This window comes from Mycobacterium sp. SMC-2 (assembly GCF_025263485.1).
Taxonomy (GTDB): domain Bacteria; phylum Actinomycetota; class Actinomycetes; order Mycobacteriales; family Mycobacteriaceae; genus Mycobacterium.
In genome coordinates this window covers 2,465,045-2,521,550 of record NZ_CP079863.1, presented here as the reverse complement: position 1 = coordinate 2,521,550, position 56,506 = coordinate 2,465,045, and the positions used below count along the sequence as shown (strand labels likewise).

Here is a 56,506-nt window from a genome sequence, read left to right as displayed (position 1 = left end):
GAAGATGAACCGCTTCATCTTGGGATTCCAACGACGGGTCTGGTGCCCGAAGTGGGTGCCGCTGTCCAGCAGCTGCTTCATGGTTACGACGGCCATGCTTATGCCTTTGTGTGTCGGTTGTCGCCCGGCATCGGGTGAAGCCGGGCCCTGGCGTCTGCTGCGATGCCGGACCTCGCCAGGAAAATCCCTGGCGAGGACCGCCCGGCACGCGGTGCGAACTCCCAGTTGAGCGGGAGACGCGGCGGACGCGCGAAGTCAGCCCGCGAACGAGCTGCGACCAGGAGTTTACACCGAATCAGCTGGTGGTTTTGCACAGCACCGGCGGCACCTGAGTGGCGCCGGCGCCGGCGCGGCAATGAACTGAGCCGATGCGACGGGTTTTCTGGCTTTTGCTGTGGCTGACGGTGCTCGGCGCGGCGCCGGCGGTTGCGGACGACGTTCGCCTCGACTGGCCGCTGCGCCCGCCGCCCGCCGTCGCGCGCGGATTCGACGCCCCGTCACCGGACTGGAAGCCCGGGCATCGGGGGGTGGACCTGGCCGGCTCCCCTGGTCAGCCGGTGTACGCCGCGGGCCCCGCCATCGTGGTGTTCGCCGGTCAGCTGGCGGGGCGGCCGGTGGTGTCGCTGGCCCACCCCGGCGGGCTGCGCACCAGCTACGAGCCGGTCCGGGCCGCGGTGCGGGCCGGTCAGCCGGTGACGGCGCAGACCGTGATCGGCTCATTGGAGGCAGGGCATGGCGGCTGCCGGGCCGCGGCCTGCCTGCACTGGGGCGCGATGTGGGGTCCGGCATCGGGCGCCCACTACGTCGACCCGCTGGGCCTGGTGAGGTCGACTCCGATCCGTCTCAAACCGCTGCAGGGCTTTGCGCGTGCACCCAGGGCTTTGCGCGTGCGCCCAGGGCTTTGCGTGTGCGCCCAGGGCGCGAATTTCGCGGATACCGCGCCGTCAACGCACGCGGGAAGCCGTCAACGCACGCGGGAAGCCGTCAACGCACACGCGACGCCGCCGATGAAGACGCAACGCCACCGACGCACGTTCATGCCCGCGGGTGGGCCTGATCGTGCACCGCCCGTAGCCGCGAGACGGCGACATGGGTGTAGAGCTGGGTGGTCGCCAGGCTGGAATGGCCGAGCAGCTCCTGCACGACCCGCAGGTCGGCCCCGCCCTCCAGCAGGTGCGTCGCCGCGCTGTGCCGCAGCCCGTGCGGCCCCATGTCCGGCGCGCCGTCCACCGCCGCGACCGTCTGGTGCACGACGGTGCGCGCCTGGCGCACGTCGAGCCGCCGCCCGCGCGCGCCCAGCAACAGGGCCGGGCCGGACCCGGAGGTCACCAGTGCGGGCCGCCCCTCGTCCAGCCAGGCCCCGAGCGCCTCGGCGGCCGGCAGCCCGAACGGCACGGTGCGCTGCTTGTTGCCCTTGCCGAGCACCCGGACCAGCCGGTGGCGGGTGTCCACGTCGTCGATGTCCAGGCCGCACAGCTCGCTCACCCGAATCCCGGTGGCATACAACATCTCGACGATCAGCCGGTCCCGCAAGGCCATCGGATCCCCTTGTCGGGCACCCGATTTCGCGGCGGCCATGGCGTCGAGCGCCTGGTCTTGGCGCAGCACCGCCGGCAGGGTGCGGTGCGCCTTCGGCACCTGCAGCCGGGCCGCCGGATCCCCGGCCAGCAGGCCGCGCCGCGCGGCCCATGCGGTGAACGCCTTGACCGCCGAGGTGCGACGGGCCAGCGTCGTGCGGGCAGCGCCCGCCGCAGCCGCGGCCGACAACCACGAGCGCAGCACCGGCAGGCTCAACGCGTCCGGCCCGCGGCCGCCAAGAAAGGCGAACAGCGAGCGCAAGTCGCCGAGGTAGGCCCGCCGGGTGTGCGCCGAACGGCCGCATTGCAACGCCAGGTACTCGTCGAACTCCTCGAGGATGCCCTCCACGCCTGAAACGTTCGCAGCAGCCGTGGGCCTGGCTCAGTCGACGCGCCGAAGCGTGTCCGGGGTGAGATCTTTGAGCTGGGGATATCCGTCGACGGCCATGATGAGGTCGGCTTCGGCGAGCATCATCCGCAGCACGTGCACGATGCCGTCGACCCCGCCGAGGGCCAGGCCGTAGGCGTACGGGCGGCCGATGCCGACCGCGGTCGCACCCAGCGCGAGCGCCTTGATGATGTCGGCGCCGCTGCGGATCCCCGAGTCGAACAGCACCGGAAGGCCGTCGGCCGCCTCGACCACCTCCGGTAGGCAATCGAGCGCGGGCAGGCCGCCGTTGGCCTGCCGGCCCCCGTGGTTGGAGCAGTAGATGCCGTCCACTCCGCCGTCCTTGGCCCGCCGCGCGTCGTCGGGATGACAGATGCCCTTGACGAGCAGCGGCAGGTCGGTGAGCGAACGCAGCCAGGGCAGGTCGCCCCAGGTCAGCGCGGACCCGAAGACCTGCACCCAGCGCAGCACCGCGCCCTGTGGGTCCTCCTCGGGCGAGCGTGCCAGGCCGGCGCGGAAGACCGGGTCGCTGGTGTAGTTGGCCAGGCAGTGCCCGCGCAGCTGCGGGAAGTTGGATGTGCTCAGATCGCGGGGGCGCCAGCCGGTCACCCAGGTGTCGAGCGTGACGACGATGCCCTTGAACCCGGCCGCTTCGGCGCGCTGCACCAGGCTGGCGGCCAGCTCGCGGTCGTTCGGCGTGTACAGCTGGAAAAACCCCGGGGTGTCGCCGAGGGCGGACGCGACGTCTTCCATCGGGTCGACCGTCAGCGTGGAGGCGACCATCGGGACACCGGTGCTTGCGGCCGCGCGCGCGGTGGCCAAGTCGCCGTGGCCGTCTTGGGCGCAGATGCCGATGACACCGATGGGCGCCATGAACACCGGCGCCGGCAGGGTCATCCCGAACAGCTCGACGGACAGGTCACGTTCGGCGGCGCCGACAAACATGCGTGGGATGAGGCCCCACCGCTCGAAGGCCTCGCAGTTGGCCCGCTGGGTGCGCTCATCGCCGGCCCCGCCCGCCACGTACGACCACACCGACGGCGGCAGCGCCGTGGCGGCCTTGGCCTCCAGCTCGGCGAAGGCCATCGGCAGCGGCGGCACCACCCCGCCCAGGCCCCGCAGGTAGATCTCGTTCTGGTAGTCCCCGAAATGCGCCATGGGAGTACAGGATGCCAGCCGGCGCTCGGACCGACGAGCCCGCTACGAGGCGCCGGCCTCCGCCTCGGCCAGTTCCTTCTTCCATTGCCGGAACGTCTCTTCGGTGCGGCCGCGCCGCCAGTAGCCCGAGATCGACGACGCCCACTTGGCGTCCACACCGCGCTCCTTGCGGATGTAGGGCCGCAGATTGTGCATGACGCTTTGCGCCTCGCCGTGGATGAAGACGTGCACCTGCCCGGGCAGCCACGGCGTGGTGGTGACCGCCTCGATCAGCGGGGCGTGGTCGCCGGCACGGTCCTCGGGGACCAGGTCGGCCCGGCCACCGCGATAGACCCAATGCACCTCGACGCCTTCCGGCGCGGTCAACGGAATCTCGTCCTCCTGGCCGGCCACCTCGATGAACGCCTTGCCGACGGCCCCGGGCGGCAACGCTTCCAGCGCCGCGGCGATCGCCGGGAGCGCCGATTCGTCGCCCGCCAGCAGATGCCAGTCGGCGGCCGGGTCGGGCCTGTAGGCACCGCCGGGGCCCATCAGGTAGATCCGCTGGCCGGGCTGGGCCGCCGCGGCCCATTGGCCCGCGATCCCGTGCTCGCCGTGCACGACGATGTTCAGTGTGATCTCGCGGGCCGCCACGTCGACGTGGCGGACGGTCATGGTCCGCACCGACGGCTTCTTCTCGGGGGCCAGGCCGGCAAAGCTGTCCAAGGTCAACGGCTTCGGCAATCCCTCGACGTCGACGTCGTCCGCAACGAAGACCAACTTGACGTAGGAGTCGGTGAATTCCCTGGGCACGAAGGCGTCTAAATCCTTGCTGCCCAGCACCACCGCGACCATGTGCGGTGTGAGCTCCTTGGTATCGACGACCTCGAAGCGTTGCAGAGGCCGACCCGCCACTTGTCCCTCCTGTCCCCACCCGACCCCCGTCGACTATACGAGCCGGGTCGTCGGAGCAGCTGGGCCGCTCACGGCCCGGACGAGTCGCCACCTGCCCTCCTGGCGCTGCACCAACCCGGCCAGCTCGAGGATCGCCAGCGGCCCCAGTACCCGCTCGGGCACGAGGCCCGACGCGACCGCGAGCTGCTCGACTGTGGCGGCGCCGTGGCCCGGCAGCGCCTCGTAGACCCGGCGCTCGGCGTCGCTGAGCCCGTCGAGCGCAGTTGCCGGGTGCGGATCCTCGGCCGCCAGCTCGCCGATGCGGCCGATGAGCTCGACGATGTGGTCGGCCCGGGTCACCACCTCGGCGCCGTTGCGCAGCAGCTCGTGGCACCCGGCCGACGCCGACGACGTCACGGGCCCGGGCACCGCAGCCACCACCCGTCCCAGCGCCCGCGCCCAGGCCGCGGTGTTGGCCGCACCGCTGCGCAGGCCCGCCTCCACCACCACCGCCGCCCCCGCGACGGCGGCAACCAGGCGATTGCGGGTCAGGAACCGGTGGCGGGCCGGCCGGACACCGGGCGGGTATTCGGTGAACAGCAACCCGTGTTGGCCGATGCGATGCAGCAACGCGCTGTGGCCGCTCGGATAGGGAATGTCGAGCCCACCGGCGAGAACCGCCACGGTGATCCCGTCGGCGTTCAGCACCGCCCGATGCGCCGCGCCGTCGATCCCGTAGGCACCGCCGGAGACGACGGCCACCTCGCGTTGCACCAGCCCGTCCGCCAAGTCCTCGGCCACCAGCTCGCCATATGCCGTCGCCGCCCGAGTCCCCACCACGGCGGCCGCCCGGTGCGCCACCTCGTCGAGCCGGACGGGGCCCTGCGCCCACAACACCATCGGCGCCGCGCCGCGGGCCTTCCCCGAGGCGTTTGCGAACGCGGCGAACGCCAGCAGCGGCCACTCGTCGTCGTCGGGGGTGATCAACCGCGCGCCGCGGCTGGCGAGCAGCTCGAGGTCGGCTGCGGCGCAGTCGATTTCGCGCCGCGCCGCGGTGTGTCGCGCCAGGCCGTCGTCGACCAGGCCGCGGCGGACCCGGTCGGCCGCCTCCACGGGGCCCACACATCGCACCAGGGCGGCGAGCTCGGGACAGGGTGGCTCGGCCACCCGCGACAGGTACGCCCAGGCGCGCAGCACGGGATCGTCGACCGCGGTCATCATTGCCGCGCTCCGGGACCCAAAAATCCGCCGAGGATCCATTCAGCCCCGTACGCGAATGTGTTGCCGTCGACCCCCATTCGCCATCGCGCAGCCGGCAACGAACGGAGCGAAGGATGAGCGTCTGCCTGCCGACCCAACTCGCCGCACCCGCCCGGCCGATGAACCCGTGGGCGATCGCGGCGTTCGCCATTCTGGTGACCGCGGCGATAGCGGTGCGCGGCGGGCACAACGACTGGCTGACGGAGGCCTACTGGTGACCTGAGGCGGGCGCTCATCGCTGCGCCCCCGGCTGCCGGAAGCTGAGCGCGGCCGCGACCTCCTCCGGACCGGGCGATACCCCGCCGGCCAGGTCGGTCAGGCTCCACGCGACCGCCTGGGCATCTAATTAGCAGAACCGGGATTGTCGGTAGCCAATGAGAAGGTGGCGGCAACCCCCATACCGAGAGGACCACAGATGACCGTAACAACCTGGCGCGACCTCGAAGGCTACTTAACAAAGAAGCAGCACGACGAACTTCAAGACAGGGAGAACGAACTCACCCAAAGCGGCGCGCTGCGATTTGCGCAAGCCATGATCGAGAGCAACGCGATAAACGCCCGGTACGCGCACATAGAGGTGCCCGAGGGCTGGTTTGACGATGGATGGGAAGAACACCGATGGGAGGACGGCTATAGCCGGACAGTCTCGGGGACGGACTACGGTCACGTTCAACCATCCGGCCGGCAATGGTCCGATGGGCGCATAGACGATTTGGCGGTGTTGGTGTCGGTGCCCAAGGGGGTAGCGCCACACATGAGTTGGCTTCTCTCCCCGGAGGAGGCGTTGGATCTGGCGCGCAAGCTAATCGCTTCCGCGGGCGAGATTGTGAACCTGGCGTGAAAACCGCACTCGCCCTCGTAACCCTGGCGTTGGGTGTGTTCGTCGCCGCACCTGCTCACGCAGACAGCACCCCGCAGCCGTCTCCGCAGCCGTGGGGCGGGGAGTTGATGCCGACATGGGACCAGCCCGGATACTACGGTGGCTGGAATAACGGGCCGGTGTTGTGTTCGCCGATTACCGTGACCTGCCAAGGGATCGCACCTAATCCGAATTGAGGCGTAGCGTTAGATCCGGCCTCCCCAGCCAACAGAAAACCCCCTCCGCTAAATGACAGAAAACGTGTCGGTTCCGGTCGAAAAGTGAGCAGGTGATTCCGGTCGAAAAGTGAGCACCCTTCGATTGGAGAGTGATCACTGTGGAGGATTGGGCTGAGATCCGCCGGCTGTATCGGTCGGAGAAGTTGTCGCAGGCTGCGATCGCCCGACGGCTGGGTCTGTCACGCAACACTGTGGCCAAGGCGCTGGGTTCGGATAGTCCGCCGCGCTATGAGCGGGCGCCGGTGACGACCTCGGCGTGGGCGCAGTTCGAGCCAGCCGTGCGAGCGGTGCTCAGCGCGTATCCGAGGATGCCGGCGACGGTGATCGCCGAGCGAGTGGGTTGGACGGGTGGGCACTCGTGGTTTGGGGAAAACGTTGCCCGGATTCGCCCGGAGTACGCCCCGGCTGATCCGTGCGACCGGCTGGTGCATCTGCCCGGTGAGCAGGTGCAGTGCGATCTGTGGCTGCCCGGCCGGGTGGTGCCCGACCATGCCGGAGTGCTGCGATCGTTTCCCGTATTGGTGATGGTGGCCGCCTACTCGCGGTTTATCGCCGCGATGATGATCCCGTCGCGGGTCACCGGGGATCTGCTGGGCGGCATGTGGCAGCTGCTCTCGGGGTGCATCGGCGCGGTGCCGCGAACATTGTTGTGGGACAACGAGGCCGGGATTGGTCAACGCGGTCGGCTTGCCGACGGGGTGGCCGGGTTCTGCGGAGTCTTGGGCACCCGGCTCATCCAGGCCCGCCCCTATGATCCGGAGACCAAGGGGCTCGTCGAGCGGGTCAACGGCTATTTGAGGTCGTCGTTTCTGCCGGGTCGGCGGTTTTGCTCGCCTGCGGACTTCAACACCCAGCTCGCGCAGTGGCTGGCGCAGGTGGCCAACCCACGCCGGCACGCTACGACCACGATGATCCCCGCCCAGGCGCTGGGCACCGATCTGCAGGCGATGGCCGCGCTGCCGCCGGTGGCCCCGGCCACCGGCACCATGATCACCACGCGGCTGGGTCGCGACTACTACGTCAGCATCGGCGGCAACGCCTATTCGGTGCATCCCGAGGCGATCGGTCGGATGATCACCGTGTCCGTATCGCTGGATCGGGTGATGGCCCGCTGTGGTGAGCGGGTGGTCGCTGACCACCAACGGCTCTGGGGCACCGCGGGATTGGTTGGTGATCCTGAGCATCTGGCCGCGGCGGCGATCATGCGGGAGAACTTCCGGGACCGCCCGACGGCGGGTGCTCACATGGACGTGGAGGTCCAAGTCGCCGATCTAGGGGCCTATGACGCGCTGTTTGGGACCGGGGAGGTCGCCTGATGGCCACCAAACGCGCTCCCGTTCCCGGGGAGGCGGACAAGCTGATCGCCCACCAATCCCGGCTGCTCAAAGCCCCGCGGATCGCCGCCCACTACGGGCGGCTGGCCGAACAAGGCCGCGCTGCGGGCTGGTCACTCGAGGACTACCTGGCTGCCGTGCTAGCCGTGGAATCCAATGCCCGGGCCGAATCTGGTGCCCGGCAACGCATCCGCTATGCGGGGTTCCCGGCGATCAAAACGATCAACGACTTCGACTTCACCGCCCAACCCCACGTCGACCGCGCACAGATCGCCCGCCTAGAAGCCGGCGGCTGGCTGGCCGAAGCCCGCAACATCGTGCTGCTAGGACCACCGGGCACCGGCAAAACACACTTGGCGACCGCGTTAACGATCGCAGCCGCCCAGGCCGGGCACCGGGTCGCCTTCGCGGCGGCCACCGGCTGGGTCACCCGGCTGGCCGAAGCCCACCGCATCGGGCGCCTCGATTCCGAGCTGCGCAAAATCTCGCGCATCGGGCTGATCGTCATCGATGAAGTCGGCTACATACCCTTCGACACCGAAGCGGCCAACCTGTTCTTCCAACTGGTGTCCACCCGATACGAGAAATCCTCGATCATCTTGACCTCTAACCTGCCGTTTTCCCGGTGGGGCCAGGTCTTCGGCGAGGCCACCATCGCCTCAGCGATGATCGACCGCATCGTGCACCACGCCGACGTCATCGCCCTCAAAGGGGCCAGCTACCGCATCAAACACACCGCAATCGAGTCCCTGCCCTCCGTCGAAGCCGACCGTCAGGCAGACTCAACCCCGTAAACAAACCTGCTCAGTTTTCGACCGGAAGAAACTGCTCAAAATTCGACCGGGGCCGACAGAAAACGGAGGGGGTTCTCTTTTGCACGTGCTCCGAGCCAAGCTCCGTGCGTTTCGCTGGCCGTGGGTTGACGAGAGCCCACCAGCGATCTCCCGCTGATCCGTACTCCCTAGTACAACCTTTCGGTAATCAATCAGCGGGGAAGTCTCACCCCTCCGAGGGTGAAGAGGCCTCAGAGAGGGAGCAGCAAACCCGGCAATGACTAGGAACCGGGTGCGTCTAATTTCAGCGGCGGTAGCGAACGTCGACGTAGTAACGAGGTGGCTGCCAACCAGTCATCGAATGAGGCGTTCCCCAATTCGCGTCTGAGGTCACCTCATAGGGCTGAGAGCCGCCAATAACCAGACGGTCCCCGAACTTAACCACTGGGGCTGGTTCGCCTGTGGTCAGCTTCCCATTGCGTTCGAATCCAACCGAACCGCCACCATCAGCCGATTCCTGTCTTGCCTCGTTGCCGCTATAACGCTGCGACGAAATAGAGCCGACAAGCACATTCGCGATGGTGCCTAGGAACGTGTAGCCGCCCTGTGGGTCGCCGTGGCGGTCTCGGCCACCAGAAGCCCGCCAGAGATCCGCGGTGGTGCCGTTCATGGCTTGTACGGCAGGACGCTATAGAGGGCGTCCCTCAAATCGTGGTGCGGCGCGTACTGTCCGTAGGCTTCCCGGCCAAACTCATCAGCTCCCATATACGGCACGGTGCTGCCGACTTCACAGACGTATCGGTCACCCTTGTCGCCCCCGATGAAAGTCCTTGAGTACACCGAGGATTCCATGAGGCCCGGATGAACATCATGCTTGCGTTGCCGGCCGGCAATGCTTGCCCGGAACACAGTCTCGACTTTCTGCCCGTACTCGCCGACGATCTTCCCCATGTCCTCGCTGACCAGGATCTCAGTGAGTGCGGGGTTGGGGGCGGGATAGATGTTCACTTCGAGTTCGTGATCGGCCATCAGCGTGCCATAACTCGATAGCGGTTCAACACGGACAGTTCAGCAGTCGACCAAACCAGCTTGTTATCCATGATGTTCTGCGACTCCGGGCCTTGCACCTCGTAGACCTGAGTCTGACGTATGTGCGAGATCATTCGCGCGGAAGCGGTGAGGATCACGGCCGAAATGTCCGAATTGGGAACACCATTCGTGAAGCCAACGCCGCGCGTGTAGGCGGATGCCATTGCGGTGACCGTGGCTAGAACCGATGTGGCTTGCCCGCTGTCGAGGTCGGCCCCGTACATCGGCCCCAGGAACGTGCCCAGGTCAGAAGCCGTGGGGGCTGCCATTAGGCCGTAGTGAGCAGGGTGACCGCGTGAGGCTGCGTCAGTGCAACGTCGTAGCGGGTAACCACGCGGATACCCACCGAGTCATAGTCACCGAAGGTTTCCAGCAGCAACCGGACCTCAGTGTCCAGATCACGGGCGACCACAACGTGGGAGAAGTCCACCAGCGCAACGGTGTTGTCCGGTACGTGGCTGGTGATGATGACCGGCAGGCCAACCAGGTTGTAACTGTTGGCGGCGTAGGCGTCCGAGGGGTTGAACAGGTACCGCGCGTCACTGGTACCGGCCTTCAGCTTGCGGAAGGCGGTGTAAACGTCGGGACGCATCACCCAGTGGGTGGGCTGCACGAAGTTCGCCAGGGCGGTATTCATGCCGTCGATGAGGCTGTCAGGCGTGGTGAGGTCCAGGGTGCCGGTGGCAACGCCCGAGGTCTGCAGAATGCCCTTGATGGTGTTGCTTGAGCCAGACCCGTTCCACAGAGCGGCGTCCAGAGCTAGCGCGACATCGTTGACGATGCGGTTTTGCAGAACGGCGTTCAAGGCGATGGCGCTTTGGCGTACCAACTCGTTCGACACCTTCACCAAAACCTTGAGCGATTCCAGGCTGGTAGGCAGCAGGTCAACTTCATCGAAGCTGACCGAGCCGTCCGAAATCTGCGTACCCGGCGCAACGAAGTTCGCAGTCGACGGGGAAGAGATGCGTGGAATGCGAAGCGAGTTGTGGGAGTCGATGATGGTCGGCCCGGCGCTTAGGAAGGTCGACCGCTCCAAAAGGGGCTGAACGATAAGGTCAGCAATTTGGCTCTGTAAGAGAGCAGAGTTGCCCGAAGGCACTTCGATAGTCACAGAATTGTCCCAGTGTCAGAAAACGTGTGGTTGAAGCGACACGCCACCGGGACGAATCGAGAATGGCACCAGGCCAGAAATGAATCAGAGGTACCGGACCTCTTAATTCAATTATCGCACGAAATTTTAGATGCGGGCTTTAAGCTCTTGGAGGAGATTAAACGGCTGCGCTGCGGCCCCTCGCTGGCCCTGACCGATATCGCCGGCAGGTCTGCGGGACGCCAAATGTGGTTTCGCCTCTAGGAGTGAATCAATTGCGGCATTGAGAGCGCTGGGGTCATCGAGGAACGCCGACGCCTCCTCCGCACCAAACTGAAGGTCGGTGGGGTCGGCCAGTCTGCCGGTGGCGGAGATGCGGGACATGACCAGCTCGCGGCAAAGCTCCTCAACCCTGGCTTGGGCGGTCTTGGCCCTATCCCTGTAGTTGGCGTTTTCTTTGCGGAGCCCTTCGACATAACTACGGTCAAACGTTTCCGCCTGGGCCTCTGTCGTCTCTGGGGTGTTCCCGGCCACTCCGGTATCGGGTGACCCATTTTCGTTCGTCTCCGTGGATTCTGGGGCGTCTTCTTCGGTCATTTACTCATCCTTGGGTCTGCATTTGTTCCAGGTATCGGTTAAAGCGGGTGTTGTCGGCAGCTGTGTGGTCCGCATTCAGCCGCTCGATTTCCACGGCAATCTCACTTTCGGAAAACCCCAACCGGGCAAGGGTAGTTTCGCGGCTCAGAATTCCACCCGAGTAGAGCTTTAGAGCGGCGTCGGACTCTTCGGCCATAGACCTGTAATCCGCGGGGCTCCATTTCGTGCTGACATTCACACTGTTAGGGTCCGCGCCATCGTTAGCGGCGACCATGAGTTGGGCGACTCGCGTCCACCCCTTACCGAAAGACTTCTGTTTGCTCTCGGCCCGCGCCGTCAACCCGGCTGACGCTGCACGGAGCGCATCAGCGGAGTTTGGTTGGTCGGACAAGATGCCAAGATAGCTTGCGGGAAGACATGTCACGGCCTGTATCGCTGACATGATGACCTTGACGGCATTCTCGTAACCGGACAGGTCTGAGCCCTCGAGCTGGCCGAACTTCGCAGCCGCCTCCTCCGAGATCATCATCTTGTCGCCCTCGGGAAACGGGTTCTCGGTGTCCACGATCTGCTCCCCGTTCGTGTCCAAAACGGGGTTGCCGTTGTCGTCAACGCGGGGAGTCTCCACCAGTTCCACCCCCGTGGCCCATCTCCTGGGCCTGGCGGTGAACTCGCTCGAAATCATCATGTCCGCCAATGTCTTTGACAGGGCGTCAACCAAGGGCAGCACGTCCTGTAGGTCAGAGGTTCCGTATTCCAACAACCGATCCGGGTAGGCGACGTGGGAGACGGGGATTCGGCTCGAATTCCTTAATTGCACGACCGGAACGACGGCCAACGGGTTGGGTAACTCCGCTACAAGCTCTAGCGCCGTGTTGGCTGCGGAGACCGTGTTGGCTTGGTAGTGGCGGATCACGTCGGGCAGGTACCACCAGGCGTGTGTCTGCCCATCGGTGTAATACCGCTTTACCGCCTCGGTGATCTGCCGAGTGTGCGGGTCGGCGTGAACAGCCACTTGCCGGGCCGATTCGATGGTGACAACTGGCGAGCCACCCGTGGGCGTCCAAATCAACGCATACGAAGCCCCATAAAGGCACGCTTCCCTGTGTGCCATCTCGGATTCGAGGTCCAGCTCGTTCTGCACCCACCAGTCCCAAACCCGGTCGTCACCCTCAAAACCGCAAACCCTCAGCCGCTCAATCTGAGACTGGATGGCGAGCCGGCAGATGTTGACGTTCATCCGGGCGAAGCGATTACCAAGGCATTTCAGGGATTCTGGCGACAGAAAGCTGAGGGGTTGGTAGCCCTCGTAGTACCTCGACAGTTCTGCGAATCTGCCCTGTGGGGCATCGAGGGTCATCAGCAGATTGACGAGCGCGTCTGGGGTGCTCATGCGAATGAAGCGGTCCTTTTTCGTTTTTGGGGTTTGGTTCCCAGCCACACGCAGCGGGAATGGCACATCACCAGGGCTGCGGCTAGGTCGATCTTGGGGGCCTTTTCGGAGCGGGAAACCTTGCCGATCCTGAGTCCGTTGTCGGTTTCGTGGACCGTGGCAGCCAGAACGTGGTCGCGGAGTTGCGCGTCGCCGGAATGGCTCAGGTTCTTATTCAAGATGGCCCCGTGCAGCTCCGTGGTGGCCTTGGTGACACGCTGCGGAGACCAGGGGAATTCGTGGACGGTCAATCCCTCGCCAGCCAGAACCTGCCCCGTCCGATTCCACCTGAAGGGGTCCATCACCAGCTCTTTGACATTCCATCGTTTGCAGGCGTCTCGGATCTTCTGCTCTACGGCTAGAACGTCTACTTTCCAGCCCGGTTGACCCGTATTCGAGTACACTGCCAATGTGTCGAAATGCGGTGTGGCACTGATAGATCCGATAAGAAGCGCAGTGCAGTCGCGGTTGTGGGAGCCATCAAGTGCGATCACCACATCGGTGCCGTCAGGTATGCCCACATCAGTCGACAGGGCACGCCACGTATCGGGGTCAACTAGCGCGTTCTCCACATCGAACGGCAACTGGCACAAGCGGGCACGCCGAAAACTGGCCTCGGTCACCTTCCCCAGAAGCGCCAACAGGTCACGCTCGAACAGGAACGGGTCCTGCTCGGGGTCCATCGCCGGATTCGAGGCATACCAGCAGTGGCGGCAATCCACCGGGTGATCCTCAAAGCCTGCTGCGGAGTACTCGCGCCACACAAACGAGTCGTCGTCGGGGTGCTCGCGGGCGTGGTTACGCAGATCGAACAGGACCGAATCATCACCCACCGGAGGGGTGCCGATCCCGCAAACCGTGGCGTCGTCCATCTTCCCCAGGCCCAACAGGATGGTCTGCCAGGTCTCGCGGGCAACGACGCCGATCTCGTCGACAATGGCCAGCGTGAAGTTGCCCAACCCTTCCAACCGCTTTGGCTCAGCCGGGAGGGCAACAAACGAGCTGCCCTTAGCGGGAAGTTCGAGGCGTTCCCGGTAGACGAGGCACCGCTTCGCCAACTCGTCATTGAGTTCGATCATTCTGGCCGCAGTGGAGAATGTCAGTTTCGCCTGACGCTCATCAACAGCGGTAACCACGATCTGATTACCATCCGGGCCACAGAACAACTCATAAATGGCCCACGCTGCCATCAGAGTCGTTTTTCCCTGACCCCTTGGCAGCATGAAGCCGGCGATACTAGGGCGCCTCTCCGCGTCCAACACGGAGGCCATCAAATCGACCTGCCATGGGCGCAGCTTCATGGGCTGATTGACGCCGCGACCCTTCGGGGTGATGATGAAGTCACGTACGAATTTAGCGAAACGCTTAGAGCCTTTAAGTCGCGTATTGAACGGCAACGGAGATGGGTCGGCTTTCGCCTTTACTCCGCGGCGTAGTTCCGCCACTTTCGCCTTCCAATTCGAGTTTGCTGTGCACAGCACCGCGCCCGCCGCATTAATTCGGCTCCCCGCTTTTTGCCGTACCGTGGGCGATCGGGTCGCGATACCCCTACCCCCCATGGTCACCATGGGACGGTCAGCGGTGCCCTGACCAGTGGTTATGGATCACCGGATGGTGTGCTCACCAGGGGGTATGCAGGTGGGACTCCCAGATGCGTGGGGGAAATCCACGGTGTTGGTGCTGGTCAGAGCGTCAGGTTTCGGGGTGAACCTGTTTGCGCAGGTCGTACGATTTAGCTGCCCGTTGCTTGCGTGCTTCGATTGCGTCCAGCACCATTTGCTGGCGCCATTGAGGCCATGGTTGACGTGAGGCGTTGCACCGATTGCAAAGGGTCGCAGTGTTGAGCGGTTCTAGTCTGAGGTCTGGTCTTGCTTTGAGGCTTAGGACGTGCTCTGTTGTGAGGCAGTTGTCAGGTGATCCTGTATGTCCACAGCGCTCACATAATGGGCTTCTACGCCTCGTGTCGCGTGCCAGCTTCCGCCATCGGTACGAACTATAGAAGGGGTTCGGTTTGGGCCTGCGTGTCCGTTTGGGGCGGCAATTAGGGCAACGACTACCGGACTGTATCGACTCTTGGCAACCCAAGCATGTCTTGAGTAGGGGCACTATTCGGTGTCGAGGTCGCCTAAGCCTTCGAGCAGGGAAGCATCAATCATCTTCGACAAGTGATTGAACGCGATTCCATCGAGCACGAAATCCTTGGTCACATCATTGTGGTCAAGCGTCCGCAGCACGTACTTGCCATTGCCGGCGTAATGTGTGGCCGCAGCGACGAGGACATGCAGGTTTTCAGGTGGAATGTGTTCTTCGATGATCACTATGTAACGCCTTCTGATTGTCGAGCTGGTGCCGCAGTTGAATGGCTAGATCCTTGGTGAGGCAGATGCGGGTGTGGTGCACGTCGCTGGTGTCGAGGACGACATCGACCAGGCTGCCAGTGGGATGCCATTCGGTGCGCAGGGTGCACGGGTAGAGGGTGCTCACGCGATATCGGCCATCTCCGCAAACGGATCTTGTCTGGCTTTCCACTTCCGCAACGCCTCGGGGTTGTGCTTGAAACACTGCCCACGCCCGTACTCGGAACACTTGGGGCATTCCTTTGGAGCCGGTTTGACATCGGGGAAACACTCGCCGCACTTAGGTCCGTCAGACCCAAAAACCTCGCAGTCGTCGCTGTGCCGACCGCAACCACCGATGCACGTGTTCGGGTAGGGCGTTTTATCCCATCTTGCCCACGGATGGCCCGGAGGGTAAGAGAACTGGTCGACTTGTTCTACGGGCTTCGGATTGGGCGCGTGTTTGTTCGTCCGCACGGCTTGCGGAATGTGGGGTTTCTGGCCGCGCTCGACCGTGGCGCGGATTTGAATGCACGCCAGGTGTAGCCATTCGCCGTTTTTCTCCATACCGGCTAGCGGGTCGAATCTGTCTTTCCTGATCGGCCTATCGCAGTCGACACAGCAGTGCGGCGGCTCGGGCGACGGTTCGCGGAGATGGCCACTTTCGCCCTTCGTGCAGGCGAAGCACAGTCCGCGAAGTACACCGCTGGCGCCGCAACCGGGAGTGCGGCAGTCGGGAATGTTCCAGCCCACGTAGTTACCGAACTCATCTTGGCGATACTCCGGACGCGGCTCATCCTCGCTGCTGTGGGGACGAATCGGGTACTCGATTGGGGCCTCCTTGGAGGGCTTTGCCGCTCGGAGTTTCAGGCAGTTGAAGTGGATTGAGCCGTATTCTTTGTCAATGCCACCTTTGCGGGCGCGCTCATCGTCGCAAGTCACCGGCTCATTACAGTCAACGCAATACTTCACGTCATTGATCTTACCGGAATTTGCCGTTTCCTCTATTGGCTTTTCGGCAGGGATGGTGAGGTCGTAGACCGAGGCGAGTTTCCCTCCGCCGCGTTTACACTGAACTAGGAAACCGTCCGCCACAAGTTCTTTCACGATCTTGCGGGTTTGGCGTTCCTTCAAGCCGCACTTCTCGGCGACGGTCTTAATCGATGGCCGCGAGTTTGTGCTTGTTTTGTAATCCGAGTACCGCAGGAACACGTTTAGAACGTTCGCTTTGGAGCCGCGCAAACGGCCAGCGATAGCATCGCGGTACTCGTTGTGGTTCATGCGTCCTGGACCTCGCGCAACCGTTCAGCTACGACAGTTCTGATGAAATCCTGCGGGGTCTGCCTAGTCGTCCAGGCGTGGTCACGTAGTGACTTTTCGAGCGCGACCGGCAGTCGTAGGGACATCTGTACCGTGTTCATGTTCATTGCTCCAAAATTGCGAATGGGAGTAATTTCCCTCTCCCGATATTATTGTATCAGGGTTTTAGGAAATGGGTTTCAAAATTGATCTAGTCCAGATTTATCATGTTCCATGCTGCGCGAAGCGCTTTTCCTGGCTAAAGATTTTTTTAATAAGACCCTTAATAGGGTCTTTAATAAGGTAGGGTGCACTAGAGTGCATACTTAGCGGCAGAAAAGTGCATACATAGAGGCTCTAGAGTGCATACATAGACCGGAAGTGCATACTTAGGAGTGCAGACTTAGAGTGCATACGTGGGCGTTGCGGGCGAGATTATACGAACTTTTGCCGCTTCGTTTTGAGCCAATTTGTCCCGAATTGGGGAAGCGGCATTTCGCCGGATAATAATATGGGTGACGGCAACCGCAGATGACTACATGCGCGCGGTCAACGCCGAGGTCGAGGCCGCTCCCCCACTAACCCCCGAGCAGCGCGACCGGGTACGCGCGGTTATTCAGTCCGTCCGTGCCAGCGGAACGTCACCGACTCGGGCCTGAACGTCCGCACACCGCGTCCAGGGTGATGAAGTACCGGAACGGTGAGGGCGGCGATGATTTGCCGTCTATGGGCAACCGAGGCGTTCTCCCACTCGTTGTCGACGTCGGCTGAGGCCACGATTGACAGCGGCGACGATGACCCAGAAGCGGCGATACGGGATTCAAGATCCGCCAGACGGGACAGCACGCGCTCGTTGGCAGCTCGGAATTGCTCGCGGCTCATTACCCCATCGGCGTAATCCAGGGCGATGTCATCCTTGCGGCGACGTAACACGTCCGCTTCTGCCATTAGCGCGGCAACGTCGGTGTCGTCAGGCGACCACAACTTCTGAGCATCTGGCCTCTTGAGGACGCCAAGAACCACGTCTGACACGTACCGGTCTACCGGCTCGGCCAACCTGGCTACGTGCCTTTGCGTGCGGCAGCGATAGTTACGGATTCCGCGCTGATGACCGCCGCTCATGTTGACGAACTCGCCGCAGACCCCGCACACCGCAACACCCGTCAGCAGCCCTTTGGCGCCTGTGGGTGCTCGTCTCCTAGATGGATCACAGAGAACACGGACAGCGGCACGCCAAGTGTCCTCGGGCACGATGGCATCCCACTCTGCGCGGCCCTTAATGCCGTACTCGGGGTCCTTCCGGCTCTCGCTGCGGTCGTCTTGTGCCCGGTGCCGCCGCAGCCCAGCGTTGCGAGGGTTGGTTAGAACCTCTTTAACGGTATGCCGCTGCCACGGATTGCCCTGTCCCGATACGAATCCCGCCGCGTTCCATCTGCGGGCTATCTCGGCTAGTGACATGCCGGCCAACACGTCCGCGTAGCCCTGTCGGATCATCGCGGCCTCGGTGTCGCGGACGGTTATCCCGTCTGGCTCATATCCAAACGCCCGTCTGCCGCCGATCCATTTGCCCATCTGAGCGGCCTGTATCGCAGCGGATTTCTGCCTCGCGCCCTTGCGTTCAACCTCACCTTGCGCTACCGACGAGAGAATTCTCGCCACAAGTTTGCCGCCATCAGTCGAAGTGTCGACACCATCCGCAGCCGTAACTATCGCTGCCTTATGGGCCTCGCAACGCTCCAACACACTCTCTAACTCCGAGAGCTTTCTGAGTAGCCGATCCATGTGTCGGGACACGATTACGTCGAAGTCGCCAGCGTCAACCCGCTTCATCATCGCGGAAAACTGCGGCCGGGGTTTCCTGCTAGTGGCGCTTACATCGTTCTCAACAAATTCAGCGACGACCTTCCACCCGCGGGCCTCGATGAGCTTTTGGCAGTCCTCCCGTTGCCGATCTATACCAAGCCCCTCTCCCGAGCGATCTTGGCTTTGACGCAGATAGACAGCGGCCCGCACGGGAGTTATGCTAACACGGTGTCCACGCGACCCGCAGGGTACGGTCCAGGCCCCGGATGCTGAGCGCCCCACGGTACAGCGCCCTTTGCAGCGGTTCCATCGCGGCGTTGCCGGGGCGGAATTTTCGACGCAATAGCGCCCCGCTGACCTCGGCGTTGGTGCGGAATCCGTGCGGTGACCACCGCTCGGCCGCGGCAGCACGGGCCTGGGCCACCCGGTGCCGAACCTGTGCCGTCGATTCGGCTTTGGCGCCCGAAAACGCGCCCCCGCGCACCGCATGCATCTGCACCCGCAGGTCCACCCGGTCCAGCAGCGGCCCGGACAGCTTGCCCAGGTAGCGACGCTTGACCGCCGCCGCGCAGATGCAATCCCGCGGATCGGCGGGCGCGCAGGGGCACAGGTTGGCCGCTAACACCAGCTGGAACCGGGCCGGGTAACAGGCCACCCCGTCGCGCCGGGCGAGACGAATCTCCCCGTCCTCCAACGGAGTTCGCAGGGCCTCCAGCGCGCTGACGCTGATTTCCGCGCATTCGTCGAGGAAGAGCACCCCGCGGTGCGCGCGGCTGACCGCGCCCGGACGCGCCATGCCCGAGCCGCCGCCGACGAGCGCGGCCACGCTGGAGCTGTGATGCGGCGCGACGAACGGCGGCGTGGTGATCAGGGGCGTGTCCCCCGACAGCAGGCCGGCCACCGAATGGATCGCGGTGACCTCCAGCGACTCGCTCTCCGACAGCGGCGGCAGCAGCCCCGGGAGTCGTTGGGCGAGCATGGTTTTGCCGATGCCGGGCGGCCCGGTGAGCATGAGGTGATGGGACCCGGCGGCGGCCACCTCCACCGCGAAACGCGCCTGCGTCTGCCCGACCACATCGGCCAGATCCACCGACGGCTCCGGCGCGGTGGCCGTAGCAGTGATCCTGTCTTCCAGGGTGCCGGACCCGCTGAGCCACTTTCGCAACTGCCTCAGCGTGCGCACGCCCTAGACGTCGATGCCGTCGACAAGGCTGGCCTCGGCCAGGTTGTCCACCGGGACGACGACGGCCGGCCAGCCATCGCGTTTGGCGGCGAGCACGGCCGGTAGCACGCCGCGCACCGGGCGGACCCGGCCGTCCAGCGACAGCTCGCCCAGCAGCACCGTCTTCTCCAGCCGGTCCCACGGGTTCTTTCGCTGCGCCGACAGGACGGCCGCGGCCAGGGCGATGTCGTAGACCGAACCCATCTTCGGCAGCGTCGCCGGGGAGAGCGCGAGCGTCAGCCGCGCCTGCGGCCAGCTGTTGCCGCAATTGGCGACCGCCGCCCTGACCCGGTCGCGGGACTCCTGCAGGGCGGCGTCGGGTAAACCGACCAGATGCACGCCCGGCAGCCCGGAGCTGATGTCGGCTTCGATTTCGACGATTTGTCCGTCTACCCCGCGCACGGCGACCGAGAACGCACGACCCAGCGCCATCAGCCGATCCCTTGCAAATGAGTGATTTCGGGGGTGCGGCTGCGTCCGATCCGCACCCGGATCACGTCGATGCGCAGGGCCGCCCAGCGCGTGTCCTGGCCGGCCAGCCACAGCCCGGCCAGCCGGCGCAGCCGGCGCACCTTACGTTCGGTGACCGCGTACGCCAGCCCGCCGTAGCCGTCACCGGTGCGGGTCTTCACCTCGACGAACACCACCGTGCGCGTGGCGTCGTCGCAGGCGATGACGTCGAGCTCGCCGTAGCGGCAGCGCCAGTTGCGGTGCAGGATCCGCAATCCCATCCTGGTCAAGTGATCGACGGCGAGTGCCTCACCCATCGCCCCGAGTTGCACCCGGGTCATCGTCGTTTCGGTCCTCATGCCGGCCACTGTGCGGGATGGCCCCGACGGGGCGGGCCACAGCCACGCTTGCGACCCGTCCGCGACGACCGGTTATCCCCAGTGCCGCGTTCATGCACAACCGGCCGAGAACGGCTAGCTGATGCGATCGGCCCTGGTGTAGATGTTCATCGAGTCCTCCCGCAGGAACGCCACCAGGGTGATCCCCGACTCCTCGGCCAACGAGACCGCCAGCGACGACGGTGCGGACACGGCGGCCAGCACCGGAATCCCGGCCAGCACCGCTTTCTGCGTCAACTCGAAGGAGGCCCGCCCGCTGACCAGAAGCACCGAGCCGGCCAGCGGCACCCGCCGGCGCTCCAGCGCCCAGCCGATGACCTTGTCGACCGCGTTGTGCCTGCCGACGTCCTCTCGCACCGCCAACATCGTGCCGTCGCCCCCGAATAGCGCCGCGGCGTGCAGCCCGCCGGTGCTGTCGAAAACCTTTTGCGCGGAACGAAGTTGGGCGGGCATCGCCCCGAGCGCACTCGCCGCGACGGTCGAGGGATCCGCGCCGGGCGAAAAGCGGCCGGCCAGCCGCACCGCGTCCAGCGACGCCTTGCCGCACACCCCGCACGACGAGGTGGTGTAGAAGTTGCGGGTCACATCGAGGGTGGGTGCCGTGACGCCGGGGGCCAACGTCACGTCCAGGACGTTATAGGTGTTCGTGCCCTCGACGGCACCGCCGCAATACCGGATGGTCAGCACGTCGTCTCGGCCCGCGATGATTCCCTCGGTGAGCAGAAAGCCTTGCGCCAGTTCGAAATCCGCGCCCGGCGTGCGCATGGTCACGGTGAGCGCCGCGCCGTTCACCCGGATCTCCAGCGGCTCCTCGACGACAAGCGTCTCGGGCCGGCTGATCGCTTTCCCGGCGGTGAGATGCTTGACCCGCCGGCGCGCGGTTACGTGCCGCACTAGGCGATTTCACCGCCGGCGGGGATCGCGGCGCAACGCTGAGACCTCACGCAGTCAAACTACCTCGGCCTCACAGCGCCGAAGCCAGCGCGGTCAGGGTTTCAGCCGAGGAGTGGACCGGCCGCCAGCCGAGTTGCGTGCGCGCCTTGGTCGTGTCCATGACCATCGACGTGCGCGCGGTGTGCAGCCATTCCAGCATCGACGGGATGAGCGGCACGCGTGCAAGCGCCGCCGACGCGGCGGAGGCCGCAACGGCGGGAACCCGCACCGGGCGGCCGCCCAGCGCCCTGGCCACGTCCGCCACGGTGACGACGCCGTCACCGGCGATGTTGTACGCACCGGGCGGCGCCGGCGCGGTGGCGGCCAGCGCGATCGCGCTCGCGACGTCGTCGTGGTGCACCAACTGCAACGGAAACCCCGGATCCGGGACGACCGGCTTCAGCATCGGCACCGCCTTGACCACCGCGCGCATCGGGCCGGGCAGTTGGTTCCACGGCATCGCGTCGGCCAGGGCGGTGGCGTTGGGGCCGGCCACGATGCACGGCCGCAAGACGAACACCTCGATCGGCGAGTCCTTGGTGATCTCGGCGAGCAGCGCCTCACATGCGGCCTTCTGCGCGGAGTAGTAATGCTCGTCGGAGCCCCGCGCGGGCACGTCCTCGGTCAGCGGGTCGGGATTGTCGCGGTGATAGCCGTAGGCCGCCACCGACGACGTGTACACCAGGCGCCGTGCCCGCTCGCTGGCCACCGTCGCCTCGAACACGTTGCGGGTGCCCTGCAGGTTGATGCGGGCGCTCTCTTCGCGCGAACCCATGATGATGAACGCCAGGTGGATCACCACGTCGGCGTGTGCCACCAGCGCGTCGACGGCCTCGCGGTCCAGGATGTCGCCCTGCTGGTAGGTGGTCTTCTGCCAGCCGCGCGAAGACGGGTCGAACGGCCGGCGCGCCATCCCGACGATGGCGTCCACGGCGGGTTCGCGCTCCAGCGCGTTGACCGCCGACATGCCGATCTCGCCGGTTGGCCCTGTCACCGCGACGGAAATTCCCACTCCAAGCGTCTTGCCCACGGAGGCCCCGGCCGAAACCACGGGTGGGAAACGTAACGCGGGACGCCGCGCGGATCGCGGGTACTCGAATTGCCAGCGGGTGTTTCCGCTGGCCCGTGGACCGTCAGCCGGGGCGCGTGGATTTCGTCGCAATCACACCGAACAGCGTGTGACCCTCGCGCCGACGACCGATAATCTACGGCGATCGAACCTGGGAATGAGGGCACAACATGGGGGACGAATCGACGGCCGCCGGCCGGCCGGTGCTCGGCGGGGAGAAGGCCGACCCCGCGACGGTTTTCGCCGCGCTGGCCGAGATCATCTACCAGGGCTCGGACGTCGGCCAGATGTATGCGGCCATCTGCGTCGCCGCCACCCTGGTCGTCCGCGGGTGTGATCACGCCAGCCTGTTGGTGCGTGAAGGCGACCGCTACGTCACCGCGGGCGCGAGTGACCGGCTGGCGCAGCAGATCGACGAGCTGGAACGGCGTTCCGGCGATGGTCCCTGCATCGACGCGATCGAGGAGGAAACCCCGCAGATCGAGCCGGACCTGACGACGCCGTCGCTATGGCCCCGGCTGGCGAAGGTACTGGTGGCGGAGACACCCGTGCGCGGGGCGATGGGCTTTCGGCTGCTCGTGGACAAACGCAAAGGTGCCGCCCTCAACCTGTTCAGCGACGCCGCAGGCGTGTTCGACGCCGAGGCGGCCGGGCGCGCGGCGGTGCTGGCCGCGTTCGCCAGCGTGGCCATCAATGCGGTCGCCAAGGGTGAGGACGCCAGCAGCCTTCGACGGGGGTTGCTGAGCAACCGCGAGATCGGCAAGGCGGTCGGCATGTTGATGCTGCTCCACGACATGACCGAGGAGCAGGCGTTCGACCTGCTGCGGCGTCACTCGCAAGCGCTGAACATCAGGCTGGCCGACGTGGCGCGGGAGGTCATCAAGAAACGGGGCGAGCTACCGGCGGCGGAAGACGGGCAGAACGGCTAGCCCCGGCTATTCCGGCAGCCGCAGCTCGGGCTTCTCCACCTCTTCGATGTTGACGTCCTTGAACGTCACGACCCGCACCTGCTTGACGAACCGGGCCGGCCGGTACATGTCCCACACCCAGGCGTCAGAGAGTCTCAGTTCGAAGTACACCTCCCCCTCGGCGTTGCGTGGCACCATCTCGACGCTGTTGGCCAGGTAGAAGCGGCGCTCGGTTTCCACGACGTAGCTGAACTGCCCGACGATGTCCTTGTATTCGCGGTACAGCGAGAGCTCCATCTCGGTTTCGTACTTTTCGAGATCCTCGGCACTCATCTGTTCAGACGTCCTTCTCGGAGAAACACTTCCCCCGCGTTCCACCGGGGGAATCCTGGCCCCATCTTTCCTCACCGATATCTGCCGCGTGCGGGCGGAGGTCCGGTCTGCATTCGGCCATCACGCGGCCACCCGATGCTTGCGAGCCTATGACCACGCGCCGGACATTGATGAAGGAACGGCGGTGTTCGGGGCAGGGACCCAGCTGTGTCAGCGCCGCGCTGTGCGCCGGCGTGCTGTAGCCCTTGTGCTCGGCGAAACCGTAACCGGGGTGGTCGGCGTCCATGGCGACCATCAGCCGGTCCCGGCTGACCTTCGCCAGCACGCTGGCCGCGGCGATGCACGCCGCCGCCGCGTCGCCCCCGATCACCGGTAGCGACGGCACGGGCAGCCCGGGCACCCGGAATCCGTCGCTCAGCACGTAACCGGGGCGCAGGGACAGGCCCGCCACGGCGCGCCGCATGCCCTCGATGTTGGCGACGTGCACTCCGCGCCGGTCCACCTCGGCGGGCGGTATGTACACCACGTGGTAGGCCAGCGCGTAGCGACGGATCAGCGGGAACAACTTCTCTCGGGCGCTCTCGGTGAGCTTCTTCGAATCATCAAGCGCGGCAAGGCTTTCCAGGCGTCCCGCTCCGAGCACACAGGCCGCGACCACGAGTGGGCCCGCGCAGGCGCCGCGCCCGACCTCGTCCACGCCGGCCACCGGTCCCAACCCGTTGCGGTACAGCGCCGACTCCAGGGTGCGCAGTCCCGACGACTTGCGGATCACCGTCCGCGGCGGCCACGTCGTGGCCATGGCTACTGATGCTGCTGCGGGTTCACCGACGACACGCCGCCCCAGCGACCGGGCGGCCACACGATGAACCTCGCCTTGCCGATCACGTTGGACACCGGAACGGTCCCCGACGCCGGATCGCCCGTGCACAACACTCCCTTGAGCGCCTCGGCCGGGACGCTGGTGCAGTGGGCGCGGGAGTCCGCCGAGTGCGTCCGGTTGTCGCCCATCACCCACAGCCGCCCCTGCGGCACGGTGACCGGGCCGAACTCGCTGCCCAGGCATGGGTACACCGATGGGTCGGCCATCATGGTGGCCGGATCGAGGTAGGGCTCCTTGAGGGGCTTGCCGTTGACCGTCAACCCGGTGTCGGCCCGGCACTGCACCGTCTGCCCTCCGACCGCGATGACCCGCTTGACCAGGTCGTTCTCGTCGGGCGGCACGAAGCCGATGAAGGACAGCGCGTCTTGCGCCCAGTGCAGCAAGGTGTTGTTTGACCGGATCGATTTGTACCCCAGGTTCCATGAGGGCGGTCCCTTGAAGACGATGACGTCACCCGGGCGGGGTGCGTCGAAGCGGTAGGTGACCTTGTCGACCATGATCCGGTCACCGACGCAGCCGGAGCAGCCGTGCAGCGTCGGCTCCATCGATTCCGACGGGATCAGGTAGGGCCGCGCCACGAACGTCAGCATGACGTAATAGAGCCCCACGGCGATGACCGCCAGCAGCGCAAATTCCCGCAGCGTGGATCGCTTGGTGCGTTCCGGCCGGTCCGCGTCGGGCGCGTCCGCCGGTTCGGGGATGGGTTCGGCGGCCTTCGGCGCCTCGCCTTCGGGCGTGTCCGGGATGCGGGTGGAGACCTTCGGCTCTGACTGGGCGGACTGGGGCTCAGGTGAGTCCGTGGGATCGGTCACGAGATCAGAGTAGCCAGCGCAGATTGTGGCGCTGTAAACCGACCGGGACCGCCGCCCGGCCGTGCCGGCTCAGCGCTTTTCCTTGATCTTGGCCTTCTTGCCGCGGAGCTCGCGCAGGTAGTACAGCTTGGCGCGGCGGACATCGCCACGGGTCACCACCTCGATGTGGTCGATGTTCGGCGAATGCACCGGGAAGGTGCGCTCGACGCCGACGCCGTAGCTCTCCTTGCGCACGGTGAAGGTCTCGCGGATGCCGCCGCCCTGACGACGGATCACCACGCCCTTGAACACCTGGATGCGCTCCTTGGCACCCTCGATGACCTTGACATGCACGTTGATGGTGTCGCCCGGGCCGAAAACCGGGATGTCGTCGCGCAGCGACGCTTGGTCGACGAAGTCCAGGCGGTTCATCTTGAGAAGACACTTCCTTGCGGTCGCGGCCTGCGGCAACAGCCCTCACCTGGGTCGTGAGGCGGTCGCCAAGCCGATGGTTTGGGGCAACGTGCGCGTATCTCGCAGCAGGCGAGAAGCGGCCCGGCCGGCCTGCTACCGCTGGAGACAACTGGTCAATTGTGCCAGACAGGACGCTTGCCACGAAAATCACAGCCTCCGCGGCGGTTCACAGCGAGCCGAAGGCGCTGGTGAATGGTACATATGACTGAGGCGTCGGAGCCACGTCGGAGGAGAGGAATGCGCGTTCGGCCGCTGACTTTGCTCACCGCCACAGCGGCGGTGGCGTTGGTGGTGGCTGCCGGATGCGAGGGAAAGGTCCAGGCCAAGGCCTACAACTTCCCGGTGTACGTGACGCCCGACCGCGGCCTGCGACAGCCGGCCGAGCTGATGCGCGAGGCGGTCAAGCCACCTCAGCCGGAGCAGCTGACCAGCGCGGGGCCCGTCGGCCTGCAGGCGCGGGTGCAGCAGGCGACCGACGAGGCCGCCGCCCGTGGGGCCGCCCTGTCGGTGGCGATTCTCGACCGCAACACCCACCAGCTGGTCTCCACCGGCAACAGCCAGGTCATCGGTACCGCGTCGGTGGCCAAGCTTTTCATCGCCGACGACCTGCTGCTGCACGAATCACAGGGCAAGGCCGCGCTGAGCGCGGACGACCGCCAGGCGTTGGACATCATGTTGCAGTCGTCCGACGACGGCGCGGCCGAGATGTTCTGGGCGCAGGGCGGCGAGAACGCCATCATCAGCGCCGTCGCGGCCCGCTACGGGCTCGCGTCGACCACCCCGCCCAGCGACGGACGCTGGTGGAACACCATGAGCTCGATGACCGACCTGATCCGCTACTACGACATGCTGCTCGACGGGTCGGGAGGGCTGCCGGCCGACAAGGCGAAGGTCATCGTCGACGACCTGGCCCAGTCCACCCCGACGGGAATCGACGGCTACCCGCAGCGGTTCGGCATTCCGGACGGGCTGTACGCCGAACCGGTGGCGGTCAAGCAGGGCTGGATGTGCTGCATCGGCAGCGACTGGATGCACCTGTCGACGGGTGTGATCGGCGCCGACCACCACTACATCATGGTGGTGCAGTCCCTGCAGCCCTCCGACGACGCCACCGCCCGCGAGACGATCACCCGGGCGGTCAGGACGATCTTCCCCGAAGGCCGGATCGACCCACTGCGCCGCGGGCTCTAGTCCTGCGGGTCCAGCAGCTCCGGGCGGCGTTCGCGGGTGCGTTGCAGCGAAACCTCCCGGCGCCAGGCGGCGACGCGCGCGTGGTCGCCGGATAGCAAGACCTCGGGAACGTCGAGCCCACGCCAGCTGGGCGGCCGGGTGTAACTGGGCCCCTCGAGCAGCCGGTCCAGGGCCGGGGAGTGCGAATCGTCCCGGTGCGACGCCGGATTGCCGAGCACCCCCTCGAGCAGCCGCACGACGGCTTCGATCATCACCACCGCCGCCGACTCCCCACCCGGCAGCACATAGTCGCCGATCGAGACCTCTTCGACCCGCATCCGCCGGGCGGCATCCTCCATCACCCGCTGGTCGATCCCCTCGTAGCGACCGCAGGCGAACACCAGGTGCTCCTCGGCGCTCCAGCGCTGGGCGTCGGCCTGGGTGAACAACGCACCGGCCGGCGTGGGGACAACCAAAACCGTTTGCTCCGAACATATCTCGTCCAGCGCCTCGCCCCACACGGGCGCCTTCATCACCATCCCGGGGCCGCCGCCGTAGGGGGCGTCGTCGACTGAGCGATGCACGTCGTGCGTCCAGCGCCTCAGGTCGTGCACCCGCAGGTCGACCAGGCCCGACGCAATCGCCTTGCCCGGCAACGATTGTCGCAGCGGGTCCAGGAAGGCCGGGAAGATGGTGACGACGTCGATCCTCATGTCAGGTCCAGCAGGCCCTCGGGCGGATCGATCTGCACGACGCGGTCGTCGAGCGACACCGACGTGACGATCGCGCCGACGAATGGCACCAGCACTTCCCCGCCGTCGGCTCGGCGCACCGCCAGCAACTCGCCGCCGGCGGTGTGCAACACCTCGGCGACGACACCGACGTCCCGGCCCGCCACGGTCCGCACGTGCAGCCCTTCGAGCTGGTGGTCGTAGTAGGTGTCCGGCTCATCGATCGGGGGCAGGTCGTCGGAATCGACGACGAACACGGTGCCGCGCAGCGCGTCGGCGGAGTCGCGGTCCGTCACCCCGGCCAGTCGCACCAGCAGGCGCCCACCGTGTTCGCGCACGCCGTCGACGACGAAGTCGCGTTTCGTGCCGTCGCGGGATGACTTGCCGCGCAGGGTTTTTCCCGGCGCGAAGCGGGCGGCGGGGTCGTCGGTACGGATGTCGACCACGACCTCGCCGCCGATCCCGTGCGCTTTCGCGACGCGCCCGACGGTCAACTCCAACGGAGCTCCATCAGCGGCTACTGGTCGGTGTCCACCACGTCGACGCGGATACCGCGGCCACCGATACCGGCGACCAACGTGCGCAGGGCGGTCGCGGTGCGTCCACCGCGGCCGATCACCTTGCCCAGGTCGTCGGGGTGGACGTGCACCTCGACAGTTCGGCCGCGGCGGCTGGTCACCATGTCCACCCGGACATCGTCGGGGTTGTCGACAATCCCACGGACCAGATGCTCCACCGCGTCAACGACGACCGTACTCATCGCCGCGGTCAGCTTTCGGTGCTCGGCGCGGCCTGCTCGCCGCCCTCGGCCTCCGGAGCGGCGGCCTCAGCGGGCGCCTCTGCGGCGGCCTCCGGCTCGGCGGCCTCCGGCTCGGCGGCCTTCGCGGCCTTCTTGGCCGGCGACTTCTTCTTCGGCTTCGCGGCCTCGGTGGTCGGACCGCCCTCGGCCTCCGCGAGCGCGGCGTTGAACAGCTCGAGCTTGCTGGGCTTGGGCGGGGCGACCTTCAAGCGGCCCTCGGCGCCGGGCAGGCCCTTGAACTTCTGCCAGTCGCCGGTGATCTTTAGCAGCTTGAGGACGGGCTCGGTGGGCTGAGCTCCCACGGACAGCCAGTATTGGGCGCGCTCGGAGTTGATCTCGATCAGGCTCGGGTCTTCCTTCGGGTGGTAGCGCCCGATGACCTCGATGGAGCGGCCGTCGCGGCGCGTCCGGGCGTCGGCGACGGCGATGCGGTACTGGGGATTGCGGATCTTGCCAAGCCGGGTGAGCTTGATCTTCACAGCCATGGTTAAGCGGGTTCTCCTGTTTGTGTCACGCTGCAATTCAGCGATCGGGGCGGGATGCCCGGATCCGGTTTTGCCTCGCGTGTATGACCACGAAGCGATGCGTAATCGCTCGGTGGACAGCCGCCCATTGTGCCAGAACACCGCGCCGCGCCAGAAATCGCGGCCGGGCCGCCGAGATTGCCGCGGTCGTCGTGGTCGGGGCGCACGGCGCAACCCTGACGGCAATCTCGGCGACAGCGGCGGAAGCGGCGAAGGCTCGCCCTACATGACCTTCTGGAAGACCTTGGTTTCCACCCGGCGGGTCATCCGCCAGCCCTCAGGCGTGCGGACGAACTCGTCGTCGTACCAGAGCCCGCAGAACAGCACCTGGTCCTTGTCGCCGCCGAGCACCATCGGGTTGAAGCAGATCACCCGCGAGGATGCCTTGTCCCCGTCGATGCGCACCGAGAAGTTGCCCAGCATGTGCGCATACACCGGGAAGTTCGGCAGCACCTCCGACAGCCACTTCTTGACCTCGGGGTAGTGGCCCGCGATGCCGCCGAGGGCGGTGTAGTCGATGTACGCGTCTTCGGTGAACACCTTGTCGAGGTCGTCGAATCGGCGCTGGTCGATGGCGGTGGAGTAGTCCACCAGAAGCTGCTGGATCTCTAGGCGGTCGGAAATCTCGGCCAGGCTCAACATGCATCGGACAGTAGACGAAAATCGGCGCCGAGCAGGCCCGGAAGTTAGACTTTGCGCCCATGCGCAAGGTCATGGCCGCAGCCGCGGCCCTGCTCACGGTCGGTGCGTGCGCCGCCACCGCCCCCGATGCCCGGGCCGACAGCATGCAGCCGGTCGGCTCGATGCCGATCCCGGACGGCCCGGCCCAGACCTGGATCGTGGCCGACCTCGACAGCGGTCAGGTGCTGGCCGGCCGCGACCAGAACGTGGCCCACCCGCCGGCGAGCACCATCAAGGTGCTGTTGGCCCTGGTGACCCTGGACCAGGTGAGCCTGGACTCCACCGTCGTCGCCGATGTCGCCGACACCCAGGTGGAGTGCAACTGTGTCGGCGTCAAACCGGGCCGCACCTACACCGCGCGCCAGCTCCTCGACGGCCTGCTGCTGGTCTCGGGTAACGACGCCGCCAACACGCTGGCGCACATGCTGGGCGGTCCCGACGCCACCGTCGCCAAGATGAACGCCAAGGCCGCGTCGCTCGGCGCGACCAGCACCCACGCCGCGACGCCGTCCGGCCTGGACGGGCCCGGCGGGTCCGGGTCCTCGACGGCGCACGACCTGGCCGTCATCTTCCGCGCCGCGATGGCCAATCCGGTGTTCGCCCAGATCACCGCCGAGCCATCGGCGATGTTCCCCGGCGATCGCGGGGATCAACCGATCACCAACCAGGACGAGCTGTTGCAGCGCTACCCGGGCGCGATCGGCGGGAAGACCGGGTTCACCGACGCCGCCCGCAAGACCTTCGTCGGCGCGGCGGCCCGGGGCGGCCGGCGGCTGGTCATCGCCATGATGTACGGCCTGGTGAAGCCCGGCGGGCCCAGCTATTGGGACCAGGCGGCGGCGTTGTTCGACTGGGGTTTCGCGCTCAACCCGCAGTCCGGCATCGGCTCGCTATAGGCCCGCGTCCGGCGCCGCCGCGGACAGCAGCGTCATCAGCATCGGAATCCGCTGCTCGGCGATCTGGGGTTGCGGCAGCACCCCCTCCACCACCGCGGCACCGTCGAACACGTTGGTCAGCAGCGCCACCAGAACCGGGAAAGTCTCCTCGGGGAAGCTCTCGGCGCCGGGCAGCGCGCGGGCGGCCTCGTGGATCTTCGTGGAGTACTGCCGCAGCTCGTGTTGCAAAGTGGCCCTGAGCTTTTCGTCGGTGCGCGCGGCGACCAGCAGTTCGTATAGCACGGCGTTGCTCGGCGCGGCGGTGAGGTCGCGAAGTATCGCCAGGGCGGCTTGCAGCGCCGGCCGATCCGGCGGTATCTCGGCGACCCGCTTGGTGAACGTCTCGAGCTGACGACGCAGCACCTCGGACGCCGTGGCCGCCATGAAATCGCCCATCGTCTCGAAGTGCCGGAACAAGGCCCCCACGGACACCCCCGCGCGCTTGGTGATCACGGCGGCCGACGCCCGGGCGTATCCGACCTCGATGATGGTGTCGATGCAGGCGTCCAGAAGCCGGCCCACGGTCTCTTCCCGACGCTGCTGCTGGGTTCTGGCCACATCAGGCCCCGATTTTCACGGGGCTCTTGCCCCGCCGGCCCGCGCGCAGGTAGCGGCCCGACTTCACGGTCTGTCCGTAGCCCTCGCGGAACTGGCCCGCGCGGAAAACCAACGCGCCGCCCACGCCGGTCGCGACCACGGCGTCGTCGTTGCGATTGACCATGCGCCGCAAGCCCCCGTAGAAGGGCACCGCTTCCTCGTAGTAGCCGTCGACCGATTCGTTGAGGCCGGCCGGGTCGATGACCACGAAGTCCGCGCGGTCGCCGCGCCGGAGTGTGCCGGCGTCGATGCCGAACCACTCCCCCAGCTCACCGGTCAGGCGATGCACCGCGCGCTCGGTGGACATGAACGGCGCACCGGCCCGGTCGGCGTCGCGGGCGCGCTTGAGCAGCTTGAGCGGGAAGTTGTAGAAGGCCATGTTGCGCAGGTGCGCACCGGCATCGGAGAAGCCCATGTGCACGCTGCCCTCGTTGGCGAGGGCGTCGAGCAGCTTGGGACGATGGTTGGCGACGATCGTCGTCCAGCGGACGTTGCGTTCGCCGTTTTCGACGAGGACGTCGAGGAACGCGTCGAGCGGGTGCAGCTTGCGCTCGTCGGCGATGGTGCCAAAGCTCTTGCCTATCAACGACTTATCGGGGCATTCGACGATGACCGCGTCGTGGAAGTCGCGGTGCCACAACGACGGCCCCAGTTTGACGCGGTCGAACTCGCGACGGAACTTCCGGCGGTACTCCTTGTCGGCCAGTAACCCGTTGCGCTCCAACTGGTCCCGCAGATGCAGGGCGGCCGTTCCGGCGCCGAATTCCTCGAAGACCGGCAGGTCGATTCCGTCGGAGTACAACTCGAACGGCACCGGCAGATGCTGGAATCGCACGGCGGCACCCAAGATCTTGTTCAGCAGGCGGGTCCCGGGCCCGAAGAAGTAAACCGACAGCGGCATCGACTTCGCGTCGGCCGATACCAGCATGCTCATGCGAACACCCTTGCCGCGGTTGAGTATCCGGCTGCTGGCCAGGAAGAAGAGCATCCCGGTCGCGGGCTTCGCTACGTTGGGGGCGCTCTGCAGTATGCGGCCGCGCTCGCGCAACACCTTGATCAGCCGGCGCCGCTCGCGCCAAGTGGCGAAGGTGGACGGCAGCGCCCGCGACCGGAAGCGCTCACCGTCGAGCTTGTCGATGGCCGCGTCCATCCCCGACATGCCGAGCACCCCCGCTTCGAGCGCCTCCTCCAGCAGGGCGGCCATCCGCTCCAGTTCGGCGTCGGTGGGCCGGACGGTGGGATCGGTGGCCCGATCGAGCCCCAGCACCGCGGCCCGCACGTCTGAATGGCCAAGCAGGGAGCCGATATTCGGCCCCAGCGGCAGGGCGTCGACCGCCTCGATGTATTCCGCCGCGTTGGACCATGTCTTGTCTTGCAGTGCGCCGTAGACGTATTCGCGCGGCACGGCCTCGACCCGGCTGAACAGGTCGGCGGCGTCCTCGGAGCTGGCGTAGACCGTCGACAACGAGCAGTTCCCCAGCAACACGGTGGTGACGCCGTGGCGCACCGATTCCCGCAGGCCGGGGTCCAGCAGCACCTCGGCGTCGTAATGGGTGTGCACGTCGATGAAACCGGGCACGATCCACTTGCCGGCCGCATCGATCACGTCGGGGCAACCCGTCTCGTCCAGCGGCCCGTCCGACACCGTGGCCACCACGCCGTCGCGGATGCCCAGCGTGCGGTTAAGCGGCGCGCTGCCGGTGCCGTCGAACCACAGCCCGTCGCGAATGATCACGTCGTAAGCCACTTGTGCCTCCAGTCTTCGTGGTGACACGAAACCTAACATAGATAGCAAGCACTCGCAATCTTTTCTCGGATTGCGGCGCTCTGCGGCCCGCCGCCCCGGCTAGGCCGCCGGCCGAAACACCTTGCCGCGCAATATCACCAGGTCCGGACGGCGCAGCGTGGCCGGCCCGGACCGCGGGTCCTCGGAGTAGCACAGCAGGTCGGCCGACGCGCCGTGGTCGAGCCCCGGCCGGCCCAGCCAGCGGCGCGCGTCCCAGCACGCCGCACCCAACGCCTCGGTCGCGCTCATGCCGATGCGCTTGAGCGCCTCGACCTCGTCGGCGATGCGCCCGGGCGCGACCATGGTGCCGGCGTCGCTTCCGGCGTAGATCGGCACGCCCGCCTCCCGCGCCGCGGCGATCCGCGGCAGGCCCCGGGCGTGCAGGTCGCGCATGTGGGCGGCGTAAGTCGGATACTTCGCGGCGGCGGCATCGGCGATACCGGGGAAGTTCTCGACGATGTTGACCAGCGTGGGGACCAGGACGGTGCCATGCTCGACCATCAGCGCGATGGTGTCGTCGGTGAGGCCGGTGCCGTGTTCGATGCAGTCGATGCCGGCGTTGATCAGCCCCGGCAGCGCGTCCTCGCTGAAGACGTGCGCGGTGACACGGGCGCCGTGGGCGTGCGCGGTCTCGATCGCGGCCTTGAGCACGTCGTCGGACCACAGCGGGGCCAGGTCGCCGACGCTGCGATCGATCCAGTCGCCGACAAGCTTGATCCAGCCGTCCCCCCGGCGCGCCTCTTGCGCCACCGCGTCGGGCAGGTGCCACTCATCTTCGAGTTCGCGCGAGAAGCCCGCCGCATAGCGCTTGGGCCTGGCCAGATGTTTGCCGGCCCGGATGATGCGCGGCAGATCGTCGAGGTCGTCCAGGCTGCGGGTGTCGGTGGGTGCGCCGCAGTCGCGCAGCAGCAGCGCACCGACGTCACGTTCGATTTCGGCTTGGGCGATCGCGTCGTCGAGCGGGATCTCGCCGTGCTCACCGAGGCCGACGTGACAGTGGGCGTCGACCAGCCCGGGCACGATCCAGCCGCCCCCAGAAGCCCCGAAGACGGTGTCCGCCCCGGCGACGGGTTCCGTGCTGATGCGGCCGTCGACGATCCACAGCTCCGCCGGGGTCTCGTCGGGCAGCCCGACACCTCGCACGCGCATGCGCACGGCGGGTTACTTCCGTCCGGTCCGATGGTGACGACCCGCTTCGCCCGGCTCCGCCGCGCTCGCGATCGTCACGGCTTGCCTGGGAACTTGAGTTTGGACAGGTCGAAGTCCGCCAGCCCGGGCGGCAGCTCGTTGAGGCCCTCGGGCATGTGCGAGAGGTCGGGGAAACCCGCCGGCATGCCAGGCATCCCGGCGCCGAGCGGGTTGCGAACCTTGGGCGGCGTCGGCCCCCGCCCGCCTTTCTTACCCTTCTTGCCCTTTGCGCCCTTGGCTTTTCGGGTCGCCGACTTGCGCCCCATGCCGGGGATGCCCATGCCGCCGAGCATCGACGACATCATCTTGCGGGCCTCGAAGAAGCGGTCGACCAGCTGGTTGACGTCGGACACCGAGACGCCCGACCCGTTGGCGATGCGCAGCCGCCGCGACGCGTTGATGATCTTCGGGTCGGCCCGCTCCTGCGGCGTCATGCCGCGGATGATGGCCTGCAGGCGATCGAGTTGCTTGTCGTCGACCTGGGCGAGCGCATCCTTCATCTGCCCGGCCCCGGGCAGCATGCCCAGCAGGTTGCCGATCGGACCCATCTTGCGGATGGCGAGCATCTGCTCCAGGAAGTCCTCCAGCGTCAGCTCGCCGGTGCCGATCTTGGCGGCGGCGGCTTCGGCCTGCTCGGCGTCGAAGACCTGCTCGGCCTGTTCGATCAGGCTCAGCACGTCGCCCATGCCCAGGATGCGGCTGGCCATCCGGTCGGGGTGGAAGACGTCGAAGTCCTCCAGCTTCTCGCCGGTGGAGGCGAAAAGGATTGGGACGCCGGTCACCTCGCGCACCGACAACGCGGCGCCACCGCGGGCGTCACCGTCGAGCTTGGTCAGCACCACCCCGGTGAAACCGACGCCCTCGCGGAATGCCTCCGCGGTGGTCACGGCGTCCTGACCGATCATCGCGTCCAGCACGAACAAAACTTCGTCGGGATTGACGGCGTCACGGATGGCCGCGGCCTGGGCCATCAGTTCCTCGTCGATGCCCAGCCGGCCGGCGGTGTCGACGATGACGACGTCATGGTGCTTGGCCCGGGCCTCGGCGAGACCGGCGGCCGCGACCGCGACCGGGTCGCCGGGCCCCGACTCGGGGGACTCGCCGGGATGCGGCGCGAACACCGGCACCCCGGCACGCTCACCGACGACCTGCAGCTGGTTGACCGCGGCCGGGCGCTGCAGGTCGCACGCCACCAGCAGCGGGGTGTGCCCCTGCCCGCGCAGCCAGGCGGCCAGCTTGCCGGCCAGCGAGGTCTTACCGGAACCCTGCAGACCGGCGAGCATCACCACGGTCGGCGGCGTCTTGGCGAACGCCAGCTGGCGGGTCTCGCCGCCGAGGATGCCGATGAGTTCTTCGTTGACGATCTTGACGACCTGCTGCGCCGGGTTGAGGGCACCGGAGACCTCGGCGCCCTTGGCGCGGTCCTTGATCCGGGTGACGAACGCGCGCACCACGGGCAACGACACGTCGGCTTCCAGCAGCGCCAGCCGGATCTCGCGGGTGGTGGCCTCGATGTCGGCTTCGGTCAGTCGACCCTTGCCGCGTAGTCCCTGGAGGGCACCGGTCAGCCGGTCGGACAGCGATTCAAACACCCCGCCAGCCTAGTGGCACTGCAAGCGCGGCTGGCCGGTGTCCCGGCCGGGCGCTGTGGGTACCTCCCGCTTGCGGGGGACAGGTGCCACCAAATCAGGCCCAGTGGCACTGCAAGCGGGGCTGGCCAGTGTCCCGGCCGCGCGACACATAGCTGGCTGCGGCGACACGCCGAGGCCAGTCGCAATGCGTTATGTCTGGCGAGCGGGCCCCGAGAGAAAGCCGGGTCCCGAGAGAAAGCCGGGCCCCGAGAGAAAGCCGGGTCTCGAAGAAAGCCGGGTCCCGAGAGAAAGCCGACGGCGATCTGCGTAGTTTCAGTTTCGGCGCAGGCGAGCGCGCTATTGAATGGTCCCATGCTCGAGGTGATCGACAAGGGATCCAGCAGCCCGGAGCATCCGGTGCCGCTGCTCTTCGTGCACGGCGGCTGGCACGGGGCATGGTGCTGGGAGCACTTCCTGGACTTCTTCGCCGAAAGGGGCTACCGCGCGGTCGCACTGAGCCTGCGCGGGCACGGCGCCAGCCCGACGGCCAAGCCGTTGCACAAGGTTTCCATCGCCGACTACATCGACGACGTCCGCTCGGTGGCCGAGGACCTGGGTGGCGGTCCGGTGCTGATCGGCCATTCGCTGGGCGGCTTCGTGATCCAGCGCTACCTCGAAGAACGAGCCGCCCCCGCCGCTGTGCTGGTGGGTTCCGTGCCGCCGCAGGGCGTGCTCACGTTGGCGTTGCGAGTCTGGCGCCGCCGGCCGTCGATGACCATGGAAGCGTGGGGCGACCGCACCCTGCTGAAATTCCTTGCCACCCCGGCGCTGGCCCGCGAGTACCTGTTCTGCGCCGACACGCCCGAGGCCGTCGTCGAAGCCTGCAGGCAACGCGCGGGAGCCGAGAGCATCCGCGCCGCCATGACCGACCCGATGGTCCGCCGCGTCAGAACCCGGCGGGTGACCACGCCGATCCTCGTCCTGGGCGCCGTGCACGACGGCTTCGTGAGCGTCGGCGAAGTGCGCGCCACGGCGCGCGCCTACCGGACCAAGCCGGAATTCTTCTCGATGGGCCACAACATGATGCTGGAACCGGGGTGGGCCGACGTCGCCGAACGGATCGACGCGTGGCTGGCGGCGCGCGACCTGGCGGGCCGGGCGCGCTGACCGCGCCAACGACGCTCGAGTCGTTACTGCGCCGAAAAGCGTTGGCGTGCTAGATTTCACAGCCGCCGCTTAACCGAGCCGGCCGCGTCGAAAACTACAACTACGGGGGGCAATGTCCGTGCAACCGGTCGATCGCACGGAGTCTTCCGTCGACGACAGCGGCCGGGCGCTGCGGGGCTGGCAGCGCCGGGCGCTGGTGAAATACCTGGCCGGCCAACCGCGCGATTTCCTGGCCGTGGCGACCCCAGGATCGGGGAAGACGACGTTCGCGTTGCGGGTGGCGGCCGAACTGCTCAACCAGCGTGCCGTCGAGCAGATCACGGTCGTGGTGCCCACCGAGCACCTCAAGGTGCAGTGGGCGCAGGCCGCGGCGCGGCACGGCATCGCCCTGGATCCGAGGTTCGCGAACTCCAACGCCCACACCTCGGGCGAGTACCACGGCGTGATGGTCACCTACGCGCAGGTCGCCGCGCATCCGACGCTGCACCGGGTGCGCACCGAGCAGCGCAAGACGTTGGTGGTCTTCGACGAGATCCATCACGGCGGTGACGCCAAGACCTGGGGTGACGCCATCCGCGAGGCGTTCAGCGACGCCACCCGCCGGCTCGCGCTGACGGGGACGCCCTTTCGCAGCGACGACAGCCCCATCCCGTTCGTGACCTACGAATCGGGCGCCGACGGGGTGCGGCGTTCGCGGGCCGACCACACCTACGGCTATGCGGAGGCGCTTGCCGACGGGGTGGTCCGGCCGGTGGTGTTCCTGGCCTATTCCGGGGAAGCGCGCTGGCGGGACAGCGCGGGCGAGGAGCACGCCGCGCGGCTGGGCGAGCCGCTGACCGCCGAGCACACGGCGCGGGCCTGGCGGACGGCACTCGACCCCGCCGGCGAATGGATGCCCGCGGTGATCGCGGCCGCCGACCAGCGGCTGCGCCAGAAGCGCGCCCACGTGCCCGACGCCGGCGGCATGATCATCGCCTCCGACCGCACCGCGGCGCGCGCCTACGCCGCCCTGCTGACGCGGCTGACCTCGGAGGCGCCGACGGTGGTGCTGTCCGACGACCCCGGATCGTCCGCTCGCATCAGCGAATTCGCCGCAGGCACCAGCCGGTGGCTGGTGGCCGTGCGCATGGTCTCCGAAGGCGTCGACGTGCCCCGGCTCTCGGTCGGCATCTACGCCACCAGTGCCACCACTCCGCTGTTCTTCGCGCAGGCCATCGGCCGGTTCGTGCGGTCGCGCCGCTCGGGCGAGACCGCGAGCATATTCCTGCCGTCGGTGCCCAGCCTGCTGCAGCTCGCCAGCGAGCTGGAGGCGCAGCGCAACCACGTGCTCGGGGAGCCGCATCGCCCGGCCGACGATCCCCTCGACGGTGATCCCGCCACCAGAACGCAGACCGAGAAAACCGAAACCGACACCGGCTTCACCGCATTGGGCGCCGACGCGGAGCTGGACCAGGTCATCTTCGACGGGTCGTCGTTCGGCACCGCCGCCCCGGCCGGAAGCGACGAGGAGGCCGACTACCTCGGCATCCCAGGTCTGCTCGATGCCGAGCAGATGCGGGCGCTGCTGCACCGCCGCCAGGACGAACAGCTGCAGCGGCGCGCCGCGCAGGGCGCGCCGGCCGCCGTGTCGCCGGCGCCGTCGATGCACGGCCAGCTGCGCGAGCTGCGCCGCGAGCTCAACACCCTGGTGTCGGCCACCCACCACCGCACCGGCAAGCCGCACGGCTGGATTCACAGCGAGCTGCGCCGTCGTTGCGGAGGACCGCCGATCGCCGCCGCGACCCGCGAGCAGATCCAGGCCCGCATCGAGGCCCTCCGGCGGCTCAACGCCGAGCACTCCTGACGCCGGGCGCACCTAGTCGCCGACGGGCTCCTCGAGCACTTCGACGGCGGGCCCGCCCAACACGGCCAGCAGGTTCTGCTCGATCGCGGCTCGCGCGTCGTGCTCGGCGTGGGCCGGTGCCGTCACGCAGAAGACGTCAGCCGCCGTCGACCCGAACGTGTTGACCTTGGCCCAGACGATGTCGGAACCCGCACGTTCCAGCGCGCGGGTCAGCAGCGCGAGCAGACCCAAGCGGTCCATGGCGCGGACTTCGAACAGCAGTTGGCCGACGGTCGACGTGTCGAGCCATAGGATGCGCGGCGGGGCGGTCGACCGGGTGACGGGCACCCCGGCCTGAATTTCGCCGGCCCGCGCGGTCCCGGCGCTGACGGTGTCGCTGTCGCGCTTCTCCAGCGTGCCGAGGACATCGAGGTCGCCGGCCAGGGCGCCGTTGAATTGCTGGCGCAAAAGGCCCGAGTCGGGCGGCGAACCGAACACCGGTGACACGACGAACTCGACGATCGCGACGCCCTCGTGAATGTTGGCCAGCGCCGAGTGGATTCGCAGCGAGTTCAACGCCAGCACGGCCGCGGCTTTCGACACCAGCCCCCGCTGGTTCGGTGCGAGCATCACCGCGGTCAGGCGCTCGCGGTCGCCGAACGTGACCTCCACGTGCACCTCGCGGTCGGCGGCCAGCGCAAGATAATGCGGCGCAACCGGTTCCGCCTGCGGGAGCGGCTCCCCGGCCATCACCAACCGGCAGCGGCGGACCAGGTCCTCGATCAGGGACGCCTTCCAGTCGCTCCACACTCCGGGCCCGGTGGCCGTGGAGTCCGCCTCCGCCAGCGCGTGCAGAAGCTCAAGCAGTTGCGGGTCCCCGTGCAGCGCCTCGGCCACCGACTCGATGGTCTTGGGGTCGTTGAGGTCGCTTCGGGTGGCCGCTATCGGCAGCAGCAGGTGGTGGCGGACGACGCCCGCGAGCGTCTGGGTGTCCTGCTCGGACAGCCCCAGCCGGTTGCCGATCGGGATCGCCAATTCCGCGCCGAGCACACAGTGGTCCGTGCCGCGCCCCTTGCCGATGTCGTGCAGCAACGCACCGAGCGCGAGCAGATCCGATCGCGCCACGCGAGTGGTGAGCGGGGCCGCGTTGACGGCGGTTTCGACGATGTGACGGTCGACGGTCCACTTGTGCGAGACGTCGCGCGGTGGAAGGTCGCGGACCGCGTCCCACTCCGGGAAGAGGCGGCCCCACAGCCCGGTGCGGTCCAGCGACTCGATCGTGTTCACCGCCGTGGGCCCGGCCAGCAGCACGACCAGCAGGTCATCCAGCGCCTCCCGCGGCCACGGCGACGGCAGGTCTGGAACGCTGTCGGCCAGCCGTTTGAGCGTGCCGGCGGCGATGGGCAGGCCGGTGTTGGCCGACGCGGCCGCGACCCGCAGCACCAACCCGGCATCGGTTTCGGGCTGGGCGTCGCGGGCGAGCACCACCTCGCCGTCGTACTCGACCACGCCCTCGTCCAGCGGTCGCCGCTTGGGGCGCCGGACCAGGGCCGTGAGTCCGCGTCGGGGCAGCGCGTTCTGCGCGGTCCGCAGCCCGGTTTCGGCGTGGTAGGCGATGGTGCGGCTGACGCTGGAGAGCATGCGCGACAACGCGAATCGGTCGCCGACGCCCAACGCGGCGCTGACGTCGTCGGCGAACTGCGCCAGCAGCTGATCGAGTCCGCGTTGGGATACCCGGTGCAGCTCGGTGCGCACGTCGAGCAGCGTCAGGTACGCGGCGTCCAGCGAGCCCCCCGGCGCGTCCGGATGACCCATGCCGTGGCGGTCGATGAGTTGCGCGACGCCCAGCGCGTCGAGCAGTTGGACGTCGCGCAGGCCGCCGCGCCCCGACTTCAGGTCCGGCTCGGCTCGCTGGGCGATCCGCCAACACCGTTGCCAGCGTTCGTATGTCATCGCGACAAGCTCGTCCATGCGGGATCGGATCGCGCCGCGCCACTGGCGCCGCGCCCCGGCGACCAGCTCGGCCGACAGCCGCTCGTCCCCGGCGATGTGGCGGGCATCCAGCATGCCCAGAGCCGCCGCCATGTCGCTATTGGCGACGGCCAGGGCGCCCGACACCGTCCGCACGCTGTGGTCGAGCCGAACGTTGGCGTCCCACAACGGATACCACAGCCCGTCGGCGACCCGCTGCAGCACCTCGTCAGACTTGTTGTCGTGCAACAACATCAGGTCGAGGTCGGAATACGGGAGCAGCTCGCGGCGGCCCAGGCCGCCGACCCCGACGATCGCGAAACCGCTGTCGGCGGCGATGCCGAGCTGGGACGCCTTGGCCGCCAGCCAGGATTCGTGGAGCTCCAGCCAGGCCTTCCGCAGCTCCGCCGCACCCAGCTCGCGCCCCTCGGACAGCAGCCGGCGCCGTGCGGCGGCTAAATCACCTGGCTCGCTTATGTTTTCGGTTCCCGCCTCAGAAGACCCGGACGGGTCGGGTGGGCTTGTCATACCCTCCCGGCCCGTCCGGCCCGGTTCAGCGATGTGCGACTACGGTCAGATGGCATCGGTTCCGCGTTCACCCGTGCGCACTCGCACAATGGTTTCCACGGGGGTGACCCAGACCTTGCCGTCACCGATCTTGCCGGTGCGCGCCGCCCGGACGATGCTGTCCACGACCTTGTCCACGATGGAATCGTCGACCACGACCTCGATTCGCACCTTCGGCACGAAATCCACCGAGTACTCAGCGCCCCGGTAAACCTCGGTGTGGCCCTTCTGCCGCCCGTACCCCTGGATTTCGCTGACCGTCATCCCCAGGACGCCCGCGTCCTCGAGGCTGGTCTTCACGTCATCGAGGGTGAACGGCTTCACGATTGCGGTGACTAGCTTCATGCCTGCTCTGCCTCCACCTTGTCGCCCACTCGATCCCCCTCCCGGCCGTTGCGGTCATCCACGAGAGTCCGCCCCGCCGGCAGGACGGATCCTTGCCCACCGATCGTTCCGAAATCGTAACCGCTCTCCGCGTGCTCAGACTCGTCGATGCCCGTCGATTCTTCCTCGGCCCCGACACGCAGCCCGATGGTGTACTTCAGGATCAAGGCCAAGATTAGCGTGACGATGCCCGAGTAGAAGAGTACGGCGAACGCGCCGACCGCCTGCCGTTCCAGCTGGGCCCAGCCGCCGCCGTAGAACAACCCCTTCGACACGCCGACCACGCCGTTGATCGCCGGGGATTCGGGGGCGGCGAGCAGACCCACCAGCAGGGTGCCCGTCAGACCACCGATCATGTGCACCCCGACGACGTCGAGCGAGTCGTCGTAGCCGAACTTGAACTTCAGCCCGACCGCGAGCGCGCACACCACTCCGGCCACCGCGCCGACCACCAGCGCACCCAGCACGTTGACCGACGAGCAGGACGGCGTGATCGCGACCAGCCCGGCGACGATGCCCGACGCCGCTCCCAGCGTCGTCGGTTTGCCGTCGCGGATGCGCTCGGTGAGCAACCACGCCAGCATGGCCGTGGCCGTCGCGACGGTGGTGGTCATGAAGGTGGTACCGGCGGAGCCGTTGGAGCTGGTCGCCGAACCGGCGTTGAACCCGAACCAGCCGAACCACAGCAGGCCGGCACCGAGCATCACGAACGGCAGGTTGTGTGGGCGGAAAAGCGTTGCCGGCCAGCCCCTGCGCTTGCCCAGGACGATCGCCAACGCCAGGCCCGCCACACCGGAGTTGATGTGGACCGCTGTCCCGCCGGCGAAGTCGATGGCGTGCAGCTTGTTGTTGATCCAACCGCCGTGCTCGGACGCGAAGCCGTCCGCGGCGAAGACCCAGTGCGCGACCGGGAAGTACACCAACGTCGCCCAGAGTCCGGCGAACACCAGCCAGGCGGTGAATTTGAGCCGGTCGGCCACCGCGCCCGAGATCAGCGCGACCGTGATGATCGCGAACATCAATTGGAAGGCCACGAACACGGTGGCCGGCATGGTGCCGGCCAGCGGGATGTCGACCTGTGCGGTGCCCTTGGACGGGTCCGCCTTGACGGCGTTGCCGCCGATGAGCTTTGCCAGGCCCCAGTAATCGGTCGGGTTCCCCACGACGCCGCCCCGGTCGTCGCCGAAGGACATCGAGTAGCCGTAGAGCACCCAGAGCACGGTCACCACGCCCATGGAGCTGACGCTCATCATGATCATGTTGAGCACGCTTCTGGTGCGCACCATACCGCCGTAGAAGAACGCAAGGCCCGGCGTCATCAACAGCACTAGCGCAGAACTCGCCAACATCCAGGCGGTATCGCCGGTATCAGGTTGGCCCAATTGCGGGAATGCCACTCGCTCACCTCCGGTCAGGACATGAATGGCCGTCAGGCAACGCCTGTGACCTGATCCAGAACCTTGCGCAATGGTTGTTTCCGCAGTGGAGCCAGCATGTTTCGGCGGGATTAACGTCCCGCTCCCCGTGTAAGGGGTTCAGCCGAGCAGGGCGTCGACGAACGCGCCCGGTTCGAACGGCGCCAGATCGTCGGGACCCTCGCCGAGGCCGACCAGCTTCACGGGCACCCCGAGCTCCTGCTGGACGCGGAATACGATGCCGCCCTTGGCCGTACCGTCAAGTTTGGTCAGCACCGCGCCGGTGATCTCGACCACCTCGGCGAACACCCGCGCCTGGGCCAGCCCGTTCTGCCCGATGGTGGCGTCGAGGACCAGCAGCACCTCGTCGACCGGGGCGCGTCGGGTTACGACGCGTTTAACCTTGCCGAGCTCGTCCATCAGGCCGACCTTGGTGTGCAGCCGGCCGGCGGTGTCGATCAGCACCACGTCCGCACCCGTGGCGATGCCCTTGTCCACGGCGTCGAAAGCCACCGACGCCGGGTCGGCGCCCTCGGCGCCGCGCACCACCTCCGCGCCCACCCGGGACGCCCAGGTCTGCAGCTGATCGGCCGCGGCGGCCCGGAAGGTGTCGGCGGCGCCCAACACCACGCGACGCCCGTCGGCCACCAGCACCCGCGCCAACTTGCCGACGGTGGTGGTCTTTCCGGTGCCGTTCACGCCGACGACCAGCAGCACCGACGGGTGGTCGGCGTGCGGCAGGGCGCGGATCGAGCGGTCCATGTCGGGGTGCAGCTCGCGGATCAGCACGTCGCGCAGCACGGCCTTCGCGTCGGCCTCGGTGCGCACGGCGCTGCCGGCCAGCCGGGCGCGCAGCTGCGACATCACCGACTCGGTGACCACCGGCCCGAGGTCGGCCACCAGCAGGGTGTCCTCGACGTCCTGCCAGGCGTCTTCGTCGAGATCGCCGCCGCCGATCAGGCCCAGCAAGCTGCGTCCCAGCGCGTTCTGCGACTTGGCCAGCCGGCCGCGGAGCCGCTCCAGCCGGCCCTCGGGCGGGGCGATGGCCTCGATCTCGGGTGCCGGCGGGGCTACCGGAGGCGGCGCGATGGTCTCCGGTTCGGGGAGCTCGACCTCCGAGATCGTGCGACGCGGGGCGTCGCGGGGAATGGTGGCGTCGTCGCCCACCCCGGGCAGCCCCGTGGTGTCGAGCCGATCGGCCGGCGCGGTCTGGCTGAAGGTGATGCCGGACGACGCGGTGTAGCCGCCCGACCGGTCTATGGCGCCGGGCTCCGGCTTGGCCGTGAAGCTGATCCGCCGGCGGCGGTACCGCGCCAGGCCCAGGACCAGCGCCGCGATGACAACGAGGACAGCGACGACCGCGATGGCGATCCAAAGACCTTGCGACACGCTGACATTGTTTCAAGCGACGATCGCCGCGGGCGCTCAGGGGGCATCGGGCACGAGTGTGCGTTCTGGGCGCCGGGTGTGCGTCCCCGGCGGAGAAATCGCCGAAACCCCGCCCTCGCTGCACGGCCGACGCCGTCCGTCCACACTCGACGCCCCATCCCGCAGCGTCCGCGGATGCCTACGTCAGCTCGACACCAGCTGCTCCACCTGCTGCCCGCGCATCCGCTGTGAGATCACCGCGGTGATGCCGTCGCCCTGCATGGTCACGCCGTACAGCGCGTCGGCGACCTCCATGGTCGGCTTCTGGTGCGTGATGATGATCAGCTGCGATCGCGCGCGCAGCAGCTCGAACAGGCTGATCAGGCGGCGCAGGTTGGTGTCGTCGAGCGCGGCCTCCACCTCGTCCATGATGTAGAACGGCGACGGGCGGGCGCGGAAGATGGCCACCAACATCGCCACCGCGGTCAGCGCCTTCTCGCCGCCGGACAGCAACGACAGCCGGGTGATCTTCTTGCCGGGCGGGCGCGCCTCCACCTCGATGCCGGTGGTGAGCATGTCGTTCGGATCGGTCAGCCGCAGCCGGCCCTCGCCGCCGGGGAACAGCACGGCGAAGACCTCACGGAATTCGCGTTCCACATCGACGAAGGCGTCGCTGAACACCTGCAGGATGCGGGCGTCGACGTCCGCGACCACGTCGAGCAGGTCCTTGCGGGCCGCCTTGACGTCCTCGAGCTGGGTGGACAGGAAGTTGTAGCGCTCCTCCAGCGCGGCGAACTCCTCCAGCGCCAGCGGGTTGACCCGGCCGAGCTCGGCCAGCTCACGCTCGGCGCGTTTGGCCCGGCGCTCCTGGGTGGCCCGGTCGTAGGGCATCGGGGCGGGCGCGACCACTTGCTCCCCGCGTTCGCGGGCCTGCTCGAACTCGGCCATCTCGAGCTCGGTGGGCGGTAGCGCCACGTCCGGCCCGTATTCGGCGATCAGGTCGGGCGGCGCCATGCCGAACTGCTCCAGCACCATCTGCTCGAGCTGCTCGATCCGCATCGCCGCCTGCGCGTTGGCCACCTCGTCCCGGTGCAGCGAGTCGGTCAGGGTGGCCACCCGGGCGCTCAACGCGTTCACCTCGTCGCGCACCGCCGCCATCGCCGCCGCACGGTCCTGACGTTCGGCCGCCAGCGCGTCGCGGATCTTCGAGGCCGCTTCGACCACCCGGTCCAGCCGCTGCGCCAGCAGCCGCCCGGCGTCGGCCACCGCCGCGGCGACGGCGGCCGCGCGCAGCCGCGCCTCGCGCGCCTGCTGGGCCCGCAGCCGCGCCTCGCGTTCCGCGGCCGCGGCGCGGCGCAGGGAATCCGCTCGCCCGCGCACCGCGTTGGCCCGCTCCTCGGCGGTCCGCACCGCCAGCCGGGCCTCCACCTCGGCGCTGCGGGCGCCCTCGGCGGCGGCGGCGATCCGCTGGCGGACCTCGGCGTGGCTGGGCTCTTCCGCCTGCACGTGCTGCGTCTCCTGGGCGTTGCGCAGCCGGTTCTCCAATTCCGTGACTTCCTCGACCGTCTGCGCCCGGCCCGCTTCGAGCTCCTCGCGCTGCCGCAGCAACCTGCTCCACTCCTCCTCGGTGGTGCGGGCTTCCTGGCCGAGCCGGCCCAGCTGCTCGTACATCGCCGAGATCGCGGTGTCGGACTCGTTGAGCGCGGCCAGCGCCTGCTCGGCGGAGTCCTGGCGGGCCCCCTGCTCGGTCAGCGCGCCGGACAGCGCCGCGGTCAGCTGCGCGACCTGCGATTCCGCGACGGCGAGCTCGCTGTTTGCCTTGTCGATTTCCGATGTCACCTCGAGGGTGGACAGCTTGCGGTCGGAGCCCCCGCTCACCCAGCCGGCGCCCACCAGGTCACCGTCGAGGGTGACCGCGCGCAGCTGCGGGCGCGCCGCCACCAGCTCGAGCGCCTGATCCAGGTCGTCGACCACCGCGACACCCGACAGCATCGCCGTGATTGCGCCGCGCAGCCGCGCGGGCGCATCGATCAGGTCCAGCGCCCATAGGGCGGTGCCGGGCAGCGCGTCGCGCGACGCGGGATGGCCGGCGGGCCAGTCGCCGAGCACCAGGGCCGCGCGCCCGCCGTCGGCCTGCTTGAGCGCGGCGACCGCGGACCGGGCCGCGCCGAAGTTCTCGGCGGCCAGCGCGTCGGCCGCCGGCCCCAGCACCGCGGCCAGCGCCGCCTCGTAGCCGGAGCGAACCTTGACTAGTTTGGCGATAGTCCCGAAAAGGCCTGCCCCAGAATGGTTTTCGGTGAGCCAGGCCGCGCCGTCCTTGCGCTCCAGCCCGACCGAAAGCGCGTCGATGCGGGCCCGCAGCGAGGCCACCCGGCGTTCGGCGTCGCGCTCGGCGGACTGCAGTTCGGCGACGCGTTCGTCGGCCAGCCGCAATGCAGCCACCGTCCGCTCGTGGTGCTCGTCGAGGCCCACCTCGCCCTGGTCGAGTTCGCCGACGCGTGCCTGCACGGTCTCGAACTCCGCCTTGGACTGTTGCGCGCGCGCGGCGGCCTGTTCGATGCGTTCGGACAGCCGCGCGACGCTGTCGTCGATCGATTCGACGCGCGCCCGCATGGTCTCGACCTGACCGGCCAACCGGGCCAGGCCCTCGCGCCGGTCCGCCTCCGCCCGCACCGCCGCCAGGTGGGCCCGATCGGCCTCGGCGGCCTCGCGCTCGCGCTCACCCAGCTCGGCGCGGGCAGCGTCGAGCCGCGTGCGCGCCTCGGCCAATTCGGCCAGCAGTCGCTGCTCGGCGACGGTCACCCGCTCGGCCTCGGCTTCCAACGCATCGGGATCGGTGTCGCTGGGCGGGGCCGGTTCCACGTCGAGATGGTGCGCCCGTTCGCTGGCGATGCGGACCGTCGCGGCGACCCGTTCGGCCAGCGCGGACAACCCGAACCAGGTGTGCTGGACCGATTCGGCCCGGGTTGAGAGCTCGGCGACCGCCGCCTCGTGCGCGGTGAGCTCCTCGGATGCCACGGCCAGGCGGGCGGCGGCCTCGTCGTGCTCGCGGCGGATCGCGGCCTCGGCCTCGAAGATGGCGTCGCGCTCGGTCTGCCGGTTGACCAGGTCGTCGGCGGCCAGCCGCAACCGGGCGTCGCGCAGGTCGGCCTGGATGGTCTGGGCGCGGCGGGCCACCTCGGCCTGGCGGCCCAGCGGCTTGAGCTGGCGGCGCAGCTCGGTGGTCAGGTCGGTGAGACGGGCCAGGTTGGCCGACATCGCGTCGAGTTTGCGGAGGGCCTTTTCCTTGCGCTTGCGGTGCTTGAGCACGCCGGCGGCCTCTTCGATGAAGGCGCGACGGTCCTCGGGTCGCGATTGCAGGATCTCGTCGAGCTTGCCCTGCCCCACTATGACGTGCATCTCCCGGCCGATCCCGGAGTCGCTCAGCAGTTCTTGCACGTCCATCAAACGGCAACTGGCGCCGTTGATTTCGTATTCGCTGGCGCCGTCACGGAACATCCGGCGGGTGATCGACACCTCCGAGTACTCGATCGGCAGCGCGTTGTCGGAGTTGTCGATGGTGACGGTGACTTCGGCGCGGCCCAGCGGGGCCCGCGACGAGGTGCCGGCGAAGATGACGTCTTCCATCTTGCCGCCGCGCAGGGTCTTCGCTCCCTGCTCCCCCATGACCCAGGCCAGGGCGTCGACGACGTTCGATTTGCCCGAGCCGTTGGGCCCGACGACGGCGGTGATGCCCGGCTCGAAACGCAGAGTCGTCGGCGATGCGAAGGACTTGAAGCCCTTGAGCGTCAGACTCTTGAGGTACACGGCCAGCCAGACTACCGCTCAAATCGCCCGGCTCGCCCGCACCGCGGGGTGTCGGGAGACGGGAAATGTGGCCGGCATTCACAGCTGGCCGCACCGGTCACAGTGGTCACACCAGTCACCGCAACGGGGTCAATGCCGCGTGCTGAACGTGACAGCGCCGTCGCTATCCGTCAGCGCTCGACGAAGCCCTCGAACCGCTCCCGCGGCTGCGACCAGTCGGCGACGACCTTGTCGACGCGGCCCGGCCTGGACGGCCACGCCTCGCCGCCTTCCAGCAGCGCCAGCAGCTTCTCGCCGGCCTCGCGCCGCCCCTGGGCGACCACCAGGACGCGGCCGTCGGCCTGGTTGGCCGCGTAACCGGTGAGGCCCAGCTCGAGCGCCCGGCTGCGCGTCCACCATCGGAAGCCGACACCCTGCACCCGCCCGTGCACCCAGGCCGTGAGCCGAACGTCAGGATCCGACATCGACGACCTTGAAGTTGACTTTGGTGCCCGCTTTCAGCGTGCGCCCGACCGTGCAGGCCAGGTCGATCGCCCGCTCGACCACCACCAGCAGCCGCTCCTTGTCCTCGTTGGACAACCCGGACAGGTCGAGCTCGAGCGTCTCTTCCAGGAGCGGATAGACCTCGTGTTCGCGATCGGCGTCCCCGGACACCCTGATCACCGCCTGGTAGTCCTCGCCGAGCCGGCGGGCGAGCGGCTGGTCGCTGGACATGCCGCTGCACGCGGCGAGCGCGATCTTCAGCAGCTCGCCGGGGGTGAACACGCCATCGACGTCGTCGGAGCCGACCAGCACCTGCGCACCGCGCGAGCTATGTCCGGTGTAACGGCGCGATCCCGTGCGCTCCACCCAAAGTTCGGTCATGCCCTACTTTTTACCGGGCGGTGCGTGCGCCGTGCCCCGTCGAGTGTGCGTCCCGGGCGCCCACGACCGGCGTGTCGCCGCCCTGGGCGCACACTCAACGCCCCGAACGCACACTCGATGACCGGCTCAGCGGACGATAAGCGACAACAGCTTTTTCCCCAAAGAGATTGCCGGCGTGTTGTTTTCGCAGGACACCACGACTCGACCATCGAATCGCCGTCGCAACTCGCGCTCGAATACGTCCCGCAGCGTGGACGACGCTGCCGGGCATCCGTCGCAGGCGCCGACCATCCGCACGGTCACGGTGTGGCCGGCCACCGAGACCAGCTCGATCGACCCGCCGTGCGACGCGGCAAGCGCACCCACGGGTCCCGCAAGCAATTCCGCGGCGACGCTTTCCAGATCCGGGGCCGATGATTCGTCGACCGTCCAGCCCCGCGGGTCCAGCAGCGCCTCGCCGAGCGCCTCGCGAACGTCGTCGCCCGCCTCACGCCAGCTGCCGCCCGCCCCGATCGTGATCAGGATGTCGCAAGCGCCCACCAGAATCTCGGCGATCGTCCCGCTGTCCAGCAGGGCGCCGAGCCTGCCCGGGGCGCGCCGGACGGCGCCACGCGCCGGCAGCCGATCGGGCGGGACCACCCAGCGCAGCTGCGCCGGATTCGCCGTGGCCGTCGCGTGGATGGGGATCATGCGCCCACGCCGATCGCGATCGACCGGGCCGCGAACGCCATCGTCCATGCCAGGACGAACATGTAGCACCACGCGAAGGCGGGCCACCGCCACGAGTTGGTTTCGCGGCGCATCACCGCGACGGTGGACATGCATTGCAACGCGAAGACGAAGTACACCATCAGGGCGATGACGGTCGACGCGGTGAACACCTTGTGGCCGTTGTCGTCGGCCATGGTGACCAGAGCCTCGTGCGGATCCTCGGGGTTCGTCGCCGCCGACACCTGGCCCAGGGTGGACACGAATACCTCGCGCGCGGAGAAGGAACCGAGCAGGGCGACGTTGATGTGCCAATCAAAGCCGAGCGGCTCGAACACCGGCCCGATCGCCTTCCCGACGTCGGCGGCGTAGCTGTGGTCCATCACGTAGGCGGTGGTCTCCGTCGGCGACATGTGCGCGGTTTCGGCTTGGCGCGCAGGCAAATTCAGCAGCACCCACAGCACCACCGACGTGCCCAGGATGATGGTTCCGGCCTTGCGCAAGAACACTTTGGCCGAATCCCACATCGTGATGAGCACGTTCTTGGGCGACGGGAAGCGATACGGGGGAAGCTCCATCGTGAACGGGAGCAGGTCGCTGCGCAGGATGGTCGACTTGAACAGCGACGCGGCGATCAGCGCGGAGGTGCCGCCGAACAGATACAGCAGGAACATCGCGATACCCTGCGCGCTCAGGCCGCCCCACTGCGTCTGCGGCGAAACCAGCAGACCCACCAGCAGGGTGAAGACGGGAAGCCGGGCGGAGCAGGTCATCAACGGCGCGGTGATGATGGTGGCGATCCGGTCGCGCGACGACGGCAGGGTCCGGGTGGCCATGATCCCGGGGATCGCGCACGCGAACGACGAAAGCATCGCGACGAAGGCGCGACCCTCCAATCCGGTCGCGGCCATCACCCGGTCCATCAAGAACGCGGCGCGCGCCATGTAGCCGACGTTCTCCAGCAGCGCGATCAGCAGGAACAACAGCACGATCTGCGGGATGAACTGAAGCACCGTCCCCACGCCACCGATGAGTCCCTGCCCGAGCAGGCCGCGCACGACGTAGTTGCCGACGTGGTCGCTGACCAGGGCGCCGAGCCAGCCGAGCCCTTGGCTCACGCGGTCCTGCAGCGGCGCGGCGACGGTGAAAACGACCTGGAAGAAGCAGAACATCACCGCGAAGAAGATGACGGTGCCCCACAGCGGGTGCAGCACAATCGCGTCGATACCGCGGGTGCGCTGATCCGGTTGTGGCGCAGCGTATTTGGCCGCACTCAGTACCGATTTGCCCCAGGCCTCGGCGGCGTCGTTGTCACCCGGCGGCGGGATAGGGGGCCGCTGCCACCGGTCGAAGGACGCCAGTCGGCCACGCAGGGCGTCGATGCCCGCGCCGCGGTGCGCAACAACCGGGAGCACCGGGATGCCCAGCGCCGTCGACAGGGCGTCGAGGTCGATGCCGCCACCGCGCGGGGTCAACTCGTCGGTCATGGTCAGCGCCAACAGGCACGGGACGTCGAGCCGCAGCACCTGGGCCACCAGCGTGATCGAGCGGTGCAGCGTGGTGGCGTCGGCCACCAGGACAATCGCGTCAGGCCGGCCGGCGCCGGCGACGTTGCCGGCCAGCAGATCGGCCACCACCTGTTCGTCCGGGCTGATGGGCTCCAGGCTGTAGGTGCCGGGCAGGTCCTCCACGGCGATCTCGACGCCGTCTATTTTCGTGATGCCGACCCTGCGGCCGACCGTGACGCCGGGATAGTTGCCGGTCTTGGCGCGAAGCCCGGTGAGCTGGTTGAACACCGAGGTCTTGCCCGCGTTGGGGCTGCCGACCAGGGCGACACGCGCCACGCCACCGGCGACGGCGACCGCGGCGCCTTCCTCGTGGCAGGACGTCATGCGACGCTCCCCGGGTCGACTTCGATCAACCGCGCCTCGCGCCGGCGCAGGCACAGTTCGGTGTCCTGAATCCGGTAAATGGTCGGGTCGCCCATCGGGGCGCGCCGAATGACCTCGACGGCGGACGACGGCCGGAAGCCGAGCTGCCGCAGACGGCCCGCCACCACGGCAGAAGCCGCCGGCGCGACGCCCACGATGGTTGCCCGCTGGCCCGGCGCGAGCTGAGCCAGCACGGTCGGCGAACCCGGTACACGGAGCGACCTCCGCACCGATTTCCTCACTAGCCCAGGTTCCACAGGTCCACCATGCCACCAAGGATAACGACGCGAGGTGAGGGTAACCTCACCTTTCCCGCGAAAGCCTGCCCGGCGCCCGTCGAGTGTGCGTCCCGGGTGCGACACGTCGCTCGGCGTGTCGCAACCGTGGGCGCACACACTCGACGCCCTGCGCGCAAACTCAAGAGCGCGGCCGCGGCTGACATCTGGGGCAGTAGAACGACGACCGGTTCATGAACTTCTCCCGGCGCATCACCGCGCCGCAGCGGCGGCAGGGCTGCCCTTCGCGGCCGTAGGCGTCCAGCGATCGGTCGAAGTAGCCCGATTGGCCGTTGACGTTGACATACAGCGAGTCGAACGACGTCCCACCTTGGGCCAGCGCGTCGCGCATCACGTCGGCCGCGGCGTCCAGGACAGCGCCCAGCTGCTTGCGGGTCAGCGTGGCCGCGATTCGGGCGCCGTTGACCTTGGCGCGCCACAGCGCCTCGTCGGCGTAGATGTTCCCGATGCCCGACACCACGGTTTGGTCGAGGAGCTGCCGCTTGATCTCGGAGTGCTTGCGCCGCAAGACATTCACCACGGCGTCGCGGTCGAAAAGCGGGTCCAGCGGATCGCGCGCGAGGTGCGCGACGGGGACCGGCACCACGCTGCCGTCCACGCTCACCAGGTCGGCGAGCATCCAGCCGCCGAAGGTGCGTTGGTCGGCGAAGCTCAGCACGGTCCCGTCGTCGAGCAGCGCGGAGATGCGCACATGGTCGGCGCGCGGCACCTCCCCCAGCAGCATCTGCCCGCTCATGCCGAGGTGCACGACGAGCGCGGTATCCGGCTGGGCTGGACCGTCCAGCAGCAGCCACAGATACTTACCGCGCCGATCGGTGCCGGTGATCCGGGCGTCGAGCAGCCGGGCGGTCAGGTCGGCGGGCCCGGCCTCGTGGCGGCGCACCGCGCGCGGATGGTGCACCCGCACGGCCGTGATCGTCTTGCCCACCACGCTGGCCTGCAAGCCGCGGCGCACGACCTCGACTTCGGGCAGCTCGGGCATTCAGTGATGATCGCAAGCGCGGCGAAGCCGGGCGCGGCGGGTCATCACCATCGGGCCCAGTGATGATCGCAAGCGCGGCGAAGCCGGGCGCGGCGGGTCATCACCATCGGTTCAGGCGGACGTTTTCCCCGCGGTGTCCAGCGCTTCCAGGGCTTTCCAGGTGGCCGCCGCGGCCTTCTGCTCGGCCTCCTTCTTGGAGCGCCCCACACCGGACCCGTATTCGGTATCCATCACGACGACGACGGCGGTGAATTCCTTGTCGTGATCCGGGCCGGTGGAGGTGACCACGTACGACGGCGCGCCCATGCCCCGCGCGGCGGTCAGCTCCTGCAGGCTGGTCTTCCAGTCCAGCCCGGCCCCGAGCGTCGGCGCGGCGTCCAGCAGCGCGCCGAACAGCCGCAAAATGACTTCACGGGCCGTGTCGATTCCGTGCTGCAGGTAGATGGCGCCCAGCAGGGATTCCATGCCGTCGGCCAGGATGCTCGACTTGTCGGCGCCGCCGGTATTGGCTTCCCCGCGCCCGAGAAACATGTGGACGCCAAGGCCGTCCCCGGACAGCTTGCGGGCGACGTCGGCCAGCGCGTGGGTGTTGACCACGCTGGCCCGCAGCTTGGCCAGGTCCCCTTCCGACCGGTCGGGGTGCCGGTGGTAGAGCTCGTCGGTGACGGTCAGACCCAGTACGGCGTCGCCGAGAAACTCCAGACGCTCGTTGGTGGGCAGCCCGCCGTGCTCGTAGGCGTAGCTGCGATGCGTCAGCGCCAGTGAGAGCAGCTCATCGGGCAGTTCGACCCCGAGCGCGTCGAGCAGGTCTTGCCGTGACGTCATTGCTCACCCCGCGGCGCGTCGGCCTCGGGAAACATGCCGGCCAGCTTGGCCCACCGCGGGTCGATGCGGTCGTGCTGATGGCCGGGCTCGGCCGCGAGGGAAACACCGCATTCGGGACATAACCCCGGGCAATCGGGCGTGCACACCGGCGAGAAGGGCAGCTCGAGAACCACGGCGTCGACTATCGACTGCTCGAGGTCGATGGTGTCGTCGACGATGTGACCGACCTCGTCCTCCTCGGTGGTCGCCTCCGTCGTGCTGTCAGGGTAGGCGAACAATTCGGTCAACCGGACCTGCGCCCGACCGTTGACCGGGGTCAGGCAACGGGAGCACTCGCCCACGGTGGGCGCGTCCACCGTCCCCGTCACCAGCACGCCTTCGGACACCGACTGGACCTGCAGGTCCAGCTCCAATGGAGCGCCCGCCTCGATCGCGATCATGTCCAGCCCGATGCGCGACGGGCTGGGCACGGTCTTGCGCAGGGTGACCATCGCCCCGGGGCGCCGCCCGAGCCGGGTGATGTCGATCCTCAACGGCGAGTTCAGATGGCGCTGCGAGGTGGTGCCGTGCTGCCGCGTCATAAAAGAAATCCTACGGCGCACCGCATAATTCCAGGCCACGGTGGCCCGGAGAGGCTAGCGCACCGCGTAGTCGTGCGTGCCGGCCGCCGTCCGGAGTTGGTGACGACCGCGCCCGACGGAGCGCAGCGTGCCGTTGAGGAACTCCTCGAACTCGGCGAGCTTGTTGTCGACGTAGATGTCGCATTCGCCACGCAGCCGGTCGGCCTCGGCGTGCGCCGAGTCGATGAGACGGGTGGCCTCGGCGTTGGCCGCCTCCACCACGCTGTTCTGCGACACCAGGCGCTGCTGCTCTTTGATGCCCTCCTGCACGGCCTTCTCGTAGGAGATGTTGCCGTTCTCGAGCAGCCTGTCGGCTTCGGCCTGGGCACGGCCGACGCTGGCCTCGTACTCGCGCTTGGCCGCCGTGGCGATGCGCATCGCCTCCTCGCGGGCCTCGCCGACCATCCGCTCGCTGTGCTGGCGCGCCTCGCTCACCATGCGGTCTGCCTGCGCTTTTGCGTCGGACAAGAGCCGGTCGGCTTCGGCACGGGCGTGGTTGAGCATCGACTCGGACTCGGTGGTCGCCGAGGAAACCATGGATTCGGCGTGCGACTTTGCATCCTGCAGCATCGAGTCGCGCGCGTCGAGCACGTCCTGGGCGTCGTCCAGCTCGCCGGGGATCGCATCCTTGATGTCGTCGATCAATTCCAGCACGTCACCGCGCGGCACCACGCAGCCCGCCGTCATGGGAACGCCGCGTGCTTCTTCAACGATGGCGCTCAGTTCGTCGAGCGCTTCAAAGACCCGGTACACGGCCATATCCTCCTGGCGTCTGCAAACTCCTATTGTTACCAGTGTGCCTGGTGTTGCCTTTGTGACAGCGGTGGCGGCCCGGTGTGTCGGGCTTTTGACCGCCGCGGCTCCTACCAGCCCGGAACACAGGTTTGATTGTTCCAGCACTTCCGCGCCGGCGCCGAGCGGGCCGACGCCCGCCGAATATCGCGAACGGCGATACGCCCGGGTGACCAATGACATCGGGATAGGGTGGCGCGGTGAACACGGAGCCGGATGGCGACAACGGGCGACAGGTCGCGCCGACGCTATATATTTTCCCGCACGCGGGCGGATCGGCGACCTATTACGTTCCGTTCGCCAAGGCATTCTCGGCGGATATAAAGCGCGTCGCCGTCCAATACCCCGGGCGCGAGAAGGGCCTGACTCAACTCCCGAGCATTCCCGCGTTCGCGGACGAAATCTATTCGATGATGGCGCCTTCCGTGCCGGCCGATGCGCCGGTGACCTTCTTCGGCCACAGCATGGGCGGCCTGTTGGCCTTCGAGGTGGCACTGAGGTTTCAGTCGGCCGGGCAGCCGATCGCCGCCCTGTTCGTGTCGTCGAGCGCGGCGCCCGGCCACATCCGCTACAAGGAACTACAGGGCTCCGATCGCGACATCCTGAACGTCGTCGCCCAGGTGACCGACACCAATCCCGAGCTGCTGGCCAACGACGAGTTCGCCCTGACGATCCTGCCCACGCTGCAAAGCGTCCGGGCCATCGCGGGCTACACCCACCCGCCAGAGGTCAAGGTGTCGTGTCCGATCTACGCGTTCGTCGGGGACAACGACATCATCGTGGCCGAGGAGAACATGTCGGCCTGGTCCGACCGCACCACCGACGAATTCCGCATTCGGGTGTTTCCCGGGGACCACTTCTACCTGAACGACAATTTGCCAGAGCTGGTAAAGGACATCGAGGAAACGGTCCTTCATCGGTGCGTCAGCAGATAGCTGTGGCGGCGCCGCCATACCGACCCACAGATCCGGCGGGCCACCCGCCAGGATGCTGACCTAGAGTTTGCCAACCCGGACACAGGAGGAGCTGGGACGTCGCGGAGGCCGGCTGCGGGACGTCCGCCCGCCAGCCCGGACGCGCGTCGGCGCCCCATCCGGCCCGAGCAGGTGGACACCGTACAGGGTCGTCAAAACGGTGCGGTGGGACTACCACCGTCGCATGGTGCAAAGCGCGCCGCGGTCCCCACTCTGATCACTATTCATCACTCGTATAACAACAGCACCACAAGCCACATGGGCGTACCTCTCATATGGCGCGCAAGAGCCGCCAGCGACGAGCCGGGCCGGCTCAGGCGGCCAGGGAGCGCGCGGCGCTGTGGGCTACATCTCGTTTTGATTTTGTAAATCCCAAGGTCTCATCCGCGAAGAATGCTTAGGTTGCTTCACGAGAGCGGTTGTCGGTAACCGGGGAAGCCGCTCGACGCGCAGCACGCAGCTTGCG

57 protein-coding genes and 3 pseudogenes (1 of these 60 only partly in view) are annotated in these 56,506 nt (G+C 67.6%); 11 read left to right on the top strand and 49 right to left on the bottom strand.

The features are described from left to right. Positions 1–96: the 5' portion of a 30S ribosomal protein S2 gene (rpsB, locus tag KXD96_RS11950; protein WP_260744748.1), read on the bottom strand. It extends 738 nt beyond the left edge of the window; only the first 96 of its 834 coding nucleotides appear in the window; it begins with the start codon at positions 94–96; the stop codon falls past the left edge of the window. 272 nt (positions 97–368) lie between these two features. On the opposite strand from rpsB, the pseudogene KXD96_RS11945 reads away from it, so the two are divergent. Continuing rightward, positions 369–861 (top strand): annotated as a pseudogene (locus tag KXD96_RS11945) (M23 family metallopeptidase); the annotation flags it as partial. 174 nt (positions 862–1,035) lie between these two features. On the opposite strand, the gene KXD96_RS11940 reads toward KXD96_RS11945, so the two are convergent. Genes KXD96_RS11940 through dprA form a run of 4 tightly spaced genes read right to left on the bottom strand, consistent with a single transcriptional unit; the run spans position 1,036 to position 5,214 of the window. Beyond that, positions 1,036–1,926, bottom strand: a complete 891-nt coding sequence (locus KXD96_RS11940; protein ID WP_260744747.1) for a tyrosine recombinase XerC — start codon at positions 1,924–1,926, stop codon at positions 1,036–1,038. 33 nt (positions 1,927–1,959) lie between these two features. Next, on the bottom strand, positions 1,960–3,123 hold the full coding sequence (locus KXD96_RS11935; RefSeq protein ID WP_260744746.1) for a lactate 2-monooxygenase: 1,164 nt from the start codon (positions 3,121–3,123) through the stop codon (positions 1,960–1,962). A 42-nt stretch (positions 3,124–3,165) separates the two neighbouring features. Then, the gene (locus KXD96_RS11930; RefSeq protein ID WP_260744745.1) at positions 3,166–4,017 is read right to left on the bottom strand and encodes a siderophore-interacting protein; all 852 of its coding nucleotides are present in this window, start codon (positions 4,015–4,017) and stop codon (positions 3,166–3,168) included. 33 nt (positions 4,018–4,050) lie between these two features. Then, entirely contained in the window at positions 4,051–5,214 is a 1,164-nt protein-coding gene (dprA, locus tag KXD96_RS11925; protein WP_260745339.1) for a DNA-processing protein DprA, read from the bottom strand. A 116-nt stretch (positions 5,215–5,330) separates the two neighbouring features. Between dprA and KXD96_RS11920 the strand changes: the two genes are divergently transcribed. Beyond that, entirely contained in the window at positions 5,331–5,474 is a 144-nt protein-coding gene (locus KXD96_RS11920) for a hypothetical protein (RefSeq protein ID WP_260744744.1), read from the top strand. Between the two features lie 14 nt (positions 5,475–5,488). On the opposite strand, the pseudogene KXD96_RS28770 reads toward KXD96_RS11920, so the two are convergent. Further along, positions 5,489–5,587, bottom strand: a pseudogene (locus tag KXD96_RS28770) (hypothetical protein); the annotation flags it as partial. 84 nt (positions 5,588–5,671) lie between these two features. On the opposite strand from KXD96_RS28770, the gene KXD96_RS11915 reads away from it, so the two are divergent. The 3 genes from KXD96_RS11915 to istB all read left to right on the top strand — a co-directional run bounded on the left by KXD96_RS11915 (position 5,672) and on the right by istB (position 8,482). Beyond that, positions 5,672–6,097, top strand: a complete 426-nt coding sequence (locus KXD96_RS11915; RefSeq protein WP_260744743.1) for a hypothetical protein — start codon at positions 5,672–5,674, stop codon at positions 6,095–6,097. A gap of 355 nt (positions 6,098–6,452) precedes the next feature. Beyond that, positions 6,453–7,670 carry an IS21 family transposase gene (gene istA, locus KXD96_RS11910; protein ID WP_225601309.1) on the top strand — a complete coding sequence of 406 codons (1,218 nt, stop codon included), beginning with the start codon at positions 6,453–6,455 and terminating at the stop codon, positions 7,668–7,670. Further along, positions 7,670–8,482 (top strand): IS21-like element ISMyma9 family helper ATPase IstB, encoded by an 813-nt coding sequence (gene istB, locus KXD96_RS11905; RefSeq protein ID WP_225601307.1) that lies wholly within the window; start codon positions 7,670–7,672, stop codon positions 8,480–8,482. The genes istA and istB overlap by 1 nt, the downstream gene beginning before the upstream one ends. Positions 8,483–8,765: 283 nt before the next feature. On the opposite strand, the gene KXD96_RS11900 is transcribed toward istB, so the two are convergent. The 16 genes and pseudogenes from KXD96_RS11900 to KXD96_RS11830 form a co-directional block, all read right to left on the bottom strand. Further along, positions 8,766–9,131: a hypothetical protein gene (locus tag KXD96_RS11900; RefSeq protein ID WP_260744742.1), complete on the bottom strand. Its 366-nt coding sequence runs from the start codon at positions 9,129–9,131 to the stop codon at positions 8,766–8,768. Then, entirely contained in the window at positions 9,128–9,490 is a 363-nt protein-coding gene (locus KXD96_RS11895; RefSeq protein ID WP_260744741.1) for a hypothetical protein, read from the bottom strand. Before KXD96_RS11895 ends, KXD96_RS11900 begins: the two co-directional genes overlap by 4 nt. Continuing rightward, positions 9,490–9,819: a hypothetical protein gene (locus KXD96_RS11890; RefSeq protein WP_260744740.1), complete on the bottom strand. Its 330-nt coding sequence runs from the start codon at positions 9,817–9,819 to the stop codon at positions 9,490–9,492. The genes KXD96_RS11895 and KXD96_RS11890 overlap by 1 nt, the downstream gene beginning before the upstream one ends. Beyond that, complete coding sequence (locus tag KXD96_RS11885) at positions 9,819–10,661, bottom strand: phage major capsid protein (RefSeq protein WP_260744739.1); 843 nt, start codon at positions 10,659–10,661, stop codon at positions 9,819–9,821. Before KXD96_RS11885 ends, KXD96_RS11890 begins: the two co-directional genes overlap by 1 nt. A gap of 126 nt (positions 10,662–10,787) precedes the next feature. Beyond that, positions 10,788–11,237, bottom strand: coding sequence for a hypothetical protein (locus KXD96_RS11880; RefSeq protein WP_260744738.1), 450 nt, complete (start codon positions 11,235–11,237; stop codon positions 10,788–10,790). A gap of 4 nt (positions 11,238–11,241) precedes the next feature. Beyond that, positions 11,242–12,630, bottom strand: coding sequence for a phage portal protein (locus tag KXD96_RS11875; RefSeq protein WP_260744737.1), 1,389 nt, complete (start codon positions 12,628–12,630; stop codon positions 11,242–11,244). Then, positions 12,627–14,114 carry a terminase large subunit domain-containing protein gene (locus KXD96_RS11870; protein WP_260744736.1) on the bottom strand — a complete coding sequence of 496 codons (1,488 nt, stop codon included), beginning with the start codon at positions 14,112–14,114 and terminating at the stop codon, positions 12,627–12,629. The genes KXD96_RS11875 and KXD96_RS11870 overlap by 4 nt, the downstream gene beginning before the upstream one ends. A gap of 247 nt (positions 14,115–14,361) precedes the next feature. Then, positions 14,362–14,775, bottom strand: a complete 414-nt coding sequence (locus tag KXD96_RS28765; RefSeq protein ID WP_396878491.1) for an HNH endonuclease — start codon at positions 14,773–14,775, stop codon at positions 14,362–14,364. Continuing rightward, positions 14,775–14,987 carry a hypothetical protein gene (locus KXD96_RS11865; RefSeq protein WP_260744735.1) on the bottom strand — a complete coding sequence of 71 codons (213 nt, stop codon included), beginning with the start codon at positions 14,985–14,987 and terminating at the stop codon, positions 14,775–14,777. The genes KXD96_RS28765 and KXD96_RS11865 overlap by 1 nt, the downstream gene beginning before the upstream one ends. Next, positions 14,959–15,153 (bottom strand): hypothetical protein, encoded by a 195-nt coding sequence (locus KXD96_RS11860; protein WP_260744734.1) that lies wholly within the window; start codon positions 15,151–15,153, stop codon positions 14,959–14,961. The genes KXD96_RS11865 and KXD96_RS11860 overlap by 29 nt, the downstream gene beginning before the upstream one ends. Beyond that, a complete protein-coding gene (locus tag KXD96_RS11855) occupies positions 15,150–16,286 on the bottom strand; it encodes a helix-turn-helix domain-containing protein (protein WP_260744733.1) in 1,137 nt (378 codons plus the stop codon). The genes KXD96_RS11860 and KXD96_RS11855 overlap by 4 nt, the downstream gene beginning before the upstream one ends. 630 nt (positions 16,287–16,916) lie before the next feature. Continuing rightward, a complete protein-coding gene (locus KXD96_RS11850; protein ID WP_260744732.1) occupies positions 16,917–18,317 on the bottom strand; it encodes a recombinase family protein in 1,401 nt (466 codons plus the stop codon). Between the two features lie 19 nt (positions 18,318–18,336). Then, positions 18,337–19,761: pseudogene (locus tag KXD96_RS11845) on the bottom strand (YifB family Mg chelatase-like AAA ATPase); the annotation flags it as partial. Beyond that, the gene (locus tag KXD96_RS11840; RefSeq protein WP_260744731.1) at positions 19,761–20,138 is read right to left on the bottom strand and encodes a YraN family protein; all 378 of its coding nucleotides are present in this window, start codon (positions 20,136–20,138) and stop codon (positions 19,761–19,763) included. The gene KXD96_RS11840 and the pseudogene KXD96_RS11845, both read right to left, overlap by 1 nt. A 114-nt stretch (positions 20,139–20,252) precedes the next feature. After that, positions 20,253–21,071, bottom strand: a complete 819-nt coding sequence (fdhD, locus tag KXD96_RS11835; protein ID WP_260744730.1) for a formate dehydrogenase accessory sulfurtransferase FdhD — start codon at positions 21,069–21,071, stop codon at positions 20,253–20,255. A gap of 70 nt (positions 21,072–21,141) precedes the next feature. Continuing rightward, on the bottom strand, positions 21,142–22,122 hold the full coding sequence (locus tag KXD96_RS11830; protein WP_260745338.1) for an NAD-dependent epimerase/dehydratase family protein: 981 nt from the start codon (positions 22,120–22,122) through the stop codon (positions 21,142–21,144). Between the two features lie 227 nt (positions 22,123–22,349). Here KXD96_RS11830 and KXD96_RS11825 point away from each other — a divergent pair, with 227 nt between their 5' ends. Next, positions 22,350–23,108: an ANTAR domain-containing protein gene (locus KXD96_RS11825; protein WP_260744729.1), complete on the top strand. Its 759-nt coding sequence runs from the start codon at positions 22,350–22,352 to the stop codon at positions 23,106–23,108. A 6-nt stretch (positions 23,109–23,114) separates the two neighbouring features. Here KXD96_RS11825 and KXD96_RS11820 read toward each other — a convergent pair whose 3' ends face one another. From KXD96_RS11820 to rplS, 4 genes are all read right to left on the bottom strand, one after another. Continuing rightward, positions 23,115–23,420, bottom strand: coding sequence for a DUF2469 domain-containing protein (locus tag KXD96_RS11820; protein ID WP_085196486.1), 306 nt, complete (start codon positions 23,418–23,420; stop codon positions 23,115–23,117). 4 nt (positions 23,421–23,424) lie between these two features. Further along, a complete protein-coding gene (locus tag KXD96_RS11815; RefSeq protein WP_260744728.1) occupies positions 23,425–24,219 on the bottom strand; it encodes a ribonuclease HII in 795 nt (264 codons plus the stop codon). Between the two features lie 2 nt (positions 24,220–24,221). Beyond that, the gene (lepB, locus tag KXD96_RS11810; RefSeq protein WP_260744727.1) at positions 24,222–25,112 is read right to left on the bottom strand and encodes a signal peptidase I; all 891 of its coding nucleotides are present in this window, start codon (positions 25,110–25,112) and stop codon (positions 24,222–24,224) included. Positions 25,113–25,181: 69 nt separating this feature from the next. Continuing rightward, positions 25,182–25,523 carry a 50S ribosomal protein L19 gene (gene rplS / locus KXD96_RS11805; RefSeq protein WP_007775353.1) on the bottom strand — a complete coding sequence of 114 codons (342 nt, stop codon included), beginning with the start codon at positions 25,521–25,523 and terminating at the stop codon, positions 25,182–25,184. 279 nt (positions 25,524–25,802) lie between these two features. Between rplS and KXD96_RS11800 the strand changes: the two genes are divergently transcribed. Next, entirely contained in the window at positions 25,803–26,756 is a 954-nt protein-coding gene (locus tag KXD96_RS11800; RefSeq protein ID WP_260744726.1) for a hypothetical protein, read from the top strand. Here the strand turns inward: KXD96_RS11800 and trmD are convergent. From trmD to KXD96_RS11775, 5 genes are all read right to left on the bottom strand, one after another. Next, positions 26,753–27,448, bottom strand: coding sequence for a tRNA (guanosine(37)-N1)-methyltransferase TrmD (trmD, locus tag KXD96_RS11795; protein WP_260744725.1), 696 nt, complete (start codon positions 27,446–27,448; stop codon positions 26,753–26,755). The two genes, KXD96_RS11800 and trmD, sit on opposite strands and share 4 nt — an antisense overlap. Beyond that, entirely contained in the window at positions 27,445–27,966 is a 522-nt protein-coding gene (gene rimM, locus KXD96_RS11790) for a ribosome maturation factor RimM (protein WP_260744724.1), read from the bottom strand. Before rimM ends, trmD begins: the two co-directional genes overlap by 4 nt. Before the next feature lie 17 nt (positions 27,967–27,983). Then, positions 27,984–28,226 carry an RNA-binding protein gene (locus KXD96_RS11785; RefSeq protein WP_003878715.1) on the bottom strand — a complete coding sequence of 81 codons (243 nt, stop codon included), beginning with the start codon at positions 28,224–28,226 and terminating at the stop codon, positions 27,984–27,986. Between the two features lie 8 nt (positions 28,227–28,234). After that, the gene (rpsP, locus tag KXD96_RS11780; protein ID WP_260744717.1) at positions 28,235–28,750 is read right to left on the bottom strand and encodes a 30S ribosomal protein S16; all 516 of its coding nucleotides are present in this window, start codon (positions 28,748–28,750) and stop codon (positions 28,235–28,237) included. A gap of 261 nt (positions 28,751–29,011) precedes the next feature. Next, positions 29,012–29,431 carry a nuclear transport factor 2 family protein gene (locus tag KXD96_RS11775; protein WP_260744716.1) on the bottom strand — a complete coding sequence of 140 codons (420 nt, stop codon included), beginning with the start codon at positions 29,429–29,431 and terminating at the stop codon, positions 29,012–29,014. A 59-nt stretch (positions 29,432–29,490) separates the two neighbouring features. On the opposite strand from KXD96_RS11775, the gene KXD96_RS11770 reads away from it, so the two are divergent. Continuing rightward, positions 29,491–30,366 carry a D-alanyl-D-alanine carboxypeptidase family protein gene (locus KXD96_RS11770; RefSeq protein ID WP_260744715.1) on the top strand — a complete coding sequence of 292 codons (876 nt, stop codon included), beginning with the start codon at positions 29,491–29,493 and terminating at the stop codon, positions 30,364–30,366. On the opposite strand, the gene KXD96_RS11765 is transcribed toward KXD96_RS11770, so the two are convergent. The 4 genes from KXD96_RS11765 to ffh form a co-directional block, all read right to left on the bottom strand. Continuing rightward, complete coding sequence (locus KXD96_RS11765) at positions 30,361–30,963, bottom strand: TetR/AcrR family transcriptional regulator (protein ID WP_260744714.1); 603 nt, start codon at positions 30,961–30,963, stop codon at positions 30,361–30,363. The genes KXD96_RS11770 and KXD96_RS11765 overlap by 6 nt on opposite strands. A 1-nt stretch (position 30,964) precedes the next feature. Further along, positions 30,965–32,788: an amidohydrolase family protein gene (locus KXD96_RS11760; protein WP_260744713.1), complete on the bottom strand. Its 1,824-nt coding sequence runs from the start codon at positions 32,786–32,788 to the stop codon at positions 30,965–30,967. A 60-nt stretch (positions 32,789–32,848) separates the two neighbouring features. Beyond that, positions 32,849–33,937: an amidohydrolase family protein gene (locus KXD96_RS11755; protein ID WP_260744712.1), complete on the bottom strand. Its 1,089-nt coding sequence runs from the start codon at positions 33,935–33,937 to the stop codon at positions 32,849–32,851. A gap of 74 nt (positions 33,938–34,011) precedes the next feature. Continuing rightward, positions 34,012–35,568 (bottom strand): signal recognition particle protein, encoded by a 1,557-nt coding sequence (gene ffh / locus KXD96_RS11750; RefSeq protein WP_260744711.1) that lies wholly within the window; start codon positions 35,566–35,568, stop codon positions 34,012–34,014. A 351-nt stretch (positions 35,569–35,919) separates the two neighbouring features. Between ffh and KXD96_RS11745 the strand changes: the two genes are divergently transcribed. Together KXD96_RS11745 and KXD96_RS11740 are read left to right on the top strand one after the other, a co-directional pair. After that, the gene (locus KXD96_RS11745; RefSeq protein WP_260744710.1) at positions 35,920–36,714 is read left to right on the top strand and encodes an alpha/beta hydrolase; all 795 of its coding nucleotides are present in this window, start codon (positions 35,920–35,922) and stop codon (positions 36,712–36,714) included. A gap of 112 nt (positions 36,715–36,826) precedes the next feature. Beyond that, complete coding sequence (locus KXD96_RS11740) at positions 36,827–38,557, top strand: DEAD/DEAH box helicase (RefSeq protein WP_260744709.1); 1,731 nt, start codon at positions 36,827–36,829, stop codon at positions 38,555–38,557. Between the two features lie 12 nt (positions 38,558–38,569). Here the strand turns inward: KXD96_RS11740 and KXD96_RS11735 are convergent, their stop codons facing one another. The 14 genes from KXD96_RS11735 to sepIVA form a co-directional block, all read right to left on the bottom strand. Next, positions 38,570–41,035: a [protein-PII] uridylyltransferase gene (locus KXD96_RS11735; RefSeq protein ID WP_260744708.1), complete on the bottom strand. Its 2,466-nt coding sequence runs from the start codon at positions 41,033–41,035 to the stop codon at positions 38,570–38,572. 45 nt (positions 41,036–41,080) lie between these two features. Continuing rightward, on the bottom strand, positions 41,081–41,419 hold the full coding sequence (gene glnB, locus KXD96_RS11730) for a nitrogen regulatory protein P-II (RefSeq protein ID WP_260744707.1): 339 nt from the start codon (positions 41,417–41,419) through the stop codon (positions 41,081–41,083). Further along, a complete protein-coding gene (locus KXD96_RS11725; protein WP_260745337.1) occupies positions 41,416–42,807 on the bottom strand; it encodes an ammonium transporter in 1,392 nt (463 codons plus the stop codon). The genes glnB and KXD96_RS11725 overlap by 4 nt, the downstream gene beginning before the upstream one ends. Positions 42,808–42,993: 186 nt before the next feature. After that, positions 42,994–44,262, bottom strand: a complete 1,269-nt coding sequence (ftsY, locus tag KXD96_RS11720) for a signal recognition particle-docking protein FtsY (protein ID WP_260744706.1) — start codon at positions 44,260–44,262, stop codon at positions 42,994–42,996. Positions 44,263–44,445: 183 nt separating this feature from the next. After that, positions 44,446–48,048 carry a chromosome segregation protein SMC gene (smc, locus tag KXD96_RS11715; RefSeq protein WP_260744705.1) on the bottom strand — a complete coding sequence of 1,201 codons (3,603 nt, stop codon included), beginning with the start codon at positions 48,046–48,048 and terminating at the stop codon, positions 44,446–44,448. Positions 48,049–48,218: 170 nt separating this feature from the next. Further along, positions 48,219–48,512: an acylphosphatase gene (locus tag KXD96_RS11710; protein WP_260744704.1), complete on the bottom strand. Its 294-nt coding sequence runs from the start codon at positions 48,510–48,512 to the stop codon at positions 48,219–48,221. Continuing rightward, positions 48,499–48,912: an OsmC family protein gene (locus tag KXD96_RS11705; RefSeq protein ID WP_260744703.1), complete on the bottom strand. Its 414-nt coding sequence runs from the start codon at positions 48,910–48,912 to the stop codon at positions 48,499–48,501. Before KXD96_RS11705 ends, KXD96_RS11710 begins: the two co-directional genes overlap by 14 nt. 126 nt (positions 48,913–49,038) lie before the next feature. After that, positions 49,039–49,602 carry a NifU family protein gene (locus KXD96_RS11700; RefSeq protein ID WP_260744702.1) on the bottom strand — a complete coding sequence of 188 codons (564 nt, stop codon included), beginning with the start codon at positions 49,600–49,602 and terminating at the stop codon, positions 49,039–49,041. Beyond that, positions 49,599–51,512, bottom strand: coding sequence for a ferrous iron transporter B (locus tag KXD96_RS11695; RefSeq protein WP_260744701.1), 1,914 nt, complete (start codon positions 51,510–51,512; stop codon positions 49,599–49,601). Before KXD96_RS11695 ends, KXD96_RS11700 begins: the two co-directional genes overlap by 4 nt. Next, positions 51,509–51,781 carry a FeoA family protein gene (locus KXD96_RS11690; RefSeq protein ID WP_260744700.1) on the bottom strand — a complete coding sequence of 91 codons (273 nt, stop codon included), beginning with the start codon at positions 51,779–51,781 and terminating at the stop codon, positions 51,509–51,511. Before KXD96_RS11690 ends, KXD96_RS11695 begins: the two co-directional genes overlap by 4 nt. A gap of 187 nt (positions 51,782–51,968) precedes the next feature. After that, on the bottom strand, positions 51,969–52,829 hold the full coding sequence (gene mutM / locus KXD96_RS11685; RefSeq protein WP_260744699.1) for a DNA-formamidopyrimidine glycosylase: 861 nt from the start codon (positions 52,827–52,829) through the stop codon (positions 51,969–51,971). Between the two features lie 111 nt (positions 52,830–52,940). Beyond that, on the bottom strand, positions 52,941–53,654 hold the full coding sequence (gene rnc, locus KXD96_RS11680) for a ribonuclease III (protein ID WP_260744698.1): 714 nt from the start codon (positions 53,652–53,654) through the stop codon (positions 52,941–52,943). Continuing rightward, the gene (locus KXD96_RS11675) at positions 53,651–54,235 is read right to left on the bottom strand and encodes a DUF177 domain-containing protein (RefSeq protein WP_260744697.1); all 585 of its coding nucleotides are present in this window, start codon (positions 54,233–54,235) and stop codon (positions 53,651–53,653) included. The genes rnc and KXD96_RS11675 overlap by 4 nt, the downstream gene beginning before the upstream one ends. A 54-nt stretch (positions 54,236–54,289) precedes the next feature. Next, entirely contained in the window at positions 54,290–55,027 is a 738-nt protein-coding gene (sepIVA, locus tag KXD96_RS11670; protein WP_260745336.1) for a cell division protein SepIVA, read from the bottom strand. A 239-nt stretch (positions 55,028–55,266) separates the two neighbouring features. Here sepIVA and KXD96_RS11665 point away from each other — a divergent pair, with 239 nt between their 5' ends. Beyond that, a complete protein-coding gene (locus KXD96_RS11665) occupies positions 55,267–56,001 on the top strand; it encodes a thioesterase II family protein (protein ID WP_260744696.1) in 735 nt (244 codons plus the stop codon). Positions 56,002–56,506 lie beyond the last annotated feature (505 nt).

Bases quoted from the DNA above. Each gene is read 5' to 3' on its own strand.
- KXD96_RS11760 (WP_260744713.1), bottom strand. From the start codon at position 32,788: ATGTTAGGTTTCGTGTCACCACGAAGACTGGAGGCACAAGTGGCTTAC.
- KXD96_RS11880 (WP_260744738.1), bottom strand. From the start codon at position 11,237: ATGACCGAAGAAGACGCCCCAGAATCCACGGAGACGAACGAAAATGGG.
- KXD96_RS11920 (WP_260744744.1), top strand. From the start codon at position 5,331: ATGAGCGTCTGCCTGCCGACCCAACTCGCCGCACCCGCCCGGCCGATG.
- KXD96_RS11815 (WP_260744728.1), bottom strand. From the start codon at position 24,219: ATGGCCACGACGTGGCCGCCGCGGACGGTGATCCGCAAGTCGTCGGGA.
- KXD96_RS11695 (WP_260744701.1), bottom strand. From the start codon at position 51,512: ATGACGTCCTGCCACGAGGAAGGCGCCGCGGTCGCCGTCGCCGGTGGC.
- KXD96_RS11725 (WP_260745337.1), bottom strand. From the start codon at position 42,807: ATGTTGGCGAGTTCTGCGCTAGTGCTGTTGATGACGCCGGGCCTTGCG.
- KXD96_RS11770 (WP_260744715.1), top strand. From the start codon at position 29,491: ATGCGCAAGGTCATGGCCGCAGCCGCGGCCCTGCTCACGGTCGGTGCG.
- KXD96_RS11895 (WP_260744741.1), bottom strand. From the start codon at position 9,490: ATGGCCGATCACGAACTCGAAGTGAACATCTATCCCGCCCCCAACCCC.
- KXD96_RS11935 (WP_260744746.1), bottom strand. From the start codon at position 3,123: ATGGCGCATTTCGGGGACTACCAGAACGAGATCTACCTGCGGGGCCTG.
- KXD96_RS11900 (WP_260744742.1), bottom strand. From the start codon at position 9,131: ATGAACGGCACCACCGCGGATCTCTGGCGGGCTTCTGGTGGCCGAGAC.
- KXD96_RS11820 (WP_085196486.1), bottom strand. From the start codon at position 23,420: ATGAGTGCCGAGGATCTCGAAAAGTACGAAACCGAGATGGAGCTCTCG.
- KXD96_RS11800 (WP_260744726.1), top strand. From the start codon at position 25,803: ATGCGCGTTCGGCCGCTGACTTTGCTCACCGCCACAGCGGCGGTGGCG.
- KXD96_RS11855 (WP_260744733.1), bottom strand. From the start codon at position 16,286: ATGAACCACAACGAGTACCGCGATGCTATCGCTGGCCGTTTGCGCGGC.
- KXD96_RS11710 (WP_260744704.1), bottom strand. From the start codon at position 48,512: ATGTCGGATCCTGACGTTCGGCTCACGGCCTGGGTGCACGGGCGGGTG.
- KXD96_RS11755 (WP_260744712.1), bottom strand. From the start codon at position 33,937: ATGCGCGTGCGAGGTGTCGGGCTGCCCGACGAGACCCCGGCGGAGCTG.
- KXD96_RS11705 (WP_260744703.1), bottom strand. From the start codon at position 48,912: ATGACCGAACTTTGGGTGGAGCGCACGGGATCGCGCCGTTACACCGGA.
- trmD (WP_260744725.1), bottom strand. From the start codon at position 27,448: ATGAGGATCGACGTCGTCACCATCTTCCCGGCCTTCCTGGACCCGCTG.
- KXD96_RS11785 (WP_003878715.1), bottom strand. From the start codon at position 28,226: ATGAGTACGGTCGTCGTTGACGCGGTGGAGCATCTGGTCCGTGGGATT.
- KXD96_RS11740 (WP_260744709.1), top strand. From the start codon at position 36,827: ATGTCCGTGCAACCGGTCGATCGCACGGAGTCTTCCGTCGACGACAGC.
- istB (WP_225601307.1), top strand. From the start codon at position 7,670: ATGGCCACCAAACGCGCTCCCGTTCCCGGGGAGGCGGACAAGCTGATC.
- KXD96_RS11915 (WP_260744743.1), top strand. From the start codon at position 5,672: ATGACCGTAACAACCTGGCGCGACCTCGAAGGCTACTTAACAAAGAAG.
- KXD96_RS11745 (WP_260744710.1), top strand. From the start codon at position 35,920: ATGCTCGAGGTGATCGACAAGGGATCCAGCAGCCCGGAGCATCCGGTG.
- KXD96_RS11675 (WP_260744697.1), bottom strand. From the start codon at position 54,235: ATGACGCGGCAGCACGGCACCACCTCGCAGCGCCATCTGAACTCGCCG.
- rpsP (WP_260744717.1), bottom strand. From the start codon at position 28,750: ATGGCTGTGAAGATCAAGCTCACCCGGCTTGGCAAGATCCGCAATCCC.
- rplS (WP_007775353.1), bottom strand. From the start codon at position 25,523: ATGAACCGCCTGGACTTCGTCGACCAAGCGTCGCTGCGCGACGACATC.
- glnB (WP_260744707.1), bottom strand. From the start codon at position 41,419: ATGAAGCTAGTCACCGCAATCGTGAAGCCGTTCACCCTCGATGACGTG.
- mutM (WP_260744699.1), bottom strand. From the start codon at position 52,829: ATGCCCGAGCTGCCCGAAGTCGAGGTCGTGCGCCGCGGCTTGCAGGCC.
- rnc (WP_260744698.1), bottom strand. From the start codon at position 53,654: ATGACGTCACGGCAAGACCTGCTCGACGCGCTCGGGGTCGAACTGCCC.
- KXD96_RS11875 (WP_260744737.1), bottom strand. From the start codon at position 12,630: ATGAGCACCCCAGACGCGCTCGTCAATCTGCTGATGACCCTCGATGCC.
- KXD96_RS11775 (WP_260744716.1), bottom strand. From the start codon at position 29,431: ATGTTGAGCCTGGCCGAGATTTCCGACCGCCTAGAGATCCAGCAGCTT.
- KXD96_RS11825 (WP_260744729.1), top strand. From the start codon at position 22,350: ATGGGGGACGAATCGACGGCCGCCGGCCGGCCGGTGCTCGGCGGGGAG.
- KXD96_RS11735 (WP_260744708.1), bottom strand. From the start codon at position 41,035: ATGACAAGCCCACCCGACCCGTCCGGGTCTTCTGAGGCGGGAACCGAA.
- KXD96_RS11890 (WP_260744740.1), bottom strand. From the start codon at position 9,819: ATGGCAGCCCCCACGGCTTCTGACCTGGGCACGTTCCTGGGGCCGATG.
- KXD96_RS11840 (WP_260744731.1), bottom strand. From the start codon at position 20,138: ATGAGGACCGAAACGACGATGACCCGGGTGCAACTCGGGGCGATGGGT.
- dprA (WP_260745339.1), bottom strand. From the start codon at position 5,214: ATGACCGCGGTCGACGATCCCGTGCTGCGCGCCTGGGCGTACCTGTCG.
- KXD96_RS11700 (WP_260744702.1), bottom strand. From the start codon at position 49,602: ATGATCCCCATCCACGCGACGGCCACGGCGAATCCGGCGCAGCTGCGC.